This is a genomic window from Pseudomonas sp. GW821-FHT07G10, from assembly GCF_059418545.1.
Genome location: NZ_JBWKQB010000033.1, coordinates 1 through 55,965 on the forward strand (window position 1 = coordinate 1; position 55,965 = coordinate 55,965).

Sequence of the window (55,965 nt, forward strand, 5' to 3'; positions counted from 1 at the left end):
ATGAACGTCGCGTAAGGCGAGTTCAGCGTCATCGAGCGTTAGGGTGAAACAGGTGTAAACCTATTTCAGGACTAGACATGATGATCGTGCAGTGTCTGGTCTGGCGTCATCGCGCCGGCTCTCGACAGTGCTGCGGAAAGTGGGAGTAATCAACGTTCCACTTTTATCCAGGCAAAAGAAAACCCCCGATAAATCCGGAGGATCTATCGGGGGTTCAGACAAGCGCCTTGCAGCGCTTATCGGCTCAGCTTATTGGCAAGCTTCGCAATCCGGCTCGTCGATAGCGCAGGCTTTTGGCACTGGCGCGGGACCGGCAGGAGCTGCCAGTACCGAATCGTCACCGTGGTTGCCGCCGCTGGAAACAGCGTTCAGCTTGCTGGTGCTGATGGTCGACTTCTCGGTACTGGTCGCGGCCAGGGCACGGAGGTAGTAAGTGGTTTTCAGGCCACGGTACCAAGCCATACGGTAGGTCACGTCAAGTTTCTTGCCCGATGCGCCGGCGATGTACAGGTTCAGCGACTGAGCCTGGTCGATCCACTTCTGACGGCGGCTGGCGGCGTCGACGATCCACTTGGTATCCACTTCGAAAGCAGTCGCGTAGAGCTCTTTGAGTTCTTGCGGGATGCGTTCGATCTGCTGCACGGAACCGTCGTAGTACTTCAGGTCGTTGATCATGACCGAGTCCCACAGGCCGCGGGCTTTCAGGTCGCGAACCAGGTACGGGTTGATCACGGTGAATTCGCCCGAGAGGTTCGATTTCACGTACAGGTTCTGGTAGGTCGGTTCGATCGACTGCGATACGCCGGTGATGTTGGCGATGGTAGCGGTCGGTGCGATGGCCATGATGTTGGAGTTACGAATACCTTTCTGTACGCGGGCACGGACCGGTGCCCAGTCCAGGGTTTCGTTCAGGTCGACATCAATGTACTTCTGGCCGCGTTGTTCGATCAGGATCTGTTGCGAATCCAGTGGCAGGATGCCTTTGGACCACAGCGAACCCTGGAACGTCTCGTAGGCGCCGCGCTCATCAGCCAGGTCGCAAGAAGCCTGGATCGCGTAGTAGCTGACGGCTTCCATCGACTTGTCGGCGAACTCGACGGCTGCAGTGGAGCCGTACGGAATGTGCTGCAGGTACAGCGCGTCCTGAAAGCCCATGATGCCCAGACCGACCGGACGGTGCTTGAAGTTGGAGTTCTTCGCTTGTGGCACCGAGTAGTAGTTGATGTCGATCACGTTATCGAGCATCCGCACGGCGGTGTTCACGGTGCGTTGCAGCTTGGCGGTGTCCAGCTTGCCGTCAGTGATGTGGTTCGGCAGGTTGATCGACCCCAGGTTGCAAACAGCGATCTCGTCCTTGTTGGTGTTCAAGGTGATTTCGGTGCACAGGTTCGAGCTGTGAACCACGCCAACGTGCTGCTGTGGGCTGCGCAGGTTGCATGGGTCTTTGAACGTCAGCCATGGGTGGCCGGTTTCGAAGAGCATGGAGAGCATTTTGCGCCACAGGTCTTTGGCCTGGATGGTCTTGAACAGTTTGATCTTGCCCGGGTACTGGGACAGGGCTTCGTAGTACTCGTAACGCTCTTCGAAGGCCTTGCCGGTCAGGTCGTGCAGATCCGGTACTTCGGACGGCGAGAACAGGGTCCACGGACCGTCATCGAAGACGCGCTTCATGAACAGGTCAGGGATCCAGTTGGCGGTGTTCATGTCGTGGGTACGACGACGATCATCACCGGTGTTCTTGCGCAGCTCGATGAACTCCTCGATGTCCATGTGCCAGGTTTCCAGGTAGGCACAGACAGCGCCTTTGCGCTTGCCACCCTGGTTCACGGCCACTGCGGTGTCGTTCACCACTTTCAGGAACGGTACGACACCCTGGGACTTGCCATTGGTGCCCTTGATGTAAGAGCCCAGCGCGCGAACCGGAGTCCAGTCGTTGCCCAGACCGCCAGCGAATTTCGACAGCATGGCGTTGTCATGAATGGCGTGGTAGATGCCCGACAGGTCATCCGGCACGGTGGTCAGATAGCAGCTCGACAGCTGTGGACGCAGGGTCCCGGCGTTGAACAGGGTAGGTGTCGAGGACATGTAGTCGAAGGACGACAACAGGTTGTAGAACTCGATGGCGCGGTCTTCTTTGTTCTTCTCTTCGATCGCCAGGCCCATGGCCACGCGCATGAAGAAGATCTGCGGCAGTTCGAACCGGATACCGTCCTTGTGGATGAAGTAACGGTCGTACAGGGTTTGCAGGCCCAGGTAGGTGAACTGCTGATCACGCTCGTGGTTGATCGCCTTGCCGAGCTTTTCCAGGTCGAAGGTGGCCAGAACCGGGTTCAGCAATTCGAACTCGATACCCTTGGCGATGTACGCCGGCAGCGCCTTGGCATACAGATCGACCATTTCGTGATGGGTGGCGCTTTCGGCAACTTCGAGGAAGCTCAGGCCTTCGGCACGCAGGGTGTCCATCAGCAGGCGAGCGGTCACGAAGGAGTAGTTCGGCTCACGCTCAACCAGAGTACGTGCGGTCATCACCAGAGCAGTGTTGACGTCTTTGAGCGCCACGCCGTCGTAGAGGTTCTTCAGGGTTTCGCGCTGGATCAGATCACCGTCGACTTCTTCCAGGCCTTCACAGGCCTCGGTCACGATAGTGTTCAGACGACCCATGTCGAGCGGCGCAAGGCTGCCATCGGCGCGGGTGATGCGGATCGATGGATGGGCTTGTACCGGCTCCTCGGTGGTGGAGCGGGTGGCGCGCTCTTTGGAGCGGGCATCACGGTAGATCACGTAGTCGCGAGCGACTTTCTGCTCGCCGGCACGCATCAGGGCCAGTTCGACCTGGTCCTGGATTTCTTCGATATGGATAGTGCCGCCCGATGGCATGCGACGCTTGAAGGTCGCGGTGACTTGTTCGGTCAGGCGGGCAACGGTGTCGTGGATTCGCGACGAGGCAGCGGCGGTGCCGCCTTCAACTGCGAGGAACGCTTTGGTGATGGCGACGGTGATTTTGTCATCGGTGTAAGGAACGACAGTGCCGTTACGCTTGATCACGCGCAGTTGGCCAGGCGCCGTGGCGGACAGATCCAGATTTGAATCAGTGGCCTGCGGCGCGGTGCCCTGCGGGTTCTCGCGAGTTGTGTCGGTTTGCATGGGTGTCTCCACGTTCTCTATGTTTGTTTGGGCACCGTCACGGTGCCCACCGTTCTGTCCTGAAGCACTACAACCGACAAGCGTCGGGCATAACGACTTCGGGACAGTAGGAAGGAGCTCTTTCGGGCGTCGCTTCCATGCCGAAGTCTTTGGTTTGCAGCCACAGGGCTCAAAACCGAATTCCTGATGGGTGACAGTATTTGTACTGCAACACCCGTACCGTTTTCGCGGCCAGAGGCTGGAAAACAGCTGCCATCCGCACACGCGGTTTGGTCTTCTGAAAAAGTGTTTAGTTCAACCAAGCAGGAGCAAGAAAAGCTCTTGAGTTTCTTGTCTGATTTGTGTTTGGTTTTTTGTGTGAAACCCTACATGTAGGGTTTTTTTGTCGTTGGGCTACAAGATAATGCGTTTTGGGGGGCGATTGCAACGTGCTACCTGTGGATAAAGCTGTGCGTAAATTGTGTATGAAACCGCCAAACGCAGTGTAGGCCGCGACAGCACTGGAGTAGACCGTTTGTCACTGAATTTTGCCGTTGAAAACAGCCTTGGACGGATTTTTGCGGGCGCGAACCCTATCACAAAATAACGCAGTTACCGAGCGCATTTACCTGCTTGTATTTTCAAGGGGAGCCGTTGCTACAATCGCCCCATCTATATGCAATCTTATCCACCCAAATCATTACAAAAAGACGGGTGGATCCTTCCTGAATATGGTTTTGCCAAGAAGAGGTCACCCGTGGAGCAAGAAGCCTGGCAGGTATTGATTGTCGAGGATGACCAGCGTCTGGCTGAGTTGACCCGCGAGTACCTGGAGAGCAACGGTCTGCGGGTTGCTATCGAAGGTAACGGTGCGCTGGCCGCGGCTCGGATCATTGCCGAGCAACCGGACCTGGTGATCCTTGATCTGATGCTCCCTGGCGAAGACGGCTTGAGCATCTGTCGCAACGTGCGTGATCGTTATGACGGGCCGATCCTGATGCTGACCGCGCGTACCGACGACATGGATCAGGTGTTGGGCCTGGACATGGGCGCCGATGACTACGTCTGCAAACCGGTACGCCCGCGCTTGTTGCTGGCACGGATCCAGGCTTTGCTGCGCCGCAGTGAGCCGCCTGAAACGGTGGCTCCTGAAAAGCTCAGGCGTCTGCAGTTCGGCCCGCTGGTGGTGGACAACGCACTACGCGAAGCCTGGCTGCATGACAACGGCATCGAGCTGACCAGTGCCGAGTTCGATCTGCTGTGGTTGTTGGTGGCCAATGCCGGGCGGATTCTTTCCCGCGAAGAGATTTTCACCGCGCTGCGGGGCATCGGTTACGACGGTCAGGATCGCTCCATTGATGTGCGGATCTCGCGCATCCGTCCGAAGATCGGTGATGACCCGATTCATCCGCGGCTGATCAAGACCATTCGCAGCAAAGGTTATCTGTTCGTCCCCGAAGCTTGCGTAGACATAGTGCTGTGAACTCGATTTTCCTGCGTATCTACGGCGGCATGTGCGCAGCGCTGATTCTGGTCGCGGTGCTTGGCGTACTGGCCTTGCACCTGCTCAATCAGGTGCGCAGTGAGCAATACCGCGAGCGCCTGGCTCACGGTACGTTTTCGTTGATGGCCGACAACCTGCAACCGATGAGCGAGATCGAGCGGCAACGGGCGTTGGTGGTGTGGGAGCGTTTGTTGGGGATTCCTCTGGCCTTGCAGACCTTCACTCAAACCAGCCTTGACCTGAGCCAGCGCAATCGCGTGCAGCGAGGTCAGGTGCTGGTGGAACAGACCGGCCCGCACGCGGCGAAGGTCTATCGATTGGTCAGCGATAAAGAGCAACTGCTGCTGACCGGTGAAGTAAAGCAAATCAGTGAGCAACTGGCGCGGGCAACGATTTACCTGTTGGCCGATGAGCTGGTGCGTTACCCGGTCGCCGAGCAACCGCAGCGCCTGGCGGCGCTGAAGGCAGACAAGGGCTTTGGCTTTGAGCTGCAACTGGTCACCCTCGATCAGGCAGATATGGATGAGGACCAGAGTCGCCGGGTCGCCGAAGGCGATACGGTGATGGCGCTGGGCAAGGGGGGCGATTCGATCCGGGTGTTTGCCGGAATGGTCGGGACGCCTTGGGTGTTGGAAATCGGTCCGCTGTATCAGATGAACCCTTATCCACCTGAATGGCTGGTGTTGATTGCTGCGCTTGGCTTGAGCCTGATCGGTTTGATTGTGTATTTGCTGGTGCGGCAACTGGAACGGCGTTTGAGCGGTCTGGAATCGGCTGCGACGCGGATCGCCAAGGGCAGCCTGGAAACCCGGGTGCCGGCTCGCGGTGCCGACTCGATCGGGCGTCTGGCGGCCGCATTCAATGGCATGGCCGAGCACTTGCAGCGCCTGTTGGCGATTCAGCGCGAGCTGGTGCGGGCCGTGTCTCATGAGTTGCGCACACCGGTGGCGCGTTTGCGTTTTGGTCTGGAGATGATCGGTGCTGCCACCACACCGCAAGCGCGGGAGAAGTACAGGGTGGGCATGGACAACGATATCCAGGACCTCGATCGGCTGGTGGACGAAATGCTCACCTACGCACGCCTGGAGCAAGGCTCGCCGGCACTGAATTTCCAGCGGGTCGATCTGGATGCCTTGGTCAATCAGGTCATCAGCGAGTTGGCGCCTTTGCGAGCTGAGGTCAAGGTCCAGCGGGGCATTTGTCTGTCGGCCAACGACTGTGATGACGCCTGGGTCGAGGCCGAGCCACGCTACTTGCATCGAGCGTTGCAAAATCTGCTGAGCAACGCCATGCGTCACGCCGAGTCGCAGGTGTTCATCAGCTATCAGGTCGGCCAGCAGCGTTGTCGGGTGGATGTCGAGGACGATGGTCCCGGGGTTCCGGAAACCGCCTGGGAAAGAATCTTCACGCCGTTCCTGCGCCTGGACGATAGTCGCACCCGCGCCTCTGGTGGGCATGGCCTGGGGTTGTCGATCGTGCGGCGGATCATTCACTGGCACGACGGCCGGGCGCTGATCAGCAAGAGCAAGAGTCTGGGTGGGGCGTGTTTCAGCCTGAGCTGGCCACGGCATCAGGAGAAGCATTGAGGCGGGTCCCTGGCTTATCTATTGGCTGTTAGATCGCCATCGCGAGCAAGCTCGGCTCCTACAGGGCATATAGGTTGTGCCCATATCCCGCGACCAACACAAATCCTGTAGGAGTCGAGCTTGCTCGCGATGGCGGCCTGACAGACACTAAAAATCTCTCAGGCCTCGATGCTGACCAGACTCAGCAGCTGCCCATCCCCTGCACAATACTGCGCATCAAGCTCACTGCCGTTGCGCCATTCGCTGGAGAGGTCAGTCAGCAGGCGCAGACGGGCATGCCCGTTGTCGTCCCATTCAAGCACCTCGGCATGCTCGAAATAGAAGCGTTGCTGGACGATCGGGTAGAGCGCCTTGAACAGGCTTTCTTTCAGCGAGAACGTCAGGGTCACTAACAGGGCGATCTGTTCCTGAGGGGCGCTGGCCATGCGTTGCAACTCGGGCGGGGTGAGGATTTCTCCGGCCAGTCGCTGGGCGCGCTCTGTATTGAGCAGGTTTTCCAGGTCCATCCCCAATCCGCGCCAATGTTCCTTATGCGCAACAATGGCTGCAGCCCGGCCGGTGCTGTGGGTGATCGAACCGCAGATGTGCGCCGGCCACACCGGTGCGCGATCCTCACCGATGGCCGGGATGCAGTCGAGTCCTTCAAGCTGCTGCAAGGCGGCCCGGGCGCAGAGGCGTCCGGCAAGAAATTCGGTTTGGCGCTTGGCCACTGAACGCTGAATACTCGCGGGCGGTTCGATAGCGCAGCGCTGGAAATCATCAGGCGCCAACTGTGACGGATCGAAGTGAGTACCGAGCAGCACTGTGTGCGGCAGAACGACAGGCAACGGCCAGTGGGCATCGAGTGGAGTGCAACAGGCGGGAAGTGCAGGGGGCGGATTCATGTCGGGCATTTTGCCGGGTTGCGTTCAGGCTGGGTAGTAGCCTGATGCGATCCCTGTGGCGAGGGAGCTGGCTCCCTCGCCACAGTACTGATGCCTGGCTCGGAATTTTCTTGCTTGCGGGCATATCACCCAAAGATCTTCTTGAAGAAAGCCTGCATATCCGCCCATGAGTGTTCATCGGCGGCCTTGTTGTAGCCAATGTCCGGCCCGCCATGGTCGCCGTGACTCAGGCGATCGGCGTCCGGGTTGCTGAAACCGTGTTTGGCGCCTTCCAGGCTGACGAATTTATAGTCGGCGCCAGCCTTGTCCATTTCGGCCTTGAAGGCGCTGACGTTGTCTGGCGTGACCATGCTGTCACTGGCGCCGTGCTCAACCAGCAGTTTGGCCTTGACGCTACCGGCTGTGGCCGGGGTGTCAGTCATCAGCGCTCCGTGGAAACTCACCACACCGGCCAGTGGCACGCCCCGGCGTGCGGCATCCAGCACGATTTTGCCGCCGAAGCAGTAACCGATGGCGGCGAGTTTGTTCGGGTCGGTCTGCGGCTGCTTTTTCAATAAATCGAGCCCGGCATTGAAGCGGGCGCTGGCTGTCGCGTTGTCTTTCAATGCCGCCTGCATAAAGGCCTTGGCGTCGTTCGGATGCTCGGTATTTTTACCTTCGCCATACATGTCGATGGCCAACGCGCTGTACCCCAAAGCGGCGAGGTCACGGGCGCGGCGCTTGGCATAGTCGTTGAGCCCCCACCATTCATGAACCACGACGATGCCGGGGCGAGCGCCCTGAATGCTGTCGTCATAGGCGTAGTAGCCGATCAGCCGGGTGCCATCGGAGCCCTGATAGGGGATTTCCTGGGTCTTGATCGCCGCCTGGCTCAGCCCGCTCAAGGCCAATAATACGAAAGCAAGGAACACGCGCATGGTCAGTTCTCCTTTGAAAGACGTCCAGACAGCGTAGTCGATTTGGTTCAGCTCAGGTTCAGAGAACGTTCAGGGGGAGTTCAGGGGCAGGTGGTTAACCTTGCAGCAGTTTTCGCAGAACACTTCAGCTGAACTGGGTTACCGTTATAAGCGATCAGGGCGCGACGAAGTGCCCTTGGAGAGTCGATTTTGCCTGGAAGAGCTTTATGAAACTGCTGGTTGTCGAAGATGAGGCGCTGCTGCGTCATCATTTGCAAACCCGACTCACGGACAGTGGTCATGTGGTCGAGGCGGTGGCCAATGCCGAGGAGGCACTGTACCAGACCGAGCAGTTCAACCATGACCTGGCGGTGATCGATCTCGGCCTGCCGGGCATGGGCGGTCTTGATCTGATCCGCCAGTTGCGCTTGCAAGGCAAGACGTTTCCGATCCTGATCCTTACTGCCCGCGGTAACTGGCAGGACAAAGTAGAAGGGCTGGCCGCTGGCGCCGACGACTATGTGGTCAAGCCGTTCCAGTTCGAAGAGCTGGATGCGCGGTTGAATGCGCTGTTGCGCCGCTCGAGCGGGTTTACCCAGGCGACTATCATCGCCGGGCCCTTGTTGCTTGATCTGAATCGCAAACAAGCTTCCCTCGATGAACAGCCGCTGGCCTTGACTGCCTATGAGTACCGGATCCTCGAGTATCTGATGCGTCATCATCAACAGGTGGTGGCCAAGGACCGCCTGATGGAGCAGCTCTATCCGGATGACGAGGAGCGTGATCCGAACGTGATCGAAGTCTTGGTCGGGCGCTTGCGACGTAAACTGGAAGGGCCGGCCGGGTTCAAGCCGATCGATACCGTGCGCGGTCTGGGCTATCTGTTCAACGAGCGCTGCCGGTGATCCGTTCGCTACGCTTGCGCTTGATGCTGGCGGCGACGACCCTGGCCGTGCTGTTCATGCTGGCGCTGTTGCCGGCCATGCAGGGGGCGTTCAGCCTGGCATTGCAGGATTCCATCGAGCAGCGCCTGGCCTCGGATGTGACCACGCTGATTTCTGCGGCGCGGGTCGAAAACAATCGCCTGTTGATGCCGGAGCAGTTGCCGGATGAGCGTTTTAATCTCACCGACAGCCGTTTGCTCGGTTACATCTATGACCGCGAAGGGCATCTGGTCTGGCGCTCGAGAGCGACCAAGGAAGAAAACATCAACTACACGCCACGTTACGACGGGCGTGGCAGTAAGTTTGCGAGGATTCGTGAGGCCGATGGCCAGGAGTTCTTCGTCTATGACGTCGAGGTCAAATTGCTCGGCGGTAAAAATGCGGCGTTCAGTATTGTTGCCCTGCAACCGGTGCGTGAGTACCAGCTGACGCTGGAAGGGCTGCGGGAAAATCTCTATCTGGGTTTCGGTGCCGCGTTGTTGGTATTGTTGGCGCTGCTCTGGATTGGTTTGACCTGGGGTTTGCAGGCATTGCGGCGCTTGAGTCAGGAGCTGGACCAGATCGAGGGCGGGACCCTTGAAAGCCTCAGTGAAGAGCACCCTCGTGAGCTGCTGCGATTGACCGGTTCGCTGAACCGCTTGTTGCATAGCGAGCGCGAGCAGCGCAGTCGTTATCGGGATTCTCTGGATGACCTGGCCCACAGCTTGAAAACCCCGTTGGCGGTCTTGCAAGGGGTGAGTGAGGACATGGCTCAGCGACCGCAGGGGAGGGATCAGGCCAGGGTGCTGCAAACCCAGATCGAACGCATGAGCCAGCAGATCAGCTATCAATTGCAGCGCGCGAGCCTGCGTAAAAGTGGCCTGGTGCGCCATCAGGTCCGGCTACGGCCGGTGCTGCAAAGCCTTTGCGATACACTGGACAAGGTCTATCGCGACAAGCAGGTGCGGGTTTCCCTGGACCTGTCGCAGCATTGCTATGTGCCGATCGAGCAGGGCGCCTTGCTCGAGATGATGGGTAACCTTTTGGAGAACGCCTACCGTTTATGCCTGAGCGAGGTACGCATCAGCGTGCGGGAAGCCTTGAGCGGCATCGAGTTGTGCGTGGAAGATGACGGCCCCGGCGTACCGTCGGGCCAGCGCGCACGGATACTTCAGCGAGGAGAGCGCCTGGACATACAGCATCCGGGACAGGGTATCGGTCTGGCGGTGGTCAAGGACATCATCGAAAGCTACGGCGCGCGGCTGACGCTGGATGATTCGCCACTGGGCGGGGCGGCGTTCCGGATTCATTTTCCGGTGGTTTGAATGCACTTCACCTAGCAGATTGGCTGAATCCGTAAAGGTCGTGCGCTCAATTCTCCTGGGCGCGATAAGCCCCAGGCGTCAGACCGGTCCATTTCTTGAACGCCCGGTGAAAGGCCGAGGGCTCGGAAAAACCGAGTTGCTCGGCGATCTGTTGCAACGACAGATCGGCGCGTCCCAAGTGGTAAATCGCAATGTCGCGGCGCAGTTGGTCCTTCAACTCCTGAAAACTCGAGCCTTCCTCCCGCAAATGCCGGCGCAGGGTCTGTGGGCTGATGTGCAGGTGTTGAGCGACTGCTTCAAGATCGGGCCAGTGTGAGCTGTCACGGCTGAGCAGGCGCCGCAATTGGCTGCTCAAACTGTCACCGTCATCTGGCCGTGACAGCAGATCGGCTGGCGAGCGTTCAAGGAAATGTTTGAGCGTGCGTTCGTCTTGCAGCACAGGCATGCTCAGGTAGCGACTGTGGAATAGCAGGCTGCTGTCTGGTGTCGAGAACACCAGCGGGCAAGGGAACAGCAAGTCGTATTCGGCGCTGTGTTCGGGTTTGGGGTAGCTGAATGTGGCTTGCTCCAGGCGAATGCGCTGGCCTATCAGCCAACTGCCCAATCGATGCCAGATCACCAGCAAGCACTCGCAGAGGAAGTGGTCCGGGTCCCAAAACTGCGAATCGTCCAGGCTCAGGCGGGCCATTTCGCCCTCGCGGGTCAGGCTCAGACGCGGAGCCTCGGGGAATAGGCTATAAAATAATAAGCCGCGATTGAGTGCTTTTTCCAGGTTGCGGCAGTGAATCAACGCGTGGCACATCATGGCGAAGGTGCCGCGTTTACTGGGGCCATGGCCAAACCCCAGGTATTCGTCATCGAGCGCCTGCCAGAGCAATTGCAACAAGCCAGTGAATTGCTCGGGTGCGAGGCGTGCTTTGGGCTCCTCCAGCAACTCTGCGCCGATGCCCAGTTGTTGCAGCAAGCCCGAATAGTCAAAGCCCTGCCTGCGCGCTCCGCCGAGGGCGGCACGGGCGAAATGGCTGGCGATGGTACGTTCGCGCATAAGGGTAGGTCCGTCCATTGAGGGGGTGATGTTAGCCACGCCCCTGGCGATGGACAAGGCGGATATCCGCCAAATTGCAGGATGATGGCCGGTCGATGGGCGGATATCCGCCACTTTGGCCAGGAGGAATGTTCCGGTTAGCGCTGCTTACCGCTTATGCCTAAAGGCTTTCAGGGTTTTTTCGGCAAGGTGGCGCGGGCTTTGCAATAAGGGTGAGAGATCTGCCAGCGCGCAGCTCGACAAAACAAATCCCTCCAGTGCAGGAGGGTTCGCACTGTAGGTGTCGTGGGCGTCAGAGGGATGATTGCCGGGCGACATTCTTGAGGAACTTTGCAATGACGACTCGTCAGCCATTTTACAAATCCCTGTATCTGCAGGTGATCGTAGCCATCGCTATCGGTATTCTGATCGGCCATTTCTATCCTCAGACAGGCGTGGCGCTCAAGCCGCTGGGTGACGGGTTCATCAAACTGATCAAAATGATCATCGCGCCGATCATCTTCTGCACCGTTGTCAGCGGTATCGCTGGCATGCAGAACATGAAGTCGGTCGGCAAGACCGGCGGTTACGCGCTGCTGTACTTCGAAATTGTTTCCACCATCGCTTTGCTGGTGGGTCTGGTCGTGGTCAACATCGTCCAGCCGGGTGCCGGCATGCACATCGATGTGAGCACGCTGGATGCCTCCAAGGTCGCCGCCTATGTGGCTGCCGGTGCTGATCAAAGTGTCGTTGGCTTTCTCCTGAACGTCATTCCGACCACCATTGTCGGCGCATTCGCCACCGGCGATATCCTGCAGGTGCTGATGTTCTCGGTGATCTTCGGTTTCGCCCTGCATCGCCTGGGTTCCTACGGCAAGCCGTTGCTGGACTTCATCGATCGCTTCGCCCACGTGATGTTCAACATCATCAACATGATCATGAAGCTCGCACCAATCGGTGCCTTGGGCGCCATGGCCTTCACCATCGGTGCCTATGGCGTCGGTTCGCTGGTGCAACTGGGCCAGCTGATGCTCTGCTTCTACATCACCTGCGTAGTGTTCGTGCTGGTGGTGCTGGGCGGTATCGCTCGCGCTCACGGCTTCAGCGTGATCAAGGTGATCCGTTACATCCGTGAAGAACTGCTGATCGTACTTGGCACTTCCTCTTCGGAATCCGTGTTGCCGCGCATGCTGATCAAGATGGAGCGCCTGGGTGCGAAGAAATCGGTAGTGGGTCTGGTGATCCCGACCGGTTACTCGTTCAACCTCGACGGTACTGCGATCTACCTGACCATGGCCGCGGTGTTCATCGCTCAGGCGACCGACACGCACATGGACATTACTCATCAGATCACCTTGCTGGTGGTGCTGTTGTTGTCCTCCAAAGGCGCCGCTGGCGTGACCGGTAGCGGCTTCATTGTGTTGGCCGCCACCCTGTCCGCCGTTGGTCACCTGCCGGTTGCCGGTCTGGCACTGATCCTCGGTATCGATCGCTTCATGTCCGAAGCCCGTGCCCTGACCAACCTGGTGGGCAATGCTATTGCGACCCTGGTTGTGGCCAAGTGGGTCAAGGAGCTGGACGTAGACACGCTGCAAGTCGAATTGGCTTCCGGTGGTCGCGGCATTACCAACGTCCGTGACGAAGACGATCTGGTTGTGGCTGAAAGCCCAGCCACAACCCCGACCTCAACGTCCGTCAAGTAAGACCGTGTTGTAATGAAAAACCCGCTTCGGCGGGTTTTTTCATGGGCGCGGTTTGAGCGCAACGGTCAGTCCAGCTGATGCTTGCGGTGATTGCAGTGGGCTTGCCAGCTGCCTACTCTGGAGGTAGTCGATCTGGATTGTGGAGCGCTCATGCAAGGTCCTCTGGCATCACTCAAAGTACTGGATTTTTCCACCTTGCTGCCAGGGCCGTTCGCCTCGCTGTTGCTGGCGGACATGGGGGCCGAGGTATTGCGCATCGAGTCGCCGGCCCGCATGGATTTACTGCGCGTGCTGGCGCCCCATGATCAGGGCATTTCCGCCAGCCACGCCTACCTCAACCGCAATAAACGCAGCGTGGCGCTGGACCTCAAACAGCCCGCGGCGCTGGACGTGGTCAAGCAACTGGTGCAGGACTACGACATCGTTCTGGAGCAGTTTCGCCCAGGTGTCATGGAGCGTCTTGGGTTGGGTTATGAAGCCTTGAAGACGATCAATCCAAAGCTGATTTATGTCTCGATCACCGGCTATGGTCAAACCGGCCCGTACAAGGATCGCGCCGGTCATGACATCAACTACCTGGCCCTGGCCGGGCTCGCCAGTTACACCGGGCGTCAGGACAGCGGGCCGTTGCCGTTGGGGATTCAGGTGGCGGACATTGCCGGTGGGTCGCTGCATGGGGTGATTGGTCTGCTGGCGGCAGTGATTGCCCGTCAGCACAGCGGGCTGGGTCAGCACTTGGACGTGAGCATGACCGACTGCGCCTTCAGTCTTAACGCCATGGCCGGTGCTGGCTATCTGGCCTGCGGTGTCGAGCCCGAATGGGAAAACCAGATGCTCAACGGCGGCAGCTTTTACGACTATTACCGCACTCGTGATGGCCGCTGGCTGTCGGTGGGCAGTCTTGAACCTGCATTCATGCGGCAGCTCTGCGCGGCGCTGGGGCGCCCGGAACTGGTGGCACAGGGTTTGTCGCCCGAGCCCGAACAGCAGCAGGCGCTCAAGCTGGAGTTGCAGATTGAGTTCGAGAAACATGCCTTTACCGAGTTGTGCGAGTTGTTCGCAGGTGTCGATGCCTGTGTCGAGCCGGTGCTCAGCCTGGCCGAGGCCTTCGAGCATCCCCAGTTGAAAGCGCGGGAACTGGTCAGCCAGGTGCCTCGGGTCGATGGCAGTACGCAGTCGCAGATGGCCTGTCCGTTGAAGTTTTCAGATGGATTACCCGAGCCTCGGCATATTGGTGCGCAGTTGGGCGCGCATACCGATGAGGTTTTGAGGGAGTTGGGGTATAGCGTTCAGGAGATTGAAGAGCTGCGTAGTGCCAGGGTGATTGGTTAGCGCCCTCGCGCTGAGGCCGGTGGAGCTATTAGAGAGAGGGTGAGAAGTCGACAGCTTCACTCCACCCGCATTTCCCCACTGAACACCAGTGTATGCCGGCACCTGCGGCACAGATAACGCCGGCCCTGTTTGACCAGGCTGTGGCGTTGGGCCGAGAACGGGAAGTCGCTGTCAGCGCAAGGACAGCGGTAGATGTAACGGGTCACGTTGCGGCGCTTGATCGCGTAGGTGTGGCAGCGGTTGGGCGGCAACTCGTACACACCGCGCATGATCAATTGCCACTCTTCGCCATGGGGCTGGATGCGCTCGCCGAACAGCTGATGGGCGATCAGGTGCGCGACTTCGTGGGCCACGGTCTGCTTGAGGAAGTCTTCGCTGTTTTCCCGGTACAGTTGCGGGTTGAAACGCAGCAGATTTTCGTGCAAATGCGCGACGCCGGCTTTCTGGCCGCGCAACTTGAGGCTGACCGCGGGGCGTTTGAAAGGTCGTTTGAAAAAGGATTCGGCTTGTTGGAAGCAGTGTTCGACGCGGGTATTGAGTTGCTCGGGCATGCTGTACGGATCTCCAGAGGTGCCGAGTATGCCGCAAACCACGCGCATTCCGAATCGCTCAGGCGCCGAATGGTCAGCGTATCAATAGAAGGCCGCCTTGCGGCGGCCTGTTGTGTTGGCAGAATTCTATTTTTTTTTTGTGACGATGTCAGTTGCCCGCGTCAGTTGGTATAGACCGGACCAACGCCCAGGCCCCAGACAATCACGGTGAAAGCCATGATCGCGACCAGCACGACCAGCCCTACGGCCAGCACCGAGCTTGAGAAGAGAAAACCCTCATCCGATGGAATGTTCATGAAGGTCGGCAAGCCCACATACAGCAGATACACCGTGTAGCAAATGGCCGCAGTACCGACGAACATTCCCAGCCACATGTGCGGGTACAGCGCCGCAAGACCTCCGACAAACAGCGGCGTAGCGGTGTAGGTGGCAAACGCGACGCAACGGGCCAGACTCGGACTGGCATCATAGGTACGCGCCATCCAGTGAACGAAGGCGCCCATCACGGCCACGCCGCCGAGCATGGCCAGATAGGACATGATCGTCATCCACAGTGCACTTTCCTGAGTGAGCATGACTGGAGCGCGGCTACCGATGACCCAGCCGACACGAGTGGTACCGATAAAGGCTGAAATCGCTGGAATCGCTGCGAGAATCAGCGTGTGGGTGAGGTACATGTGGCTGATGCTTTCCTCTGCATCGCCACGGATTTCTCGCCATTCTTGATCAGGGTGGGTGAAGAGCCCCACAACGTGATGGATCATGCCATTCACTCCTTTTGCTATTACCATCGCCCCCCAAACGGAGCGCCTACGGGCCAGGCGGCCGAAGTAAGTAAAGGTCTCTATATGTGTACGACCTTATGTCGCAGTATAGGAAGGAGTTGCCGGCAAAGGTGCGGCCCTTTAGAGCAAATCGCGCTGTAAACGCGAGGCTTAATCGCTGCATCTTCTGGAAACATGCAGGTTCTGTGGCGAGGGAGCTTGTCCTGCATCTATGGTTACCCCCTCGCCACAGGGCGTGCGCCAGCCTTACCGGGTTTACTCATGGGCAGACTCTTCGCCCACGCAGAGTTTTTGCGTAAAATGCCGGCCTTTCGTCATACCTCGCGGATTTCAAGCGCCATGGGCACTCTTACGGTCAACCAGAACAAACTGCAGAAACGCCTTCGCCGGCAGGCCGGTGAAGCCGTCGCCGATTTCAACATGATCGAAGAGGGCGACAAGGTCATGGTCTGCCTGTCCGGCGGCAAGGACAGCTACACCATGCTCGACGTGCTGATGCATCTGCAGAAAGTTGCACCGATCAAGTTCGAGATCGTCGCGGTGAACATGGACCAGAAGCAGCCGGGCTTTCCAGAGCACGTGTTGCCGGCCTACTTGAAAGAGCTGGGTGTGGAATATCACATCGTCGAAAAAGACACGTATTCGGTGGTCAAGGAACTCATTCCTGAAGGCAAGACCACCTGCTCGCTGTGTTCACGCCTGCGCCGCGGCACGTTGTATACCTTTGCCGATGAAATCGGCGCGACCAAAATGGCCCTCGGTCATCACCGCGACGACATCGTCGAGACCTTCTTCCTCAACATGTTCTACAACGGCTCGTTGAAGGCCATGCCGCCCAAACTGCGTGCCGATGACGGTCGTAACGTGGTGATCCGGCCGCTGGCGTACTGCAACGAGAAAGACATCCAGGCGTATTCCGACTTCAAGCAATTCCCGATCATCCCGTGCAACCTCTGTGGTTCTCAGGAAAACCTGCAACGTCAGGTGGTCAAGGAAATGCTTCAGGAATGGGAGCGCAAGACCCCGGGTCGGACCGAAAGCATCTTCCGCAGCTTGCAGAACGTTATCCCTTCGCAGTTGGCGGACCGTAACCTGTTCGACTTCACCAACCTGCGGATCGACGAAACCGCAGCTTCGCGGTTCGTCAATGTGCTGAACCTCTGATGGATCGAGAGGCCTGCCAGGCCTCTCGATTTATCACTCAAGGGGTCGTTGCTTTGGGGAGAAACGCAACGCTGCCGTAGTCACGATTGTGGAACATCCGCTCACCATTGTTAGGTTTAGTGAGAATCACCTGATGGTCGGCGGTCAGGTAGTTCAGCGGCAGCTTATCCGCATCCTTATATTGCGCGATGATGATCGTGCGCTGCGGATCCCAGCGCTGACCGCTGTTTTTTTCCAGCCATGCCATGAGGGTTGCGCTATCGCCTTCACGCGGAAAGTCGTCGGTATCGCGAACGTAATAGTACGGTGCCCCCTGATTCTGGATGTACATAGGCAGTTTGTTATCAACCTCGACCATCACCATGCGCCACTGATTCCAGGGCGCACTCTTGCTGGCCTCGGCGCGTACGTCCGCGCTGAACTGGACGACCCCGCCGCCGAGATTGGTCCACGGGTAGATGATGCCCAGTACCACGATCAGCAGCGCCGCTGCCGCACCGAAGCCCTTTTTCCAACCAGGGCCGCTGACCTTGCCGGCGGCGCGTTTTTCGTCAATTCGGCGGGTGACCCACCAGGCCGCTAACAGTTGGGCGAACGGCACCAGTGGCAACACATAGTAACTACGCCGGCTGCCGCTGGCGGTGAAGAACAGGAACAACAGGCCCAGGCCCCAGATCAGCCAGCGGGTGTTGGGTTCGGTTTGCCGCCAATTGCGTACCGCCAGCCACAGCCCGAGTATCCAGAACGGCGCCCAAGGCAATGTATAGACCGGGAGGTAGATCAGATAGGTGTAGATCGGTCCGAACTGGTCGAACGGCTGGAAGAAACGCACCACGTTTTCCCGGAACACCAGGCCCAGGCCGCTCGCGCCGTAAGTGGGGGCGCCGTAGAGGTGCGAGAGTATGAACGGCACCATGTACACCAGGCCGGCGATCAACACGGCCAGGCACAGTCGCAGGTTGAGGTGGCGCTTCCAGCGATTCTCGCTGAGCAGGTGCGGCAACAGCACCAACCCCGGCAAAATGAAGCCGATCAGACCCTTGAGCAGCGAGGTCGCTGCCAGCAGCAGGAAGAACACGGTGTAGCGGCCCAGTCGGGTGTCATCCGGGTCGCGCCAGTACCACCAGACGGCTGCGAGTATGCCGAAAACAGTCAGGATATCGGCCGTCGCAACCCGTGCCCAAAAGATGAAATAGAAGGTTGTCGCCAGCATCCACCCGGCGATCAGGCCGGTGCCTTTGCGAAACAGCTGCTCGCCCATCAGATAGATCAGCCAGATACTCAGCCAGGCGGCGATGACCGAAGTCAGGCGTAGTGACCAATTACCCAGCCCGCCCATCAGCCAGGCAGTGGCGGTAATCAGCCAGTAAGAGGGGAGTGGTTTGTCGTAATACGGCATGCCTTTGAGGTAGGGATCGAAGTAGTTACCCGTCTGCATCATTTGCAGCGAGATGTTCGCCCAGCGGGTTTCCGCCCCCCAGAGCTCTCTCGTCCCCAAACCCAACAACAGAAGCAGTGCTGATACGCCGAGCAACAGCACCAGCGCTTTCTTGTCGCTGTTCCATAGCTTCATATGAGTATTTCCAAGGGCGACAAATGGGCCCGTCCAGAGTGAAGGCCCCCATGGGGGGCCGTGAATGATAGATGCGCCAAGGCTAAGCAGTTCGTCATGTATTCGATTCGTCAGGGATATGCGAAAGCCGTGTCATCGGGAATCAGGCAAGGTCATGGCTGACTCTGAGGGAAGATCAGAATCACGAGATTGCCCTGCTCGTAACGCTTGCCGCCCACGGGCAGCAGTTCGACCTCCTGTATTTCCTCCACGTTCTTGACTCGCATGACCACGCCAACCGAGCCTTGTTTGAGGGCATCGGTCATCCATTGCTGGACGCTCTTGGTGTCAACCAGACGGTTGACCGAGTCAGGATAAGTCAGGCCGTATTTCAGTTCGCCAGCGGTGTTAAACAACTCGACTTCAGGACGCTTCAGGCTCCAGGCAAGAGCAGACGCGGCCCCCAGATCGTTACTCAGCAGTTTTGTGGTTTGCTTGAGTTCTTCGATGTGTTCGTTGATGAACTGGTCGGGCATCTTGTTATGAACAATGCTGTTGGGCATGCCGGCAGGCAACAAGGCGATCAGCAGCCAGATGCCCAGGGCTGGTGCGGCCCACATGGTCAATGGTCTGACGGCCTGCAGCATGTTGGCCATGATCCAGCCCATCAATACGATGAATGTCAGCGACAGGCTCATCATTTCTTGCTGCCCGTAAACCGGCTTGGTCAATTGCAGATAGATCAGCGCGAGCAGCGAAACCGTACCGATGACAAGATTGAGCAACCCATTGATACGGATAGCGCGGCCTTGTGTTTGTGTGATCCGGTCGATCAATGTGTTGCCCATCAGCACCGCCAGCGGCAGCAGGCACGGCATGATGTAAGTCGGCAGTTTGCCTCGGCTAAGGCTGAAAAATGCCAGCGGCAGCACCAGCCAAAGCAGCAGGAAACCGGTGCCCGCTTGCTGTTTGCTCTTCCACGCTTGCGTGAACGTAGAAGGCAGCAATGCCGCCCAGGGCAGGCTGGAGACCACTAGCATCGGCAGGTAGAACCACCATGGGCGAGTGTGCTGGGCATCCTCTGCGGAGAAGCGACGAATGTGTTCATTCCAGAAGAAAAACCTCCAGAAGTCGGGTTCGTGAGCATGAATGCTCAGCACCCAGGGCAAGCTGACGATGATTGCAACGATGACGGCCAGCGGACCGTAGCGCAGCAGTTCCCCCAGGCGCCGTTGCCAGAGCATATAGGGCAGGGCGATCAACGCCGGCAGCAGCCAGGCGAGAAACCCCTTGGTCATGAAGCCCATGCCGCAGGCGAAGCCAAGTACCGCCCATGACGTCAATCGGGCCCGCTGTGTGGTGCTGTCAATAGCAAACCACAACGCCACCAGGCTCAAGTTGACCCACAAAGTGAATTGCGGATCGAGATTGGAGTACCCGGCTTGACCGGCGATGAGGCCGAAGCTCATGTAAAGCAAGGCCGAAGCAAAACTCTTGCGCGGATCATTCCAGAGGCGTCGGGCGATCAGGTACGTCAACAGCACGCTCAGCCCGGTGCTCACAGCAGAAGCGATGCGGACTCCGAACAGGTTATCGCCGAATATCGCCTGGCCGATGGCAATCATCCAATAGCCGGCGATAGGCTTCTCGAAATAACGAATGCCCATGAAGTGCGGGGAAACCCAATCGCCGCTCAGCAGCATCTCCTGGCTGATTTGGGCATAACGGGGTTCGTCTGGAATCCACAGCCCGTGAGAAGCCAGTGGCAGAAGATAGAACAGGCCAAAGGCCAGCAGCAGTAATGGCAACGCCCAACGTCTAATCATGCGCTTTGTGCTCCCAGGCAGTCTTTGTGATCGTTCAGGGCGCTGCATGGCAGCAGACCCTTGGGCAAACTGTCGATGCGTGTTGGCAGCAGGTTGCCGAAGAAATGAAGATGAGTGTCACGCTGACCGGTGTGGGTCACCAGTGGGCGAAAATCGTTAGCCATCAGAATCCGTTCTACCTCTGCATATGTTGTTTTAGAATTTTGGTGTTCTGCTGCTCAGACCTTTAAAGGCATGCCTGACGCCTGAATGTGCCACAGACTAAAGGTTCGACTTACTCAAGAGAACTCAAGCGTCAAAACAAAAAAGTCGGGTGGCTCAGCGCAAATAATTGCGTTTCCAGAGCATGTGCTCGCAACCTGCGAGTTTCGTTGCGGCGCATGTCTACGAATAAGCGATCATTGAAGTTGCTGTCGTAACGCGGTTGTTAGTAGCGATTCCTGAGGCGTCGAATAAAGTCTGGCACGTCCGGTCCGCCATTTTACTGATGGGGCATGATTGTGCAGCGATTAAAAATAGTAACAAATTATTTGGCGACTTTTTTTAGTGTGGACGCCCAATCTTGCTCATTCATGACACCCAGCACATTTAGTTGGCCGCCCGCTCCGACAGAGACGAATAGGGAACTGGTGTACTCACTTGTAGGCGCATGTTTAAAACCCAACTGACTTTCGAGGTCGCTGATGCATCCACTGTGGGTAACCAACACAAGATTGCGATGGGCGACTTTATGGGCGAGCGCGTCATCTGACAGGGGCTTGCCGCAGCTGGCCAGCCAGTCTTGAGCGGCGGCTGCTTGTCCGAACATGGACTGCGCTGTCTGCAATGTGCGGGTCGCCGGGCTGCTGAGTACATCGGCGTTCACCATCCCGATGGTCTGGAAGGCTTTACCCACTTCTGCCGCGGCGATGCTGCCGACACGGGTGATGCCGTCTGCCGGGCCGAGGCAGGGATTACTGGAACGGTCGCAGCGTTCAGCATGTCTGACCAGTACGATAACGTCTCCGGCCTTCCAGTGTTCATAAACACCAGCGGTGTTCATGTGGTTTCCCTCTCCCAGGTTCAACGGCGTTTTTGGCCATAACACGAATCCGGTGGCCAGAATCATGCTGACCGTGGCGATGCCAGCCCCAAGTAGCAGCTTCTTGAGTCTGGTTGTCATGACTCGTTTCGATGGCGACCCGGCCGGGACAGAATTAACCACATTGTTCACCCTTGTATGATTTTCAAACGAAAACTTTCAGTGCGCGCGAAGACCCTGGACAGTGACCTGAACGCAAATCTAGGGCAAGCCAGGTGGGGGATTGGTGAAAGGAATGTGAAAAATTTGGAGGGGGCAGGCTTCCCTTGTGACAGGGAAGCCTTATTCAGGGAGGGGCTGAAGTTTGGTGTGATGACACATCCGCTCTAGTTCATTTTGCTGTGGAAATCACGTTTGAAGTTGACGATATCTAACAGGCTGCCAGAAATGAGCGGGGAGTTTGCAAAATGGAAAGTATCGAGACCGGGAGCGATTGGTTTAGCGCACTGGCGAAGGAGATCTCAGCGGGTGCACTGCCGCGTACTTGTTTACAAAAGGGCAGTGCACCCTGAACGGTTTCCAGGTGGCCGGGTTTGATCGCGGATCAATGGTTTACCGTATAAGCCAGCATGGCGGATAACTGACAGAGTGGCCGTCCGCTTTCGCTATGCCAGAGGTTGAAAACCTCTTGTACCTTCGCCTGGTCCCGCTTGCTGCCCGGAACTTTGTCGATAATGTTCTGGGCGTTCAGCGCAGCAACCACGTCGAATGTCGGAATGAACGTGTCTTTACCGACCATTCGCAGGAACCTCGGCGCCGAGAGACCACCCAGTTGGCTTCCATGTTTGGCAAGATATTGCCAGAGGCCAACGATATCGGTCGTGGGCCAGTCAGCAATGAAGGCCCCAAAGCTGCCATGTTCATGAGCAATATCGAGGATCAGTTGAGCATTGCGCGGTACGCTTTTGAGCTTGCCTAAATGCCTGATGATGCGTGCGTCCTGCATCAGGCGTTCAAGATGTTCAGCCCCCATCAACACGACTTTTTCCGGATCAAACCCAAAGAAAACCTGCTCGAACGCCGGCCATTTTGCATCCACCAGACTGTGCTTCAATCCGGCACGGAAAACTCTTAACGCCAAGGTCGATAAATAGCGATCGTCGCTGATTTTTCTCAATTGTTGGGCAGATGCAGGGGAGGGCAGGTGTGCCTCCAGGGCCGCCACTGAACCGAAGCGATTGAGACAATATTCGTTTAACCATTTGTAGTCGTGCATGCCCTCTCCTGACTGGATAGCGATTGCCGCAAGCTCTCAGGCTTTAATAAATAAGGCTTTAGATAGGAAGTCGGGTCGTCGATGGTGGTTGGTCCGGCGACTCTCATCTATCAAGCCAGCGCTTCACCTTCCCCCGCCAGCTTGCGATTGAGCTGAAACCGCCAGCGCACATACAGTAGCGCGCTGCAGAACACGGCCAGGCTCGCGGTCATTTCCAGCAGACCGAACATCTGTCGATTCGGATCGTAGGCGGCCAATGCGCCTTTGATGAAATACAGGTTCACCACAAAGCACATCCATGAATGCCCACGGGCGCTGCCGCTGAGCATGCCCGGTGTCAGTAGAAGCAAAGGCACCAGCTCGATCAGCAGGATCACCCAGGGTCTCGCGCCATGCAGGTCGGCGATGATCAGGTAGTACGCACACAACAGGCCGATCAAACCGAGAAAGCACAGCAGGCTCAATACTCGGGCTACCCGTACGCGTGGTTCCAGCCACTCGATTGAGGGCAGGATCTTGGGCTTTTTAGCCACGGCTGCTCTCCAGTTGCCGGGCGGTTTTCGCCAGGCGCAGGCCCAACGCCCGGCACAAGGCGACTTCGTGCTCGTTCAGCGGGCTTTTGCCATCGGCGCCAGCGTGGTGACTGGCGCCGTAAGGCGTACCGCCGCCGCGGGTTTCCAGCAGAGCTGATTCGCTGTAGGGCAGGCCGGTGATCAGCATGCCGTGGTGCAGCAACGGCAGCATCATCGACAGCAAGGTGGTTTCCTGGCCGCCGTGCAGGCTGGCGGTGGAGGTGAAGACTCCGGCCGGTTTGCCTACCAGTGCACCGGTCAGCCACAAGTTGCTGGTGCCGTCCAGGAAGTACTTCAACGGTGCGGCCATATTGCCGAAGCGGGTCGGGCTACCAAGGGCCAGACCCGAGCAGTTTTTCAGATCGTCGAGGCTGGCATACAAGGCGCCTTCGTCCGGGATGCTCGGCGCTACCGCTTCGCATTCAGTGGAGATCGACGGTACCGTTCGCAGGCGAGCTTCCAGACCGCCTTGTTCGATACCACGGGCAATCTGTCGGGCCATTTCGTTGGTCGAACCGCTGCGGCTGTAATACAGAACCAGAATATACGGCGCAGTCACGGCAGGATCTCCAGCACTTTCTCCGGCGGACGGCCGATCACGGCCTTGTCGCCGACTTGCAGAATTGGTCGCTCGATGAGTTTCGGGTGCGCGGCCATGGCGGCGATCAGCTGTGCCTCGGTCAGGCTGCTGTCCGCCAGGTTGAGGGTCTTGTACTCGTCTTCGCCGGTGCGCAGCAGCTGGCGGGCGCTAACACCCAGTTTGCCCAGCAGGCTTTGCAGTTGTGCGGCATCGAGCGGGGTTTCCAGGTAGAGCACTACGGTCGGGGCCAGGCCACGAGCTTGCAGCAGTTCCAGTGCACCGCGGGATTTCGAGCAGCGCGGGTTGTGATAAAGCGTCAGATCGGTCATGTGCGGGTCGCATCTTGCGTAAAGTGGCGGCTATTCTACCTGTGTGGCGAGCAGTCCTGAACCTTGGGAGGCGATGGGTCGCAGTCAAAGTGGATTCAGAACCAATCTTTTCAAAGGACCAAGACATGACAAGGCGACTGGCGGCGGTATTGGCGATCATCACAACCTTGCTGCTCGGCGGCTGCGGCAATGATTACGGCGTCGATCAGCAGGGGCAGAAGATCGCGTCCGAGCGTCTGGACAAACAATGGGTGGTGATCAATTACTGGGCTGAATGGTGTGGCCCTTGCCGAACAGAGATTCCCGAGTTGAATGTCCTGGCTGAGCAATTGAAGGGTAAGTCGATCGGTGTGTTTGGGGTCAACTTCGACAATGTGCAGGGGGAGGAGCTGAAGAAGGCCAGTGAAGCGCTGGGGATCAAGTTCACCGTGCTGGCCCAGGACCCGGCCGATTTTTTCGAGTTGCCGCGCAGTGAGGCATTGCCGGTGACCTACATCATTGATAACAAGGGCAAAGTGCGTGAGCAGTTGATGGGTGAGCAAACGGCGGCGGGAGTGATGGCAAAGCTTACGGCGTTGCAGGCGAAAAACTGAAGAGTCTAATGGGAACAACATAGATCTCTGTAGGAGCGAGCTTGCTCGCGATGGTCGTAAACGATAACGCGTACTCATTGAAGAAACGCGTCAAGTTCATCGCGAGCAAGTTCGCTCCTGCAGGTACAGGGATTGTTGTATCAGCCCTCTTCCAGCCACCAACGCAGCGGCTTGCCTTCAGCCGGCCAGAAACGTACTTGCTCGATCGGCGAGATGTCCCAGCGTTGCACGGTTTCCAGTGCCAGCAGGAAGCGTTTTTCTTGCTCCATCAATGCCGGCGCGCACATTTTGCGGGTGCTGCCGACCTTGCCAAAGCTGAGTTTGTCGCCGTCCAGGGTGTAAGGCGCAAACCAGTGATTGCAGCCGCCATTGCCATAGGCCCGACCGTCTTCACCGAGGGTGATGGTCAGGTGGCTGTTGTCGATCAGCGGGCGTTCGCCGATCCACTCCAGAATGTAGCTGTGATCCTGTTGCAGTTTCACTGGCTCAGCAGCGCATCCCAACAGGCTGGCACCGACCATCCCCATCATGGTCAGATGTTTCATTAGCCTGGCTCCTGGCATTTGCGGCACAGGTGCTTCTCGCCTTTGCTTACCCAGCCAAGCTCGGCTATGCGCGCTGTGGCGGCAGGCTTTTGTGCGTTGTTGCCGAGTTTGGCGTCAACCGCGAACTCGAAGTTCAGCTCGGCTGAACAGCTGTCGCAGTTGACCTGCCACGTGTGAATCGCCAGTTCACCGAACACCGGACCACGGGCCACAGCGACCCATTGGCCGATCGGGTTGATCAGGTGACGGACTTTTTCTACGGTCAGGCGCATGGACAAGTCCTTGCTGCCTTTGAGGGTGACCACCAGGACGTCATCGTTCTGTATCGAGCCGCCGTTACCGGTGACTTGATAACGACCCGGCACTAAGGCGCGGCATTCGATCAGGGTGTGTTGCGGGCTCATCAGGCTGTAGCGGAAATCGTGTTCGACCATGGGTCCTCCAAGTATGGGCGGTATGCTAGCACGCGGACGAATCCAGCATGGCCCGGGCTTGTGACCTTCGATCAGGCAGTCGACCCGTGGCTTGGCCTTACACCTGGTTCTGTGGTGTGCCCGCCGCCCAGGCGGTAATGTTCTGCAAGGTGGTTGCGGCAATCGCGGCCAGGGCTTCGCGGGTCAAAAAGGCCTGGTGGGCGGTGACGATGACATTCGGGAACGTCAGCAGGCGCGCCAGTACATCGTCTTGCAGCGGCAGATCAGAGCGATCCTCGAAGAACAGTTGTGCTTCTTCCTCGTACACATCCAGACCCAGATAGCCCAGTTGGCCGATTTTCAGTGCGTCGATCAGTGCCGGTGTGTCCACCAAGCCACCTCGGCCGGTGTTGATCAACATCGCGCCCGGTCGCAAATGGGCCAGTGACTGACTGTTGATCAGGTGTTTGCTTTCAGTCGTCAGCGGGCAATGCAGGCTGATGATCTGAGCTTGCGCCAACAACTCGGGCAGGCTCAGATATCGGGCACCGAGGGCTTCCACCTGCGGGTTGGGATACGGATCGTACGCCAGTAGCTGGCAGCCAAACCCGGCCATGATTTTGGCGAAATTGGTGCCGATCTGGCCGGTGCCGACCACGCCGACGGATTTGCCCGCCAGGTCGAAACCAGTCAGGCCGTGCAGGCTGAAATCACCTTCGCGGGTCCGGTTGTAAGCGCGATGCAAGCGTCGGTTCAGCGCCAGAATCAAGGCTACGGCATGTTCGGCCACCGCGTGGGGTGAGTAGGCCGGAACCCGGACGATGCTCAGCCCCAGGCGTTTGGCTGCTGGCAGGTCGACATGGTTGTAGCCGGCCGAGCGCAGGGCGATCAAGCGGGTGCCGCCGGCCGCCAGCTGCTCGAGCACCGGCGCGCTGAGGTCGTCATTGATGAAGGCGCAGACCACTTCGTGGTGCTCAGCCAGAGCCGCCGTGTCCAGGCTCAGCCGTGCCGATTGAAACTGTAACTCGACATCGGCCGGTTGCTCGGTACCGAGGAAACTGTCGCGATCATAGGTCTGGCAGCTAAAGAGAATCGTGCGCATGGCTTCATCCTTGTTTGCAGGTGCGATGAGCTTAACGTTCACCTGCATTGCCCGTATTGCCGTGGGTCAAGCGCCGATGCGGGCTTCGGTAGCCAGGCGGTTGATGGCTCGGTCCAGTTCATCCAGAGCGGCAAAGGCCTTTTGGTCCTCCTGCTTGAGCAGGGTTTCACTGCGCAGGCAGGCTGCTCGCAGTTGCGGTACGCCACAGTAGCGGGTGGCACCGTGCAGGCGATGGACCCGCTCGATCAGCGCATTCTGGTCTTTGGCTTCCCGGGCGACACGGATGGCTTCACGGTCAGCCTCCAGAGAGGCGAGCAACATCGCCAGCATATCGGCAGCCAGATCGGCTTTGCCGGCGGCCAGGCGCAGTCCTTCTTCATGATCGAGCACCAGCAACTCGGTGCTATTGCCGTAGGGCTCGCCGGCGCGCTCCGGCCCATGATTGCGCAGTGCAAGGCCGGTCCACTTCAACACTACCTGGGCCAGTTGGCGCTCACTGATGGGTTTGGTCAGGTAGTCGTCCATCCCGCTTTGCAGCAGGGCGCGTTTTTCATTGGCCATGGCATGGGCGGTCAGAGCAACGATCGGTAGCGGGGTGCTATGACGCTCGCTTTCCCAGTGTCGAATCACTTCGGTGGTCTGGCGGCCGTCCATCCCGGGCATCTGAACGTCCATCAGGATCAGATCGAAGGCCTGCTTCTGCACTGCCTTGACCGCGGCATCGCCGCTCTCCAACGCGAGCACCTTGGCCCCCATGTCTTCAAGCAGGGTTTGCACCAGTAACAGGTTGGCGGGGTTGTCATCGACGCAGAGCACTTTCGGCGCACGGCTGGAAATGGGCTCGCCGGGCTCGTTGCGCATCGGGCGCGGATTGACCAGGTCGGACAAGGCTCGGCGCAGCTTGCGGGTGCAGGCCGGTTTGGCCTGCAATTGACTATGGGGATTGGGCACCGAGAGATGAAACAGCGTCTGCTCAGTGGTCGGGCATAGCACCAGCACTTTGCAACCCAAATGTTCGAGGTCCCAGATATGTTGGTTGAGGCGTTCGGGCGGCATGTCTTTGGTGGTGATGCCAAGCACCGCCAGGTCGATCGCCTCATCGGTCTGATGGGTGCCGGTGATGCCGTTGGTCAACGCTTCCAGGGTATTGAACGGGGTGACTTCCAGGCCGCAGTCTTCCAGTTGATGCTGCAAGGCCTGGCGGGCCAGTTCGTGGTTCTCCAGCACAGCGACGCGGCGACCGAGCAGTGGCGCAGACGGCAGGTCTTCGGCGTCGTCGCGGGCTTTCGGCAGACTCAGGCTGATCCAGAACTCGGATCCTTCGCCGGGCGTGCTGTCGACACCGATCTCGCCGCCCATTTGTTCGATCAGGCGTTTGGAAATCACCAGGCCCAGACCGGTGCCGCCGGGTTGTCGGGACAGCGAGTTGTCAGCCTGGCTGAACGCTTGAAACAAGGCGCGCACGTCTTGATTGGACAGGCCGATACCGGTGTCTTGAATGCTGATGCGCAGTTGCACGCTGTCTTCATGCTCTTCTTCGAGCATGGCGCGGGCGACGATGGTGCCCTCGCGAGTGAATTTGATTGCGTTGCTCACCAGGTTGGTGAGGATCTGTTTGAGGCGCAGGGGATCACCGACCAGCGACAATGGGGTATCGCGGTAGACCAGACTCACCAGTTCAAGCTCCTTGGCATGGGCCGCCGGGGCGAGGATGGTCAGGGTGTCCTGCAGCAGGTCTCGCAGGTTGAAGGGAATGCTGTCGAGCACCAGCTTGCCGGCCTCGATTTTCGAGAAGTCGAGAATCTCGTTGATGATCCCCAGCAGGCTGTCGGCGGACTTCTCGATGGTGCCCAGGTAATCCAGCTGACGAGGTGTCAACTCACTTTTCTGCAGCAGATGGGTGAAGCCGAGGATGCCATTGAGGGGCGTGCGGATCTCGTGGCTCATGTTGGCCAGGAACTCGGATTTGATCCGGCTTGCTTCCAGCGCCTCTTTACGTGCCAGGTCCAGTTCGATGTTCTGGATTTCGATAGTCTCCAGGTTCTGCCGAACGTCTTCAGTGGCCTGGTCGATGCTGTGTTGCAATTCTTCCTGGGCGTTTTGCAGAGTGCCAGCCATGCGGTTGATGCCTGATGCCAGTTCATCCAGCTCCTGGCTGCCGAGTGCCGGCAGGCGGGTCTCCAGGTTACCTTCCTTGAGTTGCGCAACAGCGTGTTTGATCAGACTGAGCGGCGTATTGATTGTGCGGCTTATGCGCAGCGCCAGCAGGGCCGTGCCGGCAAGGCCCGCGGCGATCAATAGCAGGCTGGCGAACAGGCTGCGGTAACCGCGCAGCAGCATGCCGTTGTGGGACAGTTCAAGCTCCACCCAGCCCAATAAGCGGTCGGACTCATCAGGGATCAGGTCACCGGCGAGGTTGCGGTGTCGGCCGAACACCGGCAATAGGTAGCGCGTCGCGTCACTGCCGGTGCGTTGCAGCATGTGGGGGCTGTTACCGATCGGTGGCTGATTGAGCATGCTCGGGCCCGCATGGGCCAGTGGCGTGCGGTCGGGAGCGAGAAAGGATACGGCGCGAACATCCGTCTGTTCCAGGGATTGGGTCGCGATGCGTTCCAGTAAATCCGAGTTGTTATGGCCCATCGCAGGGGCCACCAGCGGTGCCAGTTGTTCGGCGATCATCTCGCCATGTTGCAGGAGCTGGGTTTGCAGGTCGGACTGCTGCATCCACGTGAAATAGCCGCCCAGCACCAATGCCATCAAGCTGGTCGGCAACAGGCTCAACAACAGCACGCGGCCTTTTATCCCCAGTTTCTTAAGCACGCAACTCTCCTGCTACCACGCCATTTTGAATGACAGACGAATGACTGATGCGCACATCCGGTACGCGCCACCTGCGCAGTGTAGCCATTTGCTTGCGGGCAATCTTTGTAAATTAACGCCGCCGCCAGTCGGCATATGCAAATGCCATACCTTTAATGAGCGAGCTTGCTCGCGATAGCGGTCTGTCAGGCGGCACAAATCCCACGCTTATATCCATATGCCATAAGCCCCATACTTTGCGTGATATGGCCCGCGCACGTTTGCCGGTATGATAGGCGTCCCCGCAGTCTGGATTGCGAATACGCCATGACCTTGCAGTACCCAACCATCGCCGATTGCGTCGGCAACACCCCGCTAGTCCGTTTGCAACGCCTGCCCGGCGTCACCAGCAATACCCTGCTGCTCAAACTTGAGGGGAATAACCCAGCGGGTTCGGTCAAGGACCGTCCGGCGCTGTCGATGATCACCCGTGCGGAGTTGCGTGGGCAGATCCATGCCGGCGATACGCTGATCGAAGCGACCTCGGGCAATACCGGGATCGCCTTGGCGATGGCCGCGGCAATCAAGGGTTACAAGATGATCCTGATCATGCCCGGCAACGCCAGTGTCGAGCGCAAGGCAGCAATGACCGCCTATGGCGCCGAACTGATTCTGGTCACACAGGAAGAGGGTATGGAAGGCGCTCGTGACCTCGCCGAGCGGATGCAGGCCGAGGGTCGCGGCAAGGTGCTCGACCAGTTCGCCAACATTGATAACCCCGAGGCGCACTACACCGGTACCGGCCCGGAAATCTGGCGCCAGACCCAGGGCAGCATCACCCATTTCATCAGCTCCATGGGCACCACCGGCACCATCATGGGCGTTTCGCGCTACCTGAAGGAACAGAACCCGGCGGTGCAGATCGTTGGCCTGCAACCGATGGAAGGCTCGGCCATTCCCGGTATCCGCCGCTGGCCGCAAGAATACTTGCCGAAGATCTACCAGGCCGATCGGGTCGACCGGATAGTCGACATGGCCCAAAGCGAAGCCGAAGACGTGACCCGTCGACTGGCCCGCGAAGAAGGTATTTTCTGTGGTGTGTCCTCGGGCGGTGCCGTAGCGGCGATGCTGCGGCTGTCCCAGGAAGTCGAAAACGCGGTGATGGTCGCGATCATTTGTGACCGTGGCGACCGTTACCTGTCGACCGGCATTTTCGACGCGCCCAACTGATGGCCAGGCAAGAGAGAGGCCTGCGCTTCCAGCCCACTGGCGGCAGCAAGGCCGCGCAAGTCCCGACCGGCAAAAAGCAGCGCCTGACCATCGAGCGCCTGGCTAATGACGGTCGCGGTATCGCGTTTTTCGAAGGTCGCACCTGGTTCGTCATCGGCGCTCTGGCCGGTGAAGACGTCGAAGCGCGGGTCCTGGGTGCCCACGGCAAAGTTGTCGAAGCACGTACCGAGCGGGTATTGCAGGCCAGTGAATTGCGCCGTCCGGCACCGTGCGCTCATGCCGGGCGCTGCGGTGGTTGTAGCGTTCAGCATCTACCCCACAACGAACAACTTGCCCTGAAACAGCGCATGCTCGCCGAGCAGTTGTCGCGGGTTGCAGGGGTCGAGCCCGAGGAGTGGGCCGCTCCCTTGAGCGGGCCGGAATTCGGTTACCGACGTCGCGCCCGGGTGGCGGTGCGCTGGGATGCCAAGGCGAAAAAGCTCGAAGTGGGCTTTCGTGCTGCTGCCAGCCAGGACATCGTCGGCATCAATGATTGCCTGGTGTTGGTACAGCCCTTGCAACCGATCATGAAACGCTTGCCGGAGATGCTACGGCGTTTGAGCAAACCTCAGGCATTGGGCCATGTGGAGTTGTTCAGTGGTTCGGCCATCGCATTTCTGCTGCGGCACATGGCGCCACTGTCTGACGCTGATTTGACGATACTCAAAGAATTCTGCGCATTCCATGAGGCCCAGTTGTGGCTACACGGCGAAGGCGAGCCGCAACCGGTCGAGCCGGATCAGCAGCTCGGTTATCGACTGGAACAGTGGGATTTGCAACTGGCTTATCGGCCAGGGGATTTCATCCAGGTGAACGCCGGGGTCAATGAAGCGATGGTCGCTCAGGCTCTGCAATGGCTGGCGCCGAAGTCCAGTGAGCGCGTCCTCGATCTGTTCTGCGGCTTGGGTAACTTTGCTCTGCCATTGGCTCGACTGGTTAAAGAAGTGGTCGCGGTAGAAGGGGTGTCGACCATGGTCGAACGTGCCGCCGGCAATGCCACCAGCAATAATGTGCATAACGCGAAGTTTTTTCAGGCCGATTTATCCCAGCCTTTGGCTGATGCCAAATGGGCCAGCGAGGGCTTTTCTGCGGTACTCTTGGACCCACCTCGTGACGGTGCTTTTGAAGTGGTGCGCAAGCTCGCTACCCTGGGCGCAGAACGGTTGGTTTATGTGTCATGCAACCCGGCGACGCTGGCCCGTGACACGGTTGAGTTGATCAAGCAGGGCTACCGGTTAAAACGTGCCGGGATCCTCGATATGTTTCCTCAGACGGCACATGTCGAGGCCATGGCGTTATTTGAAGCGAACTAGGATGGTTCGTCTGGTCCGACTGGCCCGCTGATGCATGACCCTCGCCAGCCCAGCGAGGGACCATTGGCAACGAAGGTCAGCGATTTTGACGCATTGAATGTGCGTCGTAGGGAAGGTAAGCAAGATGGTACAGGTGAGAGCACACCAGCCGATCAACACCGACGGCAGTATCAATCTCGAGGCATGGCTCGATCATGCGGTCAGTGTCGATTTGGCGCTGGACCGTGAAGCCTTGAAAGAAGCCTGCGAGTTCGCTCGCCAGGCTGAACAGCAAGACAATGCGGCGAAGAATCTCTGGGCCGAGGGGATGTCGAGTTTCCGTACCGGTCTGGAAATCGCAGAAATTCTCGCTGACCTCAAACTGGACCAGGATTCGCTGGTGGCTGCGGTGCTTTACCGCGGTGTCCGTGAAGGGCAGATCCAGTTGCCGGTGGTCAGTCAGCGTTTTGGTCCGGTGGTGGCCAAGCTGATCGACGGCGTGCTGCGCATGGCCGCGATCAGTGCCAGTTTGAGCCCGCGCCAGTCATTGGTGCTCGGCACCCAAGGGCAGGTCGAAAACCTTCGCAAGATGCTGGTGGCCATGGTCGATGACGTTCGCGTCGCGCTGATCAAGCTGGCCGAACGCACCTGCGCGATTCGTGCGGTGAAAACCGCCGATGACGAAAAGCGCAACCGGGTCGCCCGGGAAGTTTTCGACATCTACGCGCCCCTGGCTCACCGACTTGGTATCGGGCATATCAAATGGGAGCTGGAGGATTTGTCCTTCCGCTACCTGGAGCCCGATCAGTACAAGCAGATCGCCAAATTGCTGCATGAACGTCGCCTCGATCGCGAACGTTTCATCACCGATGTGATGAACCAATTGCAGAGCGAACTGCACGCTACTGGCGTCGACGCTGACATCAGTGGCCGGGCCAAGCACATCTATTCGATCTGGCGAAAAATGCAGCGAAAGGGGCTGGAGTTCAGCCAGATCTACGACGTGCGCGCCGTTCGAGTGCTGGTGCCGGAAATGCGTGACTGCTACACCGCGCTGGGCATCGTCCATACCCTGTGGCGGCACATCCCGAAAGAGTTCGACGACTACATCGCCAACCCTAAAGAGAACGGCTATCGCTCGTTGCATACCGCGGTTATCGGTCCTGAAGGCAAGGTGCTGGAAGTCCAGATTCGTACCCATGCGATGCACGAAGAGGCCGAGCTGGGTGTTTGTGCGCACTGGCGATACAAAGGCACCGACGTTAAATCCAGCTCCAATCACTACGAAGAGAAAATCTCCTGGCTGCGTCAGGTGCTTGAGTGGCACGAGGAATTGGGGGATATCGGTGGCCTGGCCGAACAGCTGCGCGTCGATATCGAGCCGGACCGGGTTTACATCTTCACCCCGGACGGCCACGCCATCGACTTGCCCAAAGGCGCGACGCCACTGGACTTCGCCTACCGCGTGCACACCGAGATCGGTCACAACTGCCGCGGCGCCAAGATCAACGGGCGCATCGTTCCGCTCAACTACAGCCTGCAAACCGGTGAGCAGGTCGAGATCATCACCAGCAAGCACGGCACGCCGAGCCGCGACTGGCTGAACCCGAACCTGGGTTACATCACCACTTCCCGGGCCCGGGCGAAGATCGTCCACTGGTTCAAGTTACAGGCTCGTGATCAAAACGTAGCCGCCGGTAAAACCTTGCTCGAACGTGAGCTGGGACGTCTGGGCTTGCCTCAGGTTGATTTCGACAAGCTGGCCGACAAGGCCAACATGAAAACCGCCGAGGACATGTTTGCTGCGTTGGGGGCTGGCGATTTGCGCCTGGCGCAGTTGGTCAACCTGGCCCAGCAACTGGTCGAGCCGGAGCGTGGCAACGAACAGCTGGAGTTGATTCCACGCAAGGCCACCGGCTACAAACCCGGCAAGCGCGGCGACATCCAGATCCAGGGCGTAGGCAACCTGATGACTCAGATGGCCGGTTGCTGCCAGCCGCTGCCGGGGGATGCGATCGTCGGTTACATCACCCAGGGCCGGGGCGTCAGCATTCACCGTCAGGACTGTGCATCAGTGCTGCAATTGAGCGGTCGTGAGCCGGAACGGATCATTCAGGTCAGTTGGGGCCCGGTGCCGGTGTTGACCTATCCGGTCGACATCATCATTCGCGCCTATGACCGCTCTGGTTTGCTGCGCGACGTTTCGCAAGTGCTGCTCAACGAGCGGATCAACGTGCTGGCAGTCAATACCCGCTCCAACAAGGAGAACAACACAGCGTTGATGTCCTTGACCATCGAGATTCCGGGGCTGGATGCGTTGGGGCGGTTGCTCGGGAGAATTTCCCAGTTGCCGAACATCATTGAAACCCGCCGCAACCGGACGCCATGAAATGCGATCCCCTGTAGGAGCGAGCTTGCTCGCGATAGAGTTTTACCTGACACACCGCTATCGCGAGCAAGCTCGCTCCTACAGGTTGCGCAGAGACCTATAGATGTATTCACTTGAAGACTTGTTGCACCTGATGAGCCGGCTGCGGGACCCGCAGTACGGTTGTCCGTGGGATATCAAACAGACTTACGCCACGATTGTGCCCCACACCCTGGAAGAGGCCTATGAGGTTGCTGACGCCATCGAGCGCGGTGACTTCGATCACCTCCAGGGCGAGCTGGGCGATTTGTTGTTTCAGGTGGTTTATTACAGTCAGTTGGCCCGGGAAGAGGGGCGCTTCGAATTTGATGGCGTTGTCGACAGCATCACCCGCAAATTGATTCGGCGTCACCCCCATGTGTTTCCGACCGGCGATCTTTATGCGCCACTGGATGTCCCGCGGCTCGACGAAGACCAGGTCAAGCAGCGTTGGGAAGAGATCAAGGCCGAGGAGCGGGCTGAGAAGTCCCATGCCCCGGAGCAGTTGTCCTTGCTCGATGATGTGCCTGGCGCGTTGCCTGCGCTATCCCGCGCGGCGAAATTGCAGAAGCGTGCGGCTCAGGTTGGTTTCGACTGGCCCGACGCCTTGCCGGTGATCGACAAGGTCCGTGAGGAGCTCGATGAAGTGCTCGAGGCCATGGCCGATAACGACGCTGCGGCCATCGCCGATGAAGTCGGCGATCTGCTGTTTGTCGTGGTGAATCTGGCCCGGCACCTCAAGGTCGATCCGGAAACTGCCTTGCGTGGCGCCAACATCAAGTTCGAGCGACGTTTCCGATTTATCGAACAGGCATTGCGCGACACCCACCGTCCCATAGAAGATTGCACCCTCGAAGAGTTGGACGCCTTGTGGGGCGAAGCCAAACGTCAGGAAAAGAATTTGCCCAGCTGCGGCTGAGCCGTTGCCTAAGTGAGTAAGTACATGAGCCTTTCCCTTCGCGACCAGCTGCTCAAAGCAGGGCTGGTCAACCAAAAGCAGGCCAAACAGGTCGGCAAAGACAAGCAGAAACAACAGCGTTTGGCCCACAAGGGTCAGATTGAACTTGACGACTCGCAGCAGCGTGCAGCCCAGGAGGCTATGGCCGAGAAGGTCAAGCGCGACCAGGAGCTCAATCGTCAGCAGCAGGAAAAGGCCGAGCAGAAAGCCCGTGCCGCGCAGATCAAGCAATTGATCGAGGTTTCGCGCCTGCCGAAGCTGACCACCGAGGACTACTACAACTTCGTCGACGACAAAAAGGTCAAGCGCCTGTCGGTCAACACCCTGATGCGCAACAAGCTCAGCAGCGGTTCGTTGGCCATCGTCCACCATGCCGGCGGTTATGAAGTCATTCCCCGTGAGGCGGCGCTGAAGATCCAGGAGCGCGATCCTCGTCGTATCGTCCAGCTCAATACCCAGACTGAAGAAGTGGATGCGGATGATCCGTACGCGGCCTACCAGATCCCTGACGACCTGATGTGGTAAGCCCCACGGCTTGACGACAAACCCCGCTCATTGGCGTAATGCCGTTCAGTTAAGCGAATGTGGTCCACTGTAGGAGCGAGCTTGCTCGCGATGGTCGTTAACGATAACGCGTGTTTACTGGCTAAACGCGGCGCACTTAAGTCCATCGTCGGAACGCCGCCCGGAGCAAGCTCGCTCCTACAACTTCCTTAACTGAACAACATTACGCTCATTGGCGGGGTTTGTGGTTTTCCAGGCCTGTCATTTCATCGATCAGGCGTCGCGTTGCTGTTCCAGGTTTTCCAGTTCGGCCTTATAGCGGTGGGCGTCGCTCTCGGAGTGGAACATCCCCACCAGCATGTCTTGTTGATGCACGTCCCAGATCCGGATACCGGCGGCCAGGCCTTCGTGGGACATATGCGAATCGTCGCGTTCAGTTACTTTTACAGTCATCTGCGGGCTCCAATTTCTATTGATCTGCAGCAAGGCATCTGCAGGCCTTGGTTATATTATTTCTTAGCTTGCTAAGTAAATACCTCAGACTGGTAACGGTCTTGTGCAAAAAATGAAACAGTCCCGCAGCCCGCGAAAGACGCGACATCCGGTCGCAGGCCTCCGGCTTTTCTGACAAAGTTTTCATCACCGACGGCATTGTTATCGTAGGCGTCCCCCTGCTCCTGCGGGGCCTTTGCAAAAACTGCAGGCGAAAAAAAGCCCCGCATTCGCGAGGCTTATTCACTTCGATCCGGATCAGCTGCCTTTGACAGCCTTGCCATCGACCGTACCGTCCTGGAGCATGATGTTGTACTCCTTGCCGTCGGTCTCGACCTGGCGCAGGGCTACCAGAATGTAGCCCCAATCCTTGGCGAACCACATTTCGGTTATGCGCTTGTTCTGTGTCGGGTCGCGGACGCGTTCGACCTTGATCGCATCGACCGAACCTGCCTTGGTCTGGACTTTCTCAGAGCCGATCACGCGGAAGTCGTAGGTGTCTGTGTCTTCACCTTCGACCACCTGATAGCTCATGCTTTTTTTGCCGGCTGCTACATCGCGCTGCAAGGCCAGTTGATAAGTGGACTTGTCCAGCATGCCTGTGTTGAGCGGGACCTTGACCGGGTCGCCGCGATCAGTACCGGTGACCATCTTGGTGGTCCAGTCGAAGTCCAGATTGACCTTCTTGGCTTTGCCCAGACCGCCGCGTTCGAAGCGATATGACTGGGGCAGCAAGGCGTCCTTGTCCAGCTTCAGGGTGCTTTCCTCGGTCAGGCTGGCGACCAGCATGGAGGCCTTGAAATTCAAGGTCCAGGAGCCGTTGGCATTTTTCGACAGGCTGCGTTCGGCCGAACCGCTCATGGGGAGTTGCTTCCAGTCGGCGGTATAACTGGCGGAGAAAGGTTGAAGGTCCGCTGCCTGCACAACAGGCAGGGCGAGCAGAGCACAAGCGAAGAGCAGGGCACGACGCATAAAATCTCCTAGATTCGAATCAAGTGGCCGCTGGCCGCAAGTAACTGACCATCCAATAATGCACCATGTTCACCAAGCGTTAACCGACCTTCGGCAAACCAGCGCACTGCCATCGGGTAAATCCGGTGCTCCTGGACGTGGACTCGTTGCGCCAGACTCTGCGGCGAGTCGTCTAACTCTACCGGGATCACTGCCTGTACGACCAGTGGCCCGCCATCGAGTTCCTCGGTTACGAAATGCACGCTGCAGCCGTGCTCGGTGTCACCGGCCTCCAGCGCTCGCTGATGAGTGTTCAACCCTTTGTATTTGGGTAGCAGCGATGGGTGGATATTCAGCAGGCGGCCCTGGTAATGACGAACGAAATCGGCACTGAGGATGCGCATGAATCCGGCAAGGACGACGAGCTTGGGTTTAAAAGCGTCGATCAATTCGATCAAGGCGGCATCGAAGGCCTCACGACCTTCGAAAGCCTTGTGATCGAGAGAGCGGGTTTCGATACCCGCTTCTCTGGCACGTTGCAGGCCGTAGGCGTCGGCGCGGTTGGAAATCACCGCGCGGATGCGGACCGGGTTGTCCCCGGCCAGACTGTTGTCGATCAGAGCCTGCAAGTTGCTGCCGGTGCCGGAAAGCAGCACCACTACATCACAGGTGGTCGGCATCTGCTCGCGCATTAGTGAGCCTTGAGGTTTTTCAGCTCGACCTGTGCAGCGCCTTCGGCGGCGGCAGCGATCTGGCCGATGACCCACGGTTGCTCGCCTGCTTCACGCAGTACGTTGAGGGCCGTTTCAACGTGCTCCTGAGCCACGCAGATCACCATGCCAACGCCGCAGTTCAGCACGCGGTGCATTTCCACTTCGTCAACGTTGCCTTTCTCTTGCAGCCAGTCGAAGACAGCCGGGCGCTGCCAGCTGGCGACATCGACCACGGCCTGAGCGCCTTCAGGTAGAACGCGCGGGATGTTGTCGAGCAGGCCGCCACCGGTGATGTGGGCCATGGCTTTGACTGCGCCAGTGTCTTTGATCAGCTTGAGCAGGGGCTTTACGTAGATACGGGTCGGGGCCATCAGCAGGTCGGTCAGAGGTTTGCCGTCGAGCTGGATGTTTTCGATGTCTGCACCGGACACTTCGATGATCTTGCGGATCAGCGAGTAGCCGTTGGAGTGCGGGCCGGAAGACGGCAGGGCGAGCAGGGCATCGCCAGCGGCGACTTTCGAACCGTCGATGATTTCGGATTTTTCCACGACGCCGACGCAGAAACCGGCCAGGTCGTAGTCTTCACCTTCGTACATGCCCGGCATTTCAGCGGTTTCACCGCCGACCAGCGAGCAGCCGGACAACTCGCAACCTGCGCCGATACCGGTCACGACCTGGGTAGCGGTCTCGACATTCAGTTTGCCGGTGGCGTAGTAGTCGAGGAAGAACAGCGGTTCTGCGCCGCACACCACCAGATCGTTGACGCACATGGCGACCAGGTCGATGCCGATGCTGTCATGTTTATTCAGGTTCAACGCCAGACGCAGCTTGGTGCCGACGCCGTCGGTGCCGGAGACCAGAACCGGCTGTTTGTAGCCTGCCGGGATTTCGCAGAGGGCGCCAAAACCGCCCAGGCCGCCCATGACTTCCGGGCGCGCAGTGCGCTTGGCGACGCTCTTGATGCGTTCGACCAATGCTTCACCGGCGTCGATGTCTACACCGGCGTCCTTGTAGCTCAGGGAGGGTTGCTTGCTCATGATCCAGGCCTTTAGGGGGGATTCAGGGATATCGACCGAGTCCAGTGAGACCACTGAAAAAACCAATGCGCGATTGCCGCGCGAGTATTTCAGGGTGCCCAGCTGTTGCCGGTCTGCGAAGGCGCGCGATTTTATCAGGCTTGAGGGGCAGCGGCCATCCTCGGGCCGACGGGTAGGGACATATCGCGTTAAAAAAAGCTGTTATTGCTCGTGTTGGTAGCCTCGCTCGCAGCTGTATAAGGTATAGCCTTTAACCAGCTATCGTTATGACAGTGCAAAAACTTCCATCGGTCGTATGAATGTTTTGCGCAGGCGTGTGGTCACAGCCTTGCTCAATCGTGTTCATGCGGTCTGTTCCAGCCGCTTTTTTCCGTCGGGAATCTTCCATGCGTCTGTGTAAATTTCTATTTGTGGGTTGTTTGTCATTTGTCAGTCTGGCGAGTCATGCCGAAGCCCTTAGTGGTCTCTATCAAGTGCGCGAACCCGTCAGCGGTCAGACCCCGCAAGAGCGCGATCAAGCCACGCAAAAGGCTTTGGAGACTCTGGTGTTGCGCTTGACCGGTGATGCCAAAGCCGCGCAGGGCCCGGGGCTGGCGGCTATTCGCAAGGATCCGCAGCAGATCATCAGCCAATACGGCTATGACGCCGGGCCTCCTGAAAGCTTGAAAGTCGATTTCGATCCGGTCAGCACTGATCGCGCATTGCGTCAGGCAGGGTTGGCATTGTGGGGTAGCAATCGTCCGTCGATTCTCATTTGGTGGCTGAACGATTCGACCGAGGGCTCCAGCCTGGTGGGCGACGGCCAGGCCAGCGCCGAGCCGCTGCGCCGAGCAGCCCAGCACCGCGGTTTGCCACTGCGTTTGCCGTTGGGGGATCTGAGTGAGCAGATCGTCGGCACCGCACCGATTCTTGAAGGGACCGACCCGGCGCCGCTGTATGCAGCTTCGCAACGCTACGCCGCTGACGCCTTGCTGGCGGTACATGCCCGTCAGGAGGGTGGGCAGTGGCAGGCCAAATGGCGTCTGTGGCTAGGCGATCAGCGTGAACAGGGCAGTGTGCAGGGCGCCGATACCGCAGCTCTGGCCGATGCCGTTTTGCTGGCCGTCAGTCAGAAGCTGGCACCACGCTTCGTCGCCAGGCCGGGAGCGTCGACCGAGCAGCTGCTGGAGGTGCAAGGCATGACCCTGGAGCGCTACGCGGCGCTTGGGCATTTACTTGAGCCGTTTGGCGCGCAAGTGCAGCGTGTCGAGGGTGACAGAGTCATTTATCGGGTCAATGGCAGCGCCGAGCAATTGCGAGCGCAATTGGGGTTGGCGAAGCTGCAAGAGGTTCCCGCAGGTGTGTCGGTGGCGCCGGTAGCATCTGCTCAGCCAGCGATCGAAGGCACAGCGCCGGTTAGTGCTCCGGCACCAACCGCGCAACTGCGTTTCCGCTGGTAAGTTTTTCTTTCCTTATATAGAAGCTGGAGTGGTTCATGGCTGATACGCGTCGTTGGGTGTGGCTGGGTGGGGTCATCCTGCTGTGCGCGTTTGTGTATCTATTGCATCCGATCCTCTCACCGTTCCTGGTGGCGCTGCTGCTGGCCTATCTGTTCGACCCTCTGGTGGATCGGCTGGAAAAGCTCGGCCTCTCGCGAACCTGGGGCGTGGTGGCAGTGTTCGCGCTATTCACCTTGATCGTCATGACGTTGTTGCTGGTTCTTGTGCCCATGCTGGCCAAGCAGTTGTTCCGGCTGTATGAGCTGGCACCGCAAATGCTCGATTGGTTGCAGCACACGGCGATGCCTTGGGTGCAGTCGAAACTGGGGCTTGCAGAAGGTTTCTGGAAGTTCGACAAGGTCAAGGCTGCGATCAGTGAGCATATGGGGCAGACCACCGACATTGTCGGTGTGGTACTGAGTCAGGCAACGGCCTCCGGCCTGGCGTTGATCGCCTGGCTGGCTAACCTGGTGTTGATCCCGGTGGTCAGTTTCTACCTCCTTCGGGACTGGGATCTGATGATGGCCAGGATCCGTAGCCTGCTACCTCGCAATCGTGAAGAGCGTGCGGTGTCATTGGCAGGAGAGTGCCACGAAGTACTTGGGGCATTTGTTCGCGGTCAGTTGCTGGTGATGCTGGCCTTGGGTGTGATCTATGCAGCGGGCTTGATGCTGGTCGGGCTGGAGCTCGGGCTGTTGATCGGTCTGATTGCCGGCCTGGCGGCCATCGTGCCATACATGGGGTTTGTGATCGGGATTGGCGCGGCGTTGATCGTCGGGTTGTTTCAGTTTGGTGGTGACCTGTATTCGATGATTGGCATTGTCGCGGTGTTCATGGTCGGTCAGGCGTTGGAAGGCATGGTGCTAACGCCGTTGTTGGTGGGGGACCGGATAGGCTTGCACCCGGTGGCGGTGATCTTTGCGATCATGGCTGGCGGTGAGCTGTTTGGATTCACCGGGATCCTGCTGGCGTTGCCGGTGGCAGCGGTGATCATGGTGCTGGTGCGCCATGTGCATGATTTGTATAAAGATTCTGGCATGTACAGTGGTGTGGAAGATTCTGATTGAGATGCGCTGTCGATTAAGCGCCCAAGGCTGCCCGGCTCATTGCCGGGCAGGCCTGTAGGGTGTTCATGGCTGTCACATCCGCCGTCAAACAAACCCCGTCGGTACCCGTAAATTAACGCAAACCTTTGATTTTGCTTATGGTCTGCTGCATTGTGCGCCCGGCGTCACGGGTATAAACTTTGCAAACTTTACACAGAGGCCACTAACGGTTCGTTTGGAACTGTTCAGTCAGCATGAAACCGATTCAGCTGCCCCTAGGTGTGCGTCTGCGTGATGACGCCACCTTTATCAACTACTACCCAGGCGCCAATGCCGCTGCACTCGGCTATGTCGAGCGGCTTTGCGAAGCCGACGCCGGCTGGACCGAAAGCCTGATCTATCTCTGGGGCAAGGATGGCGTCGGGCGTACGCACTTGCTGCAAGCCGCTTGCTTGCGTTTTGAGCAAATGGGCGAGCCGGCGGTGTACTTGCCGCTGGCAGAGTTGCTGGATCGCGGTATCGAAATTCTCGACAACCTTGAGCAATACGAGCTGGTCTGTCTGGATGATCTGCAGGCGGTGGCGGGGCGAGCGGACTGGGAAGAGGCGCTGTTCCATCTGTTCAACCGTTTGCGTGACAGTGGTCGGCGTCTGCTGATCGCCGCTTCAACCTCTCCACGTGAATTGCCGGTGAAGCTGGCGGACTTGAAATCACGCTTGACCCTGGCGTTGATTTTCCAGATGCGTCCACTGTCCGATGAAGACAAGCTGCGAGCTCTGCAATTGCGTGCTTCGCGTCGTGGTCTGCACCTGACCGATGAGGTCGGGCACTTTATCCTCACTCGCGGCACTCGCAGCATGAGTGCGTTGTTCGAGCTGCTGGAACGTCTCGATCAGGCTTCGTTGCAGGCGCAACGCAAGTTGACCATTCCCTTCCTTAAAGAAACCCTGGGCTGGTAAAACCGCAGTCTGTAGCGCTTTTTTGGCACTTTCAAGGCGCCAGAAAACCCGCGCCAAGGATGCTTCCAGGGCGCGCGAGCGTTTATATTGGGCTTAAGGCCTTAGATGTAAACGAGAAACCGATAAGTCACATTTACATCGATTGAATTTGCAAATGAGGATGATAGAAGGCATAGTCGCGGCTTCTTTATATCTTCAGCCACGGTCGTGCCCATGCTAAAGCGCTTCGCACCCCTCGTGCCTCTCGCACTCGTCACCCTGTTGTTTGGTTGCGCTGCTCACTCCCCGGTGTCGCAACAGCAAGAACAACAGTTTAAAAATTCTGTTACTGCCCAGTCTTCCGCTGCTTACCGGGAAGAACTGGCGACTGAAAAAGAACTGGCCGACTTCGCCGGCAGCAAGCCGTACCAGCTGCCAGTTTTGGCCGACAGCATCCTTGAGCGTGGTATGTCTCTGATCGGTACCCGCTACCGTTTCGGTGGCACCTCCGAGGATGGCTTCGATTGCAGCGGCTTCATCGGTTATCTGTTCCGTGAAGAGGCGGGCATGAATTTGCCGCGCTCCACTCGCGAGATGATCAACGTTGACGCACCGCTGGTCGCTCGCAACAACCTCAAGCCCGGTGATCTGCTGTTCTTCAGCACCAATGGTCGCCGTGGCCGTGTCAGTCACGCGGGGATCTACCTGGGTGATGACCAGTTCATCCACTCCAGCAGCCGTCGTAGCGGTGGTGTTCGAGTCGATAACCTGGGCGACAGCTACTGGAGCAAGACCTTCATCGAAGCCAAGCGCGCACTCGCCATGGCCCCGACCACGGTCACTGCTCGCAAGTAATCAATCTTTTTGTAAGGTTAAGTTAAAGTCTTACTTGAAGTTTGACGCGTAGCCGCTAGAATCCTGACCTATTGTTGATAACCTAACCGCGCAAGCCCTGCTTACGCGGTTTTGTTTTCAGCCTCACGGCAGAGAAAGCCGCATCCAGATCAGGATTGTTCTGCATATGTCGACGTCGGCCCGCCTCGCCCTTCTCGTTTTCGCGGCACTGCTTAGTGCATGCGCCAGCCATACTCCGCCGCCAGCTCCGGTGGTTCGGCCTCCTGTTTTCGCATCCCCTCAAACCTATTCGCCTGCCGCTGAAGACGTGCTTTTCCGTGCGTTGGGCCTGGTGGGTACGCCTTATCGTTGGGGGGGTAATACGCCGGATTCGGGTTTTGATTGCAGTGGCCTGATCGGCTATGTCTATCGCGATGCAGCTGGCATCACTCTACCGCGTTCGACCCGCGAGATGATCGGCATGCGCGCTCAGGATGTCGACCAGAATGCACTGCAAACCGGCGATCTGGTATTTTTCGCCACCAATGGCGGCTCGCAAGTCAGTCACGCCGGGATCTATGTCGGCGAAGGCCGGTTTGTTCACGCGCCGGCCACTGGCGGAACGGTTAAGCTGGACAGTCTGTCCAAAACCTATTGGCAGAAAGCCTATCTAAGCGCCAAGCGGGTATTGCAGCCTGAGCATCTGGCGCGCAACCCTTAGGTCGCACCTTTGCAGAGGTTGTCATGACCGCTCGCACTCTCAATCTCGACGATTCCCTCTACAGCTATCTGCTGGATGTTTCCCTGCGCGAAACGCCGTTGTTGCGCCGCTTGCGTGACGAAACCCAGGCCTTGCCCATGGCCCGCTGGCAGGTGGCGCCCGAGCAGGGTCAGTTCCTCGCGTTGTTGGTCAAGCTGACCGGCGCCAGGCGTTTGCTGGAAGTCGGTACTTTCACCGGCTACAGCGCCTTGTGCATGGCCGCAGCCTTGCCGGATGACGGTACCTTGATTTGCTGTGATATCCCGGGTGATTACAACGCCACTGCACGCCGTTACTGGCAGGAGGCGGGTGTGGCGCAGCGAATTGATTTGCGTCTGGCGCCTGCACTGGAAACCCTGGCGCAGATCGAGCAGCAAGGGCAGGGTGGTCGTTTCGACTTGATCTTCATCGATGCTGACAAAGCCAACTATCCAGCCTATCTGGAGAGTGCCTTGCGTCTGCTGCGAAGTGGCGGTCTGGCGATTTTCGATAACACGCTGTGGAGCGGGCGGGTGCTTGAGGTGAATCCTGATAGTGAAGACACTCGAGCCATCCAGGCATTGAACCGCGCCTTGAAGGATGACTTGCGTGTCGACTTGTCACTGTTGCCGTTAGGCGATGGCCTGACGTTGTGCCGCAAACTGTAGGAGCACCGCTTGCTGGCAGTGGCGAGTTGCGGCTTGAGCATGCTGGTTCCCCTATGAGTGCACCGATGTAACCATAGAGAGGCGAAGCTGCCCGGTGGTTCAGCGTTTCAGCCGCGGGCTTCTTTGAATAGCACAGCGACGCCCGGATGATAGTTGCCTGCTTCATTGCGCAACTTGTGATAGGGGTAAGGAAAGTACCAGGCCACGGCGCAGGTATGTTCCTTTTGCAGATCGTCGACCATGTCCTGGAGTTCTTCGGGGGTGGCGCTGTGTTGGGGTTTGTGTGGCGCTACGAACAGGCAGCCGAGCTTCAGATCGCTGGCGTAGCTGATCTTCCTGGCATCGCTCACGGCGTCGAGCAGCGCTTGAGTGAGGTTCAGGTCATTGACCCGTGGCCAGCGCTGGGTGGCCTGGATGTAGACCCGTTCCTCATTGGTGGCGATGTAGAGGTCGGCACGTCCATTGCGGTCGCCGTCTTCCTGCTGTTTTCTCGTCGGGGTCTGTTCCAGTGTCACCATTTCCGACATCCAGGCGGCAGCCGAGAGCAGCCCAAGGTTGGCGTGTTCATCAAACCAATAAGGGGATTCGTTATCACCGCGTACCTGGATGTAGCGATCGATACATTCAAACCAGCGCTCCAGCACTGGGCGCAGGAATTCCAGCTTCGGATTGCTGATGATCATGCCTTGCATGTTGCCCACCTTTATTTTTGTGATGTTAGTGTTGTGGCTATTTGATATCACTGCTTTCAGTGTGGCACAAGATTGGCGTCAGTTTATTGAACGACGGCACATAATATCGCGGGCGAACGCCCCGGGTTTAATTGACGCTCCACCCCCAACCCTCTAACCTTCGCGACTTGTTTCAGGTGCTCTGTGACCCAAGGTCGACAGAGTGAAACAGGGAAGCCGGTGAGTGTGCGTTCTTTAACAGAACGGACAGCGATCCCGGCGCTGCCCCCGCAACGGTAAATGAGTCAAGGCTGCGCTTTTGGCCACTGTGTCGACTGTCGATACGGGAAGGCGTGCAGCTCGGCAGCGATGCCCCTCATGAGCCCGGAGACCGGCCTGATCCATCCAGCGGCATCACGGTGGGCGATGCCAGGCTTATGCCGTCTATTTCTATTCCTGCCCCCCCGTTATCGTTCCAACGGAGAGCTGCCATGACTGAATCCCCCGATCGTGACGAACGCCATCTGGCGCGTATGTTGCGCAAAAAAGCCGTGATCGACGAGCGTATTGCCAACTCGCCGAACGAGTGCGGGCTGCTGTTGGTCCTGACCGGCAACGGCAAAGGCAAGAGCAGTTCTGCCTTCGGCATGCTTGCACGGGCCATGGGCCACGGAATGAAATGCGGCGTGGTGCAGTTCATCAAGGGTCGCAACAGCACCGGGGAGGAGCTGTTCTTTCGACGCTTTCCCGAGCAAGTACGCTTTCACGTCATGGGCGAAGGCTTCACCTGGGAAACCCAGGATCGCCAGCGTGACATCGCCGCAGCCGAAGCGGCCTGGGAAGTGTCCCGTGAACTGCTGCGTGACCCGGCCATTGGCCTGGTGGTGCTTGACGAGCTGAATATCGCCCTCAAGCACGGTTATCTCGACCTGGACCTGGTTCTCAGCGATTTGCAGGCTCGCCCGCCAATGCAGCACGTGCTGGTAACCGGCCGCGGCGCCAAGCCCGAAATGATTGATCTGGCCGACACGGTTACCGAAATGGGCGTGCTCAAACATGCGTTCCAGGCCGGGATCAAAGCGCAAAAGGGCATTGAGCTGTGAGTATTGAAGCATGAGTGATGCACGTCATTGTCCGGCGGTATTGATCGCCGCACCGGCTTCCGGTCAGGGCAAGACCACCGTGACCGCCGCGCTGGCCCGCTTGCATCGCAATCAGGGGCGCAAGGTCCGGGTATTCAAGTGCGGTCCGGACTTTCTCGACCCAATGATTCTCGAGCGCGCCAGCGGCGCGCCGGTGTATCAATTGGACATGTGGATGGTCGGCGAACAAGAAAGCCGTCGACTGCTGTGGGAAGCGGCGGGCGAGGCTGACCTGATCCTGATCGAAGGCGTCATGGGTCTGTTCGACGGTACGCCGTCCAGCGCCGATTTGGCGCGGCACTTCGGCGTGCCGGTGCTCGCCGTGATCGACGGTACGGCCATGGCCCAGACGTTCGGTGCCCTGGCCTTGGGGCTGGCGCGCTATCAGGCGGACTTGCCGTTTGCCGGCGTTCTGGCCAACCGGGTTGGCACGTTGCGCCACGCGCAATTGCTCGAAGGCAGCCTGACCGAAGGCCTGCGCTGGTATGGCGCGCTGTCTCGCGAAACCGGGATCGAACTGCCGAGCCGCCACCTGGGCCTGGTGCAGGCCAGCGAACTGAATGATCTGGATCTGCGCCTCGACGCGGCGGCCGAAGCCTTGGCCAGCAGTTGTGAAGTGGCGTTGCCGCCGGCAGTCGGGTTCGCTGCGCCTGAGGTTGTCGTCGCCGAGCCATTATTGGCCGGTGTGCGGATTGCCGTGGCTCGCGATGAGGCATTTGCTTTCACCTACGGGGCGAGCCTGGACCTGCTACGGGCGATGGGCGCCGAGTTGCTGTTCTTTTCGCCGATCCATGATCGCGAACTGCCCGAGGCTGACAGCTTGTACCTGCCGGGCGGCTACCCGGAATTGCATCATGTTGCGCTGGCGGAAAACGCCACGATGCTGGCTGCGATCCGCGCGCACCACGCGGCCGACAAGCCGTTGCTGGCCGAGTGTGGCGGCATGTTGTATCTGCTCGACTCCCTGACCGATGTCGACGGTCAGCGCGCCGAACTGGTGGGGTTGCTCGCCGGCGAAGCGGTGATGCAAAAGCGTCTCGCGGCGTTGGCCTTGCAGGCGGTTGATCTGCCAGAGGGCTCATTGCGCGGCCACACCTATCATCACTCGCTGACCAGTACAGCGCTTGAGCCGATAGCCCGGGGCCTGAGCCCTAACGGTGGGCGTGGCGCCGAAGCGGTCTACCGTGACGGTCGAATGACCGCTTCCTATGTGCACTTCTATTTCCCTTCCAATCCCTCTGCGGTGGCCGCACTTTTTGCGCCTGGCTCGCAAACCGCTATCGCGAGCAAGCTCGCTCCCACACTAGATCGTGTACTTCCTGTAGGAGCGAGCTTGCTCGCGAAGAGGCCATGACCGACAACGCCTTTAGTCCGGCCGAACGTGAGGCTGTTTATCGCGTGATCGGCGAACGCCGCGACATGCGTCACTTTGCTGGCGGCACCGTTGAGCCCGAACTGCTCAGGCGTCTGCTCGAGGCCGCCCATCAAGCTCCAAGTGTGGGCCTGATGCAGCCGTGGCGGTTTATCCGCATCACCGACCGCCCGTTGCGCAGCAAAATTCAGCAACTGGTCGAAGAAGAACGTGTACGCACTGCCGAGGCCTTGGGCGAACGCTCCGACGACTTCATGAAATTGAAAGTCGAAGGCATCAACGATTGCGCTGAAGTGCTGGTCGCCGCGCTGATGGACGATCGCGAGCGGCATATCTTTGGGCGCCGGACCTTGCCGGAGATGGACATGGCGTCGTTGTCCTGTGCCATTCAGAATCTCTGGCTGGCGTCCCGCGCCGAAGGCTTGGGGATGGGCTGGGTGTCGCTGTTCGAGCCCCAGGCGCTGGCCGACTTGCTGGGTCTGCCGGCCGGGGCCAAACCGCTGGCGGTATTGTGCCTGGGTCCGGTCACGGCGTTTTATCCGGCCCCCATGTTGGTGCTTGAAGGCTGGGCGCAGCCGCGCCCGCTGAGTGAATTGCTGTATGAGAATTATTGGGGAGTGAGTCAATGAGTGTGGCGTTGTTGAGTGCCGCCGCGGTCGCGCTGGATGCGCTGCTGGGCGAACCCAGGCGCTGGCATCCGCTGGTGGCGTTCGGCCGTTTTGCCGATCGCATCGAGCAACGTTTCAACTCCGGCGGTCGTGGCTGGCGCAGTCACGGCGTCACCGCCTGGGTCCTGGCGGTGTTGCCGCTGACTCTATTGGTGACCGCCTTTGCCTGGCTGCCGTATATCGGTTGGCTGGTCGAGATCCTCGCGTTGTATTGCGCCCTTGGCTTGCGCAGCCTTGGCGAGCATGTCAAGCCGGTCGCTCAGGCTCTGCGCAGCGATGACCTGGAGCAAGCACGACGTCGAGTGGGCTATCTGGTCAGCCGTCAGACCAGTGAGCTTGATTCCACGGAAGTCGCCCGGGCCGCCACTGAGTCGGTGTTGGAAAACGGTAGCGATGCGGTGTTCGCTGCGTTGTTCTGGTTTGCCGTCGCCGGCGCACCGGGCGTGGTGCTATATCGCCTGAGCAATACGCTGGACGCGATGTGGGGCTATCGCAATGAACGCTTCGAACGCTTTGGCTGGGCGGCGGCGAAGATCGACGATGCTCTTAACTATATTCCTGCTCGCCTGGTTGCCCTGACCTACGCGCTCTTGGGCAAGACCCGTCTGGCGCTGAAGTGCTGGCGGACTCAGGGACCCACCTGGGACAGCCCGAACGCAGGTCCGGTAATGGCAGCGGGCGCGGGGGCCTTGGGCGTTGAGTTGGGCGGGGCAGCGATCTACCACGGTGAACTGCACCAGCGTCCGCAACTGGGTGAGGGCGTGCCGGCTGATGCCAACTCCATCGACCGTGGCTGGCAACTGGTGCAGCGCGGGGTGTGGTTATGGTTGCTGATTTTCTGCGTGGGAGCTGAGCTCTATGCTTGAGCACGGCGGACGGTTGCGCAAGGCCGCGCTGCAATACGGCATTGCCGAAGCGGATTGGCTGGACCTGTCCAGTGGCCTTGCGCCTTGGCCGTGGCCGGTACCGCAGATCCCTCTGCGGGCCTGGGCGCGTTTGCCGGAAACCGATGATGGTCTTGAGCAAGCCGCCTGCGATTACTACGGCGCGACTCAAGTGCTACCGGTTCCGGGCTCGCAAGCGGCGATCCAGTTGCTGCCGCGATTACGCCGTGCCGGCAAGGTTGGCGTGCTCTCGCCCTGTTACGCCGAGCATGCCGAGGCATGGCGCCGCTGCGGCTACATCGTGCGTGAGGTGCTGGAGCAGGAAGTAGACTTCTTTCTCGACCACCTTGACGTGCTGGTGGTGGTCAACCCGAATAACCCCACCGGCCTGAGCCTGACCCCGGATCGGTTACTCGACTGGCATGCTCGACTGGCGCAACGCGGCGGCTGGCTGGTGGTCGATGAAGCGTTCATGGACAACACACCGCAGCTCAGTCTGGCCGTTCATGCCAATCAGGTCGGGTTGATCGTTTTGCGATCATTCGGCAAGTTTTTCGGTTTGGCCGGTGTACGTCTGGGCTTCGTGCTGGCCGAGCGCAAACTGCTCAAATTGCTCGCCGAACAGGTCGGACCCTGGGCGGTCAGTGGGCCGACACGGGTGTTGGGGCAGGTTTGCCTGCGCGATACGGTGGGGCATGCCCGGCAACGTCTGCGCAGCGAAGAAGCCAGTCAACGGTTGACGCAAGTGCTTGAGCACCATGGATTCAAGCCACAGGGCGGCTGCGCCTTGTTCCAATGGCTGGTCACTGAGCGCGCTGAGCATCTGCACGCATTCATGGCTCAACGCGGCATTCTGTTGCGGCTGTTTACCCACAACAGCAGCCTGCGTTTCGGCTTGCCGGCCGATGAAGCCGATTGGCTGCGCCTCGATCAAGCGTTAGAGGCCTACACCAAGGAACAAACACCATGACCACGCTGATGGTGCAAGGCACCACCTCGGACGCCGGTAAAAGTACGCTGGTAACGGCGCTGTGCCGCTGGCTGACCCGCCAAGGCGTCCGCGTCGTGCCCTTCAAACCGCAGAACATGGCGCTCAATAGCGCGGTAACGGCGGATGGCGGCGAGATCGGTCGTGCACAAGCGGTGCAGGCTCAGGCCGCCAATCTTGAACCGCACACCGACATGAACCCGGTGCTGCTCAAGCCCAACAGTGAGACCGGCGCGCAGGTGATCATTCATGGTCGCGCGGTGACCAGCATGAACGCCGTGGCCTATCACGACTACAAAGCCATCGCCATGCAGGCGGTGCTGGCCTCCCATCAACGCTTGAGTGCTGCCTACCCGGTGGTGATGGTCGAGGGTGCGGGTTCGCCGGCCGAGATTAATCTGCGTGCTGGCGATATCGCCAACATGGGGTTTGCCGAAGCGGTGGACTGCCCGGTGTTGCTGATTGCTGACATCAATCGCGGTGGAGTGTTTGCCCATTTGGTGGGCACTTTGGAATTGTTGTCGGCCAGCGAGCAGGCACGGGTCAAAGGCTTCATCATCAACCGTTTTCGTGGCGACATTGCCTTGCTGCAACCGGGCCTCGACTGGCTCCAGGAGCGCACCGGGAAGCCGGTGATTGGCGTGTTGCCATACGTGATGGACCTGCACCTGGAGGCTGAAGACGGCATCGATCAGCGTCAGACCGACAAGGTCGGGCAGGTGTTGAAAGTGCTGGTGCCGGTCTTGCCGCGCATCAGCAACCACACCGATTTCGATCCGCTGCGTCTGCACCCGCAAGTCGATCTGCAATTCGTCGGTCCGGGCCAGCCGATTCCTCCGGCTGATTTGATTATTCTCCCCGGTTCGAAAAGCGTACGCAGCGACCTCGCGTTCTTGCGCGGCAACGGCTGGGACACGGCTATCTCGCGGCACTTGCGCTACGGCGGCAAGCTGCTGGGAATCTGCGGCGGTTTGCAGATGCTCGGCGAGCAGTTGCATGACCCGCTGGGGCTTGAAGGTGCGCCGGGGTCCAGTGCCGGTCTCGGCCTGCTGGCCTTCGCCACAGTCCTTGAAGAAGAGAAGCAACTGCGCAACGTACGTGGCCATCTGGCGCTGGAAGACGCGCCAGTCAACGGTTATGAGATTCATGCCGGAGTCACTACCGGTGCCGCGCTGGAGCGGGCTGCCGTGTATCTGGATGACGGCCGCAGTGATGGCGCGCAAAGTGCAGACGGGCAGATTTTCGGCACCTATCTGCATGGCCTGTTCGAGTCGTCGGCGGCCTGCAGTGCGCTGTTGCGCTGGGCGGGTTTGCAGGAGGTGCAGGAGGTGGACTACCACTCCTTGCGCGAGCGTGACATTGAGCGCTTGGCCGATCTGGTGGAAAAGCATCTTGATACGAGCTATTTGCGCGAACTCTGTGGGATTTAGGGTGAGTGTTATGGCCCTATCGCGAGCAAGCTCGCTCCTACATTTAATCCGGCAGGGCACGCAATTGCGGCACAACGAAAATCCACTGTAGGAGCGAGCTTGCTCGCGATGGGGCCAGTGGCCGCACCGCTAAATTGAAGGGATATGACCATGCTGCAACTGATCCTCGGCGGCGCCCGCTCCGGTAAAAGTCGTCTGGCTGAAAAACTCGCCTGCGACAGCGGTCTGGCCGTGACTTATATAGCGACCAGCCAGCCGCTGGATGGCGAAATGAACGAGCGCATTGCCCATCATCGCCAGCGTCGTCCGGTTGAATGGTCATTGATCGAAGAACCCTTGGAGCTGGCCCGCGTATTGCGCGACACCGCCAGCGCCGAACGTTGCCTGCTGGTGGATTGCCTGACCTTGTGGCTGACCAATCTGCTGATGCTGGAAAACCCCGAGCGCCTGGCCCTTGAGCGTGAAGCGCTGCTGGAGTGCCTGGGGTCTTTGCCGGGTGAAATTGTTTTTGTCAGCAACGAGACCGGTCTGGGTGTCGTGCCGCTGGGCGAATTGACTCGCCGCTATGTCGATGAAGCCGGTTGGTTGCATCAAGCCCTGGCTGAGCGCTGTCAGCGTGTCGTACTGACCGTCGCCGGCCTGCCCCTGACTTTGAAAGGAACTGCGTTATGAATAACTCCTGGTGGCTGAACCCGTGCAAACCGATCGATGCGCTGGCTTACGAGCAGGCGGCGGTCCGTCAGCAGCAATTGACCAAGCCGGCCGGTTCCCTGGGCCAGCTTGAGTCCATCGCGGTGCAGTTGGCCGGGTTGCAAGGGCGTATCAAGCCGAGTCTGAATCAGTTATGGATTGCAATCTTTGCAGGTGACCACGGCGTAGTCGCTGAAGGCGTCTCGGCGTACCCTCAGGAAGTCACCGGGCAGATGCTGCACAACTTCGTCAGCGGCGGTGCGGCAATCAGCGTGTTGGCGCGGCAACTGGGGGCGCAGCTCGAAGTGGTCGATCTGGGCACCGTCACGCCTTCGCTGAATCTGCCGGGCGTGCGTCATCTGAACATTGGCGCTGGCACACAGAACTTCGTTAACGGCCCCGCGATGACGCATGCTCAAGGCGAATTAGCCCTGCAAGCCGGACGGGACAGCGTGCGCCGTGCCATTGCGGCAGGTGCCGAGCTGTTTATCGGCGGTGAGATGGGCATCGGCAACACCACGGCTGCGAGCGCCGTAGCCTGCGCATTGTTGGATTGTCCGGTGACGCATCTGGTTGGGCCTGGCACTGGCCTGAATGCCGCGGGCGTCAGCCATAAAGTGCACGTCATCGAGCGCGCGCTGGCATTGCATGCCGCCCAGCGCGGCGATGCGCTGCTGACCTTGTTCAATCTCGGCGGTTTTGAAATCGCGGCGCTGGTCGGGGCTTATCTGGCCTGTGCCCAGGAAGGCGTGGCCGTGCTGGTGGACGGCTTCATCTGCAGCGTCGCGGCGTTGGTCGCGGTGCGCTTGAATCCTGCGTGCCGCGACTGGCTGCTGTTTGGTCACCGCGGTGCCGAGCCGGGTCATCGTCATGTGCTTGAGGCATTGAAGGCCGAGCCTTTGCTAGAGCTTGGCTTACGCCTGGGTGAGGGCAGTGGTGCCGCGTTGGCAGTGCCGTTGTTGCGACTGGCCTGTGACCTGCATGGCCAGATGGCAACCTTCGCGGAAGCGGCTGTGGCGGATCGCCCGGCATGATGCAACTGGACCTGCTGCGCCACGGCGAAACCGAACTCGGTGGCGGTTTGCGCGGCAGTCTGGATGACGCGTTGACGGCCAAGGGCTGGGAGCAAATGCGCGCCGCGGTGCTGGCAAAGGGGCCGTGGGATCGACTGGTCAGCTCGCCGTTGCAACGTTGCGCACGTTTCGCAGAGGAACTGGGCGCACGTCTTGGGTTGCCGGTGCAGCTGGAAAAAGACCTGCAAGAACTGCATTTCGGTACCTGGGAAGGGCAGAGCGCAGCGGCGTTGATGGAAACCGAGGCCGAAGCGCTGGGCCTGTTCTGGGCGGATCCCTACGGGTTCACTCCGCCAGGGGGCGAGCCGGTGACGCAGTTTTCGGCACGGGTGCTGGCGGCGGTCGAGCGGCTGCACCAAACCTATGCCGGTGAGCGGGTGTTGCTGATCAGCCATGGTGGAGTCATGCGTTTGCTGTTGGCCCAGGCTCGTGGTCTGCCCCGCGAGCAATTGCTCAATGTTGAAGTTGGCCACGGTGCGCTGTTTTCGCTGCGGGTCGAGGCCAATCTCAGGTTGAGCGAAGGAATCTGAACGTGCTGCCTTTCTGGATCGCCCTGCAATTTCTCAGCAGCCTGCCGATACGTCTGCCGGGTATGCCGCAGCCGCAGGAACTGGGCCGTTCGTTGCTGTTTTATCCGCTGGTGGGGTTGCTGCTCGGCGGGTTGTTGTGGACGTTGAACTGGGGGCTCGCCGGGGCGCCCTTGTTGTTGCACGCTGCGCTGTTGCTGACTGCCTGGGTCTTGTTCAGCGGTGGTTTGCATCTGGATGGCCTGGCCGATAGCGCCGATGCCTGGCTGGGTGGTTTTGGTGATCGTGAGCGCACCCTGACCATCATGAAGGACCCGCGCAGCGGGCCGATTGCGGTCGTGACGCTGGTGTTGGTGCTGCTGCTCAAATTTGCCGCGTTGCTGGCGCTGATCGAGCAGCAGCACAGCATTGCGTTGATCCTGGCGCCTTTGATCGGCCGCAGCGCGTTGCTGGGGTTGTTTCTGACGACGCCTTACGTGCGAGCCGGTGGGCTGGGACAGGCATTGGCTGATCATCTTCCGCGTATGGCCGGTAAACAGGTCTTGGTGCTGAGCACGGTGGCCTGTGTGCTGATCGCGGGATTACACGGTGTGTTTGCCGCAGTGCTGGCGGCAGCGGTGTTCTTCTGGTTGCGACAAGTAATGATGCGGCGGCTGGGTGGGACTACTGGCGATACCGCAGGCGCCTTATTGGAGCTGCTGGAAGTGGCGGTGCTGGTCGGATTAGCGTTGGTCTGATGATTTGCAAAACGAAGAAGAACGTACCGTAGAGATCCTTCAAAACTTGCTTTCCCTCAACCGCGGGTATATACACGCACTATGCTTCCTTCCCAATGTTTATGCACCAACCTGCGTCGTGCCGCCCGAGGCGTCAGCAGGTATTACGACGGCGCTCTCGACGGCTTCGGGATCAACGTTGCGCAGTATTCTTTACTGTGCAATTTACAACGTCTGGACCAACCGAGCATTTCGACCCTGGCGCAGGCCATGGGCCTGGACCGCAGTACCCTGGGGCGCAATCTGCGGGTGCTGGAGGGTGAAGGTCTGGTTACGCTGGTCGAGGGTGAAGATCATCGCAATCGTGTTGTACTGCTCACTGAAACCGGGCTAGAGCGACTGGCGGCGGCCTTGCCGGCGTGGGAAGCGGCGCAGCAGCGTTTGATCGAGAAACTGGGTGCAGAAAAGCGGGAAACCTTGCTGGCCTTGCTGGACGAGCTTGCCTGAAGGCAATAAGTCCGATCATAAGCGGGTATATACCCGCTACCGGAGAACAAGAATGACATCGATGTGGCGTACCAGCGGTTGGGTTCTTCTCGGGAGTGCGCTGATTCTCGCGTTGTCCTTGGGAGTGCGACATGGCTTTGGGTTGTTTCTGGCACCGATGAGTGCGGAGTTTGGTTGGGGGCGTGAGGTATTTGCGTTCGCCATTGCCTTGCAGAACCTGATCTGGGGCCTGGCGCAACCCTTTACCGGTGCGCTGGCCGACCGTTTCGGCGCGGCGAAAGTGGTTCTGCTGGGCGGGGTGTTGTATGCCCTCGGATTGGTGTGCATGGGGTTGTCCGATTCGGCCTGGTCGTTATCGCTCAGTGCTGGTTTGTTGATCGGTATCGGTCTGTCTGGCACCTCTTTCTCAGTGATTCTGGGGGTGGTTGGGCGTGCTGTTCCTCCCGAGAAGCGCAGCATGGCTATGGGGATCGCCAGTGCTGCCGGCTCTTTCGGCCAGTTCGCCATGTTGCCCGGGACCCTGGGGTTGATCGGTTGGCTTGGCTGGTCGGCGGCGCTATTGG

General features: G+C 59.0%; 54 protein-coding genes and 1 riboswitch (1 of these 55 only partly in view). Of the genes, 31 read left to right on the top strand and 23 right to left on the bottom strand.

Annotated elements, in window-relative coordinates; genetic code table 11:
- Positions 1–249 precede the first annotated feature (249 nt).
- Positions 250–3,144, bottom strand: a complete 2,895-nt coding sequence (locus AC07O1_RS26090; protein WP_495090675.1) for a ribonucleoside-diphosphate reductase subunit alpha — start codon at positions 3,142–3,144, stop codon at positions 250–252.
- Positions 3,145–3,880: 736 nt separating this feature from the next.
- Here AC07O1_RS26090 and AC07O1_RS26095 point away from each other — a divergent pair.
- Both AC07O1_RS26095 and AC07O1_RS26100 read left to right on the top strand, forming a co-directional pair.
- The gene (locus AC07O1_RS26095) at positions 3,881–4,606 is read left to right on the top strand and encodes a response regulator (RefSeq protein ID WP_495090676.1); all 726 of its coding nucleotides are present in this window, start codon (positions 3,881–3,883) and stop codon (positions 4,604–4,606) included.
- Positions 4,603–6,213 (top strand): ATP-binding protein, encoded by a 1,611-nt coding sequence (locus AC07O1_RS26100; RefSeq protein ID WP_495090677.1) that lies wholly within the window; start codon positions 4,603–4,605, stop codon positions 6,211–6,213. Before AC07O1_RS26095 ends, AC07O1_RS26100 begins: the two co-directional genes overlap by 4 nt.
- A gap of 158 nt (positions 6,214–6,371) precedes the next feature.
- Here AC07O1_RS26100 and AC07O1_RS26105 read toward each other — a convergent pair whose 3' ends face one another.
- Both AC07O1_RS26105 and AC07O1_RS26110 read right to left on the bottom strand, forming a co-directional pair.
- Entirely contained in the window at positions 6,372–7,097 is a 726-nt protein-coding gene (locus tag AC07O1_RS26105) for a 4'-phosphopantetheinyl transferase family protein (RefSeq protein WP_495090678.1), read from the bottom strand.
- Between the two features lie 125 nt (positions 7,098–7,222).
- The gene (locus AC07O1_RS26110; RefSeq protein ID WP_495090679.1) at positions 7,223–8,014 is read right to left on the bottom strand and encodes a dienelactone hydrolase family protein; all 792 of its coding nucleotides are present in this window, start codon (positions 8,012–8,014) and stop codon (positions 7,223–7,225) included.
- Between the two features lie 206 nt (positions 8,015–8,220).
- Between AC07O1_RS26110 and AC07O1_RS26115 the strand changes: the two genes are divergently transcribed.
- Both AC07O1_RS26115 and AC07O1_RS26120 read left to right on the top strand, forming a co-directional pair.
- Positions 8,221–8,898: a response regulator gene (locus AC07O1_RS26115; RefSeq protein ID WP_495090680.1), complete on the top strand. Its 678-nt coding sequence runs from the start codon at positions 8,221–8,223 to the stop codon at positions 8,896–8,898.
- Positions 8,895–10,241 carry an ATP-binding protein gene (locus AC07O1_RS26120; RefSeq protein ID WP_494993668.1) on the top strand — a complete coding sequence of 449 codons (1,347 nt, stop codon included), beginning with the start codon at positions 8,895–8,897 and terminating at the stop codon, positions 10,239–10,241. The genes AC07O1_RS26115 and AC07O1_RS26120 overlap by 4 nt, the downstream gene beginning before the upstream one ends.
- A 46-nt stretch (positions 10,242–10,287) precedes the next feature.
- On the opposite strand, the gene AC07O1_RS26125 is transcribed toward AC07O1_RS26120, so the two are convergent.
- Positions 10,288–11,286: an AraC family transcriptional regulator gene (locus AC07O1_RS26125; RefSeq protein WP_495090681.1), complete on the bottom strand. Its 999-nt coding sequence runs from the start codon at positions 11,284–11,286 to the stop codon at positions 10,288–10,290.
- A gap of 335 nt (positions 11,287–11,621) precedes the next feature.
- Between AC07O1_RS26125 and AC07O1_RS26130 the strand changes: the two genes are divergently transcribed.
- Both AC07O1_RS26130 and AC07O1_RS26135 read left to right on the top strand, forming a co-directional pair.
- A complete protein-coding gene (locus tag AC07O1_RS26130; RefSeq protein WP_495090682.1) occupies positions 11,622–12,968 on the top strand; it encodes a dicarboxylate/amino acid:cation symporter in 1,347 nt (448 codons plus the stop codon).
- 150 nt (positions 12,969–13,118) lie between these two features.
- Positions 13,119–14,300, top strand: coding sequence for a CaiB/BaiF CoA transferase family protein (locus AC07O1_RS26135; RefSeq protein WP_495090683.1), 1,182 nt, complete (start codon positions 13,119–13,121; stop codon positions 14,298–14,300).
- A 56-nt stretch (positions 14,301–14,356) separates the two neighbouring features.
- Here the strand turns inward: AC07O1_RS26135 and AC07O1_RS26140 are convergent, their stop codons facing one another.
- Entirely contained in the window at positions 14,357–14,851 is a 495-nt protein-coding gene (locus tag AC07O1_RS26140; protein ID WP_494993672.1) for a SprT family zinc-dependent metalloprotease, read from the bottom strand.
- 161 nt (positions 14,852–15,012) lie between these two features.
- Complete coding sequence (locus tag AC07O1_RS26145) at positions 15,013–15,615, bottom strand: Yip1 family protein (RefSeq protein ID WP_494993673.1); 603 nt, start codon at positions 15,613–15,615, stop codon at positions 15,013–15,015.
- A gap of 360 nt (positions 15,616–15,975) precedes the next feature.
- On the opposite strand from AC07O1_RS26145, the gene ttcA reads away from it, so the two are divergent.
- The gene (ttcA, locus tag AC07O1_RS26150; RefSeq protein WP_494993854.1) at positions 15,976–16,800 is read left to right on the top strand and encodes a tRNA 2-thiocytidine(32) synthetase TtcA; all 825 of its coding nucleotides are present in this window, start codon (positions 15,976–15,978) and stop codon (positions 16,798–16,800) included.
- 37 nt (positions 16,801–16,837) lie between these two features.
- On the opposite strand, the gene AC07O1_RS26155 is transcribed toward ttcA, so the two are convergent.
- From AC07O1_RS26155 to arsC, 8 genes are all read right to left on the bottom strand, one after another.
- Positions 16,838–18,373, bottom strand: coding sequence for an ArnT family glycosyltransferase (locus AC07O1_RS26155; protein WP_495090684.1), 1,536 nt, complete (start codon positions 18,371–18,373; stop codon positions 16,838–16,840).
- A 152-nt stretch (positions 18,374–18,525) separates the two neighbouring features.
- A complete protein-coding gene (arnT, locus tag AC07O1_RS26160; RefSeq protein ID WP_495090685.1) occupies positions 18,526–20,178 on the bottom strand; it encodes a lipid IV(A) 4-amino-4-deoxy-L-arabinosyltransferase in 1,653 nt (550 codons plus the stop codon).
- Positions 20,175–20,342 (bottom strand): hypothetical protein, encoded by a 168-nt coding sequence (locus tag AC07O1_RS26165; RefSeq protein WP_495090686.1) that lies wholly within the window; start codon positions 20,340–20,342, stop codon positions 20,175–20,177. Before AC07O1_RS26165 ends, arnT begins: the two co-directional genes overlap by 4 nt.
- Positions 20,343–20,704: 362 nt before the next feature.
- Positions 20,705–21,340 (bottom strand): lipopolysaccharide core heptose(II)-phosphate phosphatase PmrG, encoded by a 636-nt coding sequence (gene pmrG / locus AC07O1_RS26170; RefSeq protein WP_495090687.1) that lies wholly within the window; start codon positions 21,338–21,340, stop codon positions 20,705–20,707.
- A 463-nt stretch (positions 21,341–21,803) separates the two neighbouring features.
- Positions 21,804–22,475 carry a DNA-3-methyladenine glycosylase I gene (locus AC07O1_RS26175; protein ID WP_494993678.1) on the bottom strand — a complete coding sequence of 224 codons (672 nt, stop codon included), beginning with the start codon at positions 22,473–22,475 and terminating at the stop codon, positions 21,804–21,806.
- Between the two features lie 110 nt (positions 22,476–22,585).
- Positions 22,586–23,008: a DUF2069 domain-containing protein gene (locus AC07O1_RS26180; protein WP_495090688.1), complete on the bottom strand. Its 423-nt coding sequence runs from the start codon at positions 23,006–23,008 to the stop codon at positions 22,586–22,588.
- Positions 23,001–23,606, bottom strand: coding sequence for an NAD(P)H:quinone oxidoreductase (wrbA, locus tag AC07O1_RS26185; protein ID WP_495090689.1), 606 nt, complete (start codon positions 23,604–23,606; stop codon positions 23,001–23,003). The genes AC07O1_RS26180 and wrbA overlap by 8 nt, the downstream gene beginning before the upstream one ends.
- Positions 23,603–23,956: an arsenate reductase (glutaredoxin) gene (arsC, locus tag AC07O1_RS26190; protein ID WP_494993681.1), complete on the bottom strand. Its 354-nt coding sequence runs from the start codon at positions 23,954–23,956 to the stop codon at positions 23,603–23,605. Before arsC ends, wrbA begins: the two co-directional genes overlap by 4 nt.
- A gap of 125 nt (positions 23,957–24,081) precedes the next feature.
- Here arsC and AC07O1_RS26195 point away from each other — a divergent pair, with 125 nt between their 5' ends.
- Positions 24,082–24,549 carry a TlpA family protein disulfide reductase gene (locus AC07O1_RS26195; protein ID WP_494993682.1) on the top strand — a complete coding sequence of 156 codons (468 nt, stop codon included), beginning with the start codon at positions 24,082–24,084 and terminating at the stop codon, positions 24,547–24,549.
- A 140-nt stretch (positions 24,550–24,689) separates the two neighbouring features.
- On the opposite strand, the gene AC07O1_RS26200 is transcribed toward AC07O1_RS26195, so the two are convergent.
- The 4 genes from AC07O1_RS26200 to AC07O1_RS26215 all read right to left on the bottom strand — a co-directional run bounded on the left by AC07O1_RS26200 (position 24,690) and on the right by AC07O1_RS26215 (position 29,429).
- Complete coding sequence (locus tag AC07O1_RS26200; protein ID WP_494993683.1) at positions 24,690–25,094, bottom strand: META domain-containing protein; 405 nt, start codon at positions 25,092–25,094, stop codon at positions 24,690–24,692.
- Positions 25,094–25,528 carry a hypothetical protein gene (locus AC07O1_RS26205; protein WP_494993684.1) on the bottom strand — a complete coding sequence of 145 codons (435 nt, stop codon included), beginning with the start codon at positions 25,526–25,528 and terminating at the stop codon, positions 25,094–25,096. The genes AC07O1_RS26200 and AC07O1_RS26205 overlap by 1 nt, the downstream gene beginning before the upstream one ends.
- Positions 25,529–25,625: 97 nt before the next feature.
- The gene (locus AC07O1_RS26210; protein ID WP_495090690.1) at positions 25,626–26,609 is read right to left on the bottom strand and encodes a 2-hydroxyacid dehydrogenase; all 984 of its coding nucleotides are present in this window, start codon (positions 26,607–26,609) and stop codon (positions 25,626–25,628) included.
- A gap of 66 nt (positions 26,610–26,675) precedes the next feature.
- Complete coding sequence (locus AC07O1_RS26215) at positions 26,676–29,429, bottom strand: response regulator (protein ID WP_495090691.1); 2,754 nt, start codon at positions 29,427–29,429, stop codon at positions 26,676–26,678.
- 306 nt (positions 29,430–29,735) lie between these two features.
- On the opposite strand from AC07O1_RS26215, the gene cysM reads away from it, so the two are divergent.
- The 5 genes from cysM to AC07O1_RS26240 all read left to right on the top strand — a co-directional run bounded on the left by cysM (position 29,736) and on the right by AC07O1_RS26240 (position 35,859).
- Positions 29,736–30,638, top strand: coding sequence for a cysteine synthase CysM (cysM, locus tag AC07O1_RS26220; protein WP_495090692.1), 903 nt, complete (start codon positions 29,736–29,738; stop codon positions 30,636–30,638).
- Complete coding sequence (gene rlmD / locus AC07O1_RS26225) at positions 30,638–31,990, top strand: 23S rRNA (uracil(1939)-C(5))-methyltransferase RlmD (RefSeq protein WP_495090693.1); 1,353 nt, start codon at positions 30,638–30,640, stop codon at positions 31,988–31,990. The genes cysM and rlmD overlap by 1 nt, the downstream gene beginning before the upstream one ends.
- Positions 31,991–32,114: 124 nt before the next feature.
- Complete coding sequence (gene relA, locus AC07O1_RS26230) at positions 32,115–34,358, top strand: GTP diphosphokinase (protein WP_495090694.1); 2,244 nt, start codon at positions 32,115–32,117, stop codon at positions 34,356–34,358.
- A gap of 103 nt (positions 34,359–34,461) precedes the next feature.
- Positions 34,462–35,295, top strand: coding sequence for a nucleoside triphosphate pyrophosphohydrolase (gene mazG / locus AC07O1_RS26235; RefSeq protein WP_494993699.1), 834 nt, complete (start codon positions 34,462–34,464; stop codon positions 35,293–35,295).
- A 24-nt stretch (positions 35,296–35,319) separates the two neighbouring features.
- Positions 35,320–35,859, top strand: coding sequence for a DUF2058 domain-containing protein (locus AC07O1_RS26240; RefSeq protein ID WP_494993700.1), 540 nt, complete (start codon positions 35,320–35,322; stop codon positions 35,857–35,859).
- A gap of 252 nt (positions 35,860–36,111) precedes the next feature.
- On the opposite strand, the gene AC07O1_RS26245 is transcribed toward AC07O1_RS26240, so the two are convergent.
- The 4 genes from AC07O1_RS26245 to purM form a co-directional block, all read right to left on the bottom strand.
- Positions 36,112–36,291: a hypothetical protein gene (locus AC07O1_RS26245; protein ID WP_494993701.1), complete on the bottom strand. Its 180-nt coding sequence runs from the start codon at positions 36,289–36,291 to the stop codon at positions 36,112–36,114.
- A 297-nt stretch (positions 36,292–36,588) separates the two neighbouring features.
- Complete coding sequence (locus AC07O1_RS26250; protein ID WP_494993702.1) at positions 36,589–37,302, bottom strand: DUF3108 domain-containing protein; 714 nt, start codon at positions 37,300–37,302, stop codon at positions 36,589–36,591.
- 8 nt (positions 37,303–37,310) lie between these two features.
- Entirely contained in the window at positions 37,311–37,961 is a 651-nt protein-coding gene (gene purN / locus AC07O1_RS26255) for a phosphoribosylglycinamide formyltransferase (protein ID WP_494993856.1), read from the bottom strand.
- Between the two features lie 11 nt (positions 37,962–37,972).
- A complete protein-coding gene (purM, locus tag AC07O1_RS26260) occupies positions 37,973–39,031 on the bottom strand; it encodes a phosphoribosylformylglycinamidine cyclo-ligase (RefSeq protein WP_494993703.1) in 1,059 nt (352 codons plus the stop codon).
- A gap of 386 nt (positions 39,032–39,417) precedes the next feature.
- Between purM and AC07O1_RS26265 the strand changes: the two genes are divergently transcribed.
- The 6 genes from AC07O1_RS26265 (at position 39,418) to AC07O1_RS26290 (ending at position 44,734) form a co-directional block, all read left to right on the top strand.
- Entirely contained in the window at positions 39,418–40,470 is a 1,053-nt protein-coding gene (locus AC07O1_RS26265) for a DUF2066 domain-containing protein (RefSeq protein WP_495090695.1), read from the top strand.
- Positions 40,471–40,505: 35 nt separating this feature from the next.
- The gene (locus AC07O1_RS26270) at positions 40,506–41,576 is read left to right on the top strand and encodes an AI-2E family transporter (RefSeq protein WP_494993705.1); all 1,071 of its coding nucleotides are present in this window, start codon (positions 40,506–40,508) and stop codon (positions 41,574–41,576) included.
- 233 nt (positions 41,577–41,809) lie between these two features.
- A complete protein-coding gene (hda, locus tag AC07O1_RS26275) occupies positions 41,810–42,514 on the top strand; it encodes a DnaA regulatory inactivator Hda (protein WP_054049492.1) in 705 nt (234 codons plus the stop codon).
- A 213-nt stretch (positions 42,515–42,727) separates the two neighbouring features.
- Positions 42,728–43,348 (top strand): C40 family peptidase, encoded by a 621-nt coding sequence (locus AC07O1_RS26280; RefSeq protein WP_495090696.1) that lies wholly within the window; start codon positions 42,728–42,730, stop codon positions 43,346–43,348.
- A gap of 166 nt (positions 43,349–43,514) precedes the next feature.
- Positions 43,515–44,048, top strand: coding sequence for a C40 family peptidase (locus tag AC07O1_RS26285; protein ID WP_494993707.1), 534 nt, complete (start codon positions 43,515–43,517; stop codon positions 44,046–44,048).
- Between the two features lie 23 nt (positions 44,049–44,071).
- A complete protein-coding gene (locus AC07O1_RS26290; protein ID WP_495090697.1) occupies positions 44,072–44,734 on the top strand; it encodes a class I SAM-dependent methyltransferase in 663 nt (220 codons plus the stop codon).
- A 107-nt stretch (positions 44,735–44,841) separates the two neighbouring features.
- Here AC07O1_RS26290 and AC07O1_RS26295 read toward each other — a convergent pair whose 3' ends face one another.
- Entirely contained in the window at positions 44,842–45,426 is a 585-nt protein-coding gene (locus AC07O1_RS26295) for a hypothetical protein (protein ID WP_495090698.1), read from the bottom strand.
- 157 nt (positions 45,427–45,583) lie between these two features.
- A riboswitch (cobalamin riboswitch) is annotated at positions 45,584–45,819 on the top strand.
- A gap of 77 nt (positions 45,820–45,896) precedes the next feature.
- Between AC07O1_RS26295 and cobO the strand changes: the two genes are divergently transcribed.
- The 12 genes from cobO to AC07O1_RS26355 form a co-directional block, all read left to right on the top strand.
- Positions 45,897–46,508, top strand: a complete 612-nt coding sequence (gene cobO, locus AC07O1_RS26300; protein WP_494993710.1) for a cob(I)yrinic acid a,c-diamide adenosyltransferase — start codon at positions 45,897–45,899, stop codon at positions 46,506–46,508.
- A 10-nt stretch (positions 46,509–46,518) separates the two neighbouring features.
- On the top strand, positions 46,519–47,901 hold the full coding sequence (locus tag AC07O1_RS26305) for a cobyrinic acid a,c-diamide synthase CobB (RefSeq protein WP_494993711.1): 1,383 nt from the start codon (positions 46,519–46,521) through the stop codon (positions 47,899–47,901).
- Positions 47,898–48,548: a 5,6-dimethylbenzimidazole synthase gene (bluB, locus tag AC07O1_RS26310; RefSeq protein ID WP_495090699.1), complete on the top strand. Its 651-nt coding sequence runs from the start codon at positions 47,898–47,900 to the stop codon at positions 48,546–48,548. The genes AC07O1_RS26305 and bluB overlap by 4 nt, the downstream gene beginning before the upstream one ends.
- Positions 48,545–49,453 carry an adenosylcobinamide-phosphate synthase CbiB gene (gene cbiB, locus AC07O1_RS26315; RefSeq protein WP_495090700.1) on the top strand — a complete coding sequence of 303 codons (909 nt, stop codon included), beginning with the start codon at positions 48,545–48,547 and terminating at the stop codon, positions 49,451–49,453. Before bluB ends, cbiB begins: the two co-directional genes overlap by 4 nt.
- Positions 49,446–50,441, top strand: coding sequence for a threonine-phosphate decarboxylase CobD (gene cobD / locus AC07O1_RS26320; RefSeq protein WP_495090701.1), 996 nt, complete (start codon positions 49,446–49,448; stop codon positions 50,439–50,441). Before cbiB ends, cobD begins: the two co-directional genes overlap by 8 nt.
- Complete coding sequence (locus AC07O1_RS26325; protein ID WP_495090702.1) at positions 50,438–51,889, top strand: cobyric acid synthase; 1,452 nt, start codon at positions 50,438–50,440, stop codon at positions 51,887–51,889. Before cobD ends, AC07O1_RS26325 begins: the two co-directional genes overlap by 4 nt.
- Positions 51,890–52,039: 150 nt before the next feature.
- Entirely contained in the window at positions 52,040–52,561 is a 522-nt protein-coding gene (gene cobU / locus AC07O1_RS26330; protein ID WP_495012983.1) for a bifunctional adenosylcobinamide kinase/adenosylcobinamide-phosphate guanylyltransferase, read from the top strand.
- Positions 52,558–53,613: a nicotinate-nucleotide--dimethylbenzimidazole phosphoribosyltransferase gene (cobT, locus tag AC07O1_RS26335; RefSeq protein WP_495090703.1), complete on the top strand. Its 1,056-nt coding sequence runs from the start codon at positions 52,558–52,560 to the stop codon at positions 53,611–53,613. The genes cobU and cobT overlap by 4 nt, the downstream gene beginning before the upstream one ends.
- Positions 53,610–54,182: a histidine phosphatase family protein gene (locus tag AC07O1_RS26340; protein WP_495090704.1), complete on the top strand. Its 573-nt coding sequence runs from the start codon at positions 53,610–53,612 to the stop codon at positions 54,180–54,182. The genes cobT and AC07O1_RS26340 overlap by 4 nt, the downstream gene beginning before the upstream one ends.
- 2 nt (positions 54,183–54,184) lie before the next feature.
- The gene (locus tag AC07O1_RS26345) at positions 54,185–54,916 is read left to right on the top strand and encodes an adenosylcobinamide-GDP ribazoletransferase (protein ID WP_495090705.1); all 732 of its coding nucleotides are present in this window, start codon (positions 54,185–54,187) and stop codon (positions 54,914–54,916) included.
- An 81-nt stretch (positions 54,917–54,997) separates the two neighbouring features.
- Entirely contained in the window at positions 54,998–55,402 is a 405-nt protein-coding gene (locus AC07O1_RS26350; protein ID WP_495012986.1) for a MarR family winged helix-turn-helix transcriptional regulator, read from the top strand.
- 52 nt (positions 55,403–55,454) lie between these two features.
- Positions 55,455–55,965, top strand: the 5' end (the start) of a protein-coding gene (locus AC07O1_RS26355; RefSeq protein WP_494993721.1) for an MFS transporter. Its footprint extends 698 nt past the window's final position; only the first 511 of its 1,209 coding nucleotides appear in the window; its start codon is at positions 55,455–55,457; its stop codon lies beyond the right edge, outside the window.

What these genes read in the sequence shown, in the direction of transcription:
- AC07O1_RS26090 (WP_495090675.1), bottom strand. Translation starts at nt 3,144, where the DNA reads ATGCAAACCGACACAACTCGCGAGAACCCGCAGGGCACCGCGCCGCAG.
- AC07O1_RS26105 (WP_495090678.1), bottom strand. Translation starts at nt 7,097, where the DNA reads ATGAATCCGCCCCCTGCACTTCCCGCCTGTTGCACTCCACTCGATGCC.
- AC07O1_RS26110 (WP_495090679.1), bottom strand. Translation starts at nt 8,014, where the DNA reads ATGCGCGTGTTCCTTGCTTTCGTATTATTGGCCTTGAGCGGGCTGAGC.
- AC07O1_RS26115 (WP_495090680.1), top strand. Translation starts at nt 8,221, where the DNA reads ATGAAACTGCTGGTTGTCGAAGATGAGGCGCTGCTGCGTCATCATTTG.
- AC07O1_RS26125 (WP_495090681.1), bottom strand. Translation starts at nt 11,286, where the DNA reads ATGCGCGAACGTACCATCGCCAGCCATTTCGCCCGTGCCGCCCTCGGC.
- AC07O1_RS26130 (WP_495090682.1), top strand. Translation starts at nt 11,622, where the DNA reads ATGACGACTCGTCAGCCATTTTACAAATCCCTGTATCTGCAGGTGATC.
- AC07O1_RS26135 (WP_495090683.1), top strand. Translation starts at nt 13,119, where the DNA reads ATGCAAGGTCCTCTGGCATCACTCAAAGTACTGGATTTTTCCACCTTG.
- AC07O1_RS26140 (WP_494993672.1), bottom strand. Translation starts at nt 14,851, where the DNA reads ATGCCCGAGCAACTCAATACCCGCGTCGAACACTGCTTCCAACAAGCC.
- AC07O1_RS26145 (WP_494993673.1), bottom strand. Translation starts at nt 15,615, where the DNA reads ATGATCCATCACGTTGTGGGGCTCTTCACCCACCCTGATCAAGAATGG.
- ttcA (WP_494993854.1), top strand. Translation starts at nt 15,976, where the DNA reads ATGGGCACTCTTACGGTCAACCAGAACAAACTGCAGAAACGCCTTCGC.
- AC07O1_RS26155 (WP_495090684.1), bottom strand. Translation starts at nt 18,373, where the DNA reads ATGAAGCTATGGAACAGCGACAAGAAAGCGCTGGTGCTGTTGCTCGGC.
- arnT (WP_495090685.1), bottom strand. Translation starts at nt 20,178, where the DNA reads ATGATTAGACGTTGGGCGTTGCCATTACTGCTGCTGGCCTTTGGCCTG.
- AC07O1_RS26165 (WP_495090686.1), bottom strand. Translation starts at nt 20,342, where the DNA reads ATGGCTAACGATTTTCGCCCACTGGTGACCCACACCGGTCAGCGTGAC.
- pmrG (WP_495090687.1), bottom strand. Translation starts at nt 21,340, where the DNA reads ATGACAACCAGACTCAAGAAGCTGCTACTTGGGGCTGGCATCGCCACG.
- AC07O1_RS26175 (WP_494993678.1), bottom strand. Translation starts at nt 22,475, where the DNA reads ATGCACGACTACAAATGGTTAAACGAATATTGTCTCAATCGCTTCGGT.
- arsC (WP_494993681.1), bottom strand. Translation starts at nt 23,956, where the DNA reads ATGACCGATCTGACGCTTTATCACAACCCGCGCTGCTCGAAATCCCGC.
- AC07O1_RS26195 (WP_494993682.1), top strand. Translation starts at nt 24,082, where the DNA reads ATGACAAGGCGACTGGCGGCGGTATTGGCGATCATCACAACCTTGCTG.
- AC07O1_RS26200 (WP_494993683.1), bottom strand. Translation starts at nt 25,094, where the DNA reads ATGAAACATCTGACCATGATGGGGATGGTCGGTGCCAGCCTGTTGGGA.
- AC07O1_RS26205 (WP_494993684.1), bottom strand. Translation starts at nt 25,528, where the DNA reads ATGGTCGAACACGATTTCCGCTACAGCCTGATGAGCCCGCAACACACC.
- AC07O1_RS26210 (WP_495090690.1), bottom strand. Translation starts at nt 26,609, where the DNA reads ATGCGCACGATTCTCTTTAGCTGCCAGACCTATGATCGCGACAGTTTC.
- cysM (WP_495090692.1), top strand. Translation starts at nt 29,736, where the DNA reads ATGACCTTGCAGTACCCAACCATCGCCGATTGCGTCGGCAACACCCCG.
- rlmD (WP_495090693.1), top strand. Translation starts at nt 30,638, where the DNA reads ATGGCCAGGCAAGAGAGAGGCCTGCGCTTCCAGCCCACTGGCGGCAGC.
- relA (WP_495090694.1), top strand. Translation starts at nt 32,115, where the DNA reads ATGGTACAGGTGAGAGCACACCAGCCGATCAACACCGACGGCAGTATC.
- mazG (WP_494993699.1), top strand. Translation starts at nt 34,462, where the DNA reads ATGTATTCACTTGAAGACTTGTTGCACCTGATGAGCCGGCTGCGGGAC.
- AC07O1_RS26240 (WP_494993700.1), top strand. Translation starts at nt 35,320, where the DNA reads ATGAGCCTTTCCCTTCGCGACCAGCTGCTCAAAGCAGGGCTGGTCAAC.
- AC07O1_RS26245 (WP_494993701.1), bottom strand. Translation starts at nt 36,291, where the DNA reads ATGACTGTAAAAGTAACTGAACGCGACGATTCGCATATGTCCCACGAA.
- AC07O1_RS26250 (WP_494993702.1), bottom strand. Translation starts at nt 37,302, where the DNA reads ATGCGTCGTGCCCTGCTCTTCGCTTGTGCTCTGCTCGCCCTGCCTGTT.
- purN (WP_494993856.1), bottom strand. Translation starts at nt 37,961, where the DNA reads ATGCCGACCACCTGTGATGTAGTGGTGCTGCTTTCCGGCACCGGCAGC.
- purM (WP_494993703.1), bottom strand. Translation starts at nt 39,031, where the DNA reads ATGAGCAAGCAACCCTCCCTGAGCTACAAGGACGCCGGTGTAGACATC.
- AC07O1_RS26265 (WP_495090695.1), top strand. Translation starts at nt 39,418, where the DNA reads ATGCGTCTGTGTAAATTTCTATTTGTGGGTTGTTTGTCATTTGTCAGT.
- AC07O1_RS26270 (WP_494993705.1), top strand. Translation starts at nt 40,506, where the DNA reads ATGGCTGATACGCGTCGTTGGGTGTGGCTGGGTGGGGTCATCCTGCTG.
- hda (WP_054049492.1), top strand. Translation starts at nt 41,810, where the DNA reads ATGAAACCGATTCAGCTGCCCCTAGGTGTGCGTCTGCGTGATGACGCC.
- AC07O1_RS26280 (WP_495090696.1), top strand. Translation starts at nt 42,728, where the DNA reads ATGCTAAAGCGCTTCGCACCCCTCGTGCCTCTCGCACTCGTCACCCTG.
- AC07O1_RS26285 (WP_494993707.1), top strand. Translation starts at nt 43,515, where the DNA reads ATGTCGACGTCGGCCCGCCTCGCCCTTCTCGTTTTCGCGGCACTGCTT.
- AC07O1_RS26290 (WP_495090697.1), top strand. Translation starts at nt 44,072, where the DNA reads ATGACCGCTCGCACTCTCAATCTCGACGATTCCCTCTACAGCTATCTG.
- AC07O1_RS26295 (WP_495090698.1), bottom strand. Translation starts at nt 45,426, where the DNA reads ATGCAAGGCATGATCATCAGCAATCCGAAGCTGGAATTCCTGCGCCCA.
- cobO (WP_494993710.1), top strand. Translation starts at nt 45,897, where the DNA reads ATGACTGAATCCCCCGATCGTGACGAACGCCATCTGGCGCGTATGTTG.
- AC07O1_RS26305 (WP_494993711.1), top strand. Translation starts at nt 46,519, where the DNA reads ATGAGTGATGCACGTCATTGTCCGGCGGTATTGATCGCCGCACCGGCT.
- bluB (WP_495090699.1), top strand. Translation starts at nt 47,898, where the DNA reads ATGACCGACAACGCCTTTAGTCCGGCCGAACGTGAGGCTGTTTATCGC.
- cbiB (WP_495090700.1), top strand. Translation starts at nt 48,545, where the DNA reads ATGAGTGTGGCGTTGTTGAGTGCCGCCGCGGTCGCGCTGGATGCGCTG.
- cobD (WP_495090701.1), top strand. Translation starts at nt 49,446, where the DNA reads ATGCTTGAGCACGGCGGACGGTTGCGCAAGGCCGCGCTGCAATACGGC.
- AC07O1_RS26325 (WP_495090702.1), top strand. Translation starts at nt 50,438, where the DNA reads ATGACCACGCTGATGGTGCAAGGCACCACCTCGGACGCCGGTAAAAGT.
- cobU (WP_495012983.1), top strand. Translation starts at nt 52,040, where the DNA reads ATGCTGCAACTGATCCTCGGCGGCGCCCGCTCCGGTAAAAGTCGTCTG.
- cobT (WP_495090703.1), top strand. Translation starts at nt 52,558, where the DNA reads ATGAATAACTCCTGGTGGCTGAACCCGTGCAAACCGATCGATGCGCTG.
- AC07O1_RS26340 (WP_495090704.1), top strand. Translation starts at nt 53,610, where the DNA reads ATGATGCAACTGGACCTGCTGCGCCACGGCGAAACCGAACTCGGTGGC.
- AC07O1_RS26350 (WP_495012986.1), top strand. Translation starts at nt 54,998, where the DNA reads ATGCTTCCTTCCCAATGTTTATGCACCAACCTGCGTCGTGCCGCCCGA.